Here is a 57,671-nt window from a genome sequence, read left to right as displayed (position 1 = left end):
TCATGAGGGTTACAACTCCCTTGAAATAGTCAAAAGTACTGGGAAAGAATTTAGCAGGTCGCGGCCTATTTGTACTAGGACTGGACCAGCGTGCCGATCTGCTCGCCGTTGACAGCGCGCTTGATATTGCCTTCCGTAAGCAGGTTGAAGACCAAAATCGGCATATTGTTGTCCATGCACAGGCTAAATGCCGTGGCATCAGCCACCTTGAGGTTCTTCTCAATGACTTCGCGCGGGGTGATTTCGGAGTACAGCTCCGCGTCCGGGTTGGTGCGCGGGTCGGCGGAGTAGACGCCGTCGACAGCCTTGGCCAGGAAGAGGACCTCCGCACCGATCTCCAGGGCGCGCTGCGCGGCGGTGGTGTCGGTGGAGAAATACGGCATGCCCATACCGGCACCGAAGATAACTACGCGGCCCTTCTCCAGGTGGCGGTCGGCGCGCAGCGGCAGGTAAGGCTCCGCAATCTGCGCCATGTTGATGGAAGTCTGCACGCGGCAGTCAATGCCTTGCTGCTTGAGGAAGTCCTGCAGCGCCAGGGAGTTCATGACGGTGCCCAACATGCCCATGTAGTCAGAGCGGGCGCGGTCCATGCCACGCTGCGAAAGCTCGGCACCGCGGAAGAAGTTACCGCCACCGATAACGACGGCGATTTCAGTCCCCTGCTTCGCCACCTCGGCGATTTGGCGGGCAACATTTTCTACAACATCAGGATCGATGCCGACCTTTCCACCGCCGAACATCTCACCGCCCAGTTTGAGCATGACTCGCTTGTATCCGGTTCGCTTCGGTTCAGGGGTAGTCACGGTCTTCATCGTCTCCTTCACGCATGGCGACGCTTCAGTTAAGCGCTTGAATAATTCTGTTCCATCTTAACCATAGGAAGGCGCTGTCATATATTCAGCTGCGTGCGGCCCCCACCCTCAGGGGCGGGGACAAAACGGCGAACTCCCTCCCCCAAGTTTCTTCCACCGAGCACGCAGCCCTGGGGAGAAAGAGGAGGAGGGAGCACTCGCAGTCACGGGACTCTAAACCCGGACTGCACGAGTCTCAGGAAGGCTTAGGCGCCAACCTCGTAGCGGACGAAACCGGTGATGGTGGTGCCGGCCTCGTCTGCGACCTGCTTAACGGTCTTCTTGGAGTCAGACAGAGAAGCCTGCTCAAGCAGAACCACGGACTTGTAGAAGCCGTTGAGGCGGCCTTCCACGATCTTCGGCAGGGCTGCCTCTGGCTTGCCCTCCTCGCGGGTGGTGGCCTCAGCGATCTCGCGCTCCTTCTCCACGATCTCAGCCGGAACGTCCTCGCGGGTGAGGTACTCAGCGTTCATTGCTGCAATCTGCAGTGCGACTGCGTGAGCGCCCTCTGCGTTGCCCTCGTAGGACACCAGGACACCCACTGCCGGCGGCAGGTCAGCGGAACGCTGGTGCAGGTACACAGCTACGTTGTCACCCTCGATGGTGACAGCGCGACGAGCCTGCAGCTTCTCGCCGGTCTTTGCGGACTCTTCGTCAACGACCTCGGAAACCTTCTTGCCGTCGATCTCCAGGTTGTTGAGCTCCTCACCGGAGTTGACCTTGGCCTCACCGGCAGCCTCAGCGATCTTGGTAGCGAAGGACTTGAAAGCCTCGTTCTTGGCCACGAAGTCGGTCTCGCAGTTGATTTCCACCATCGTGTTGCCGGACACGGCGATCAGGCCCTCGGTAGCCTCACGCTCAGCGCGCTTGGACACGTTCTTTGCGCCCTTGATGCGCAGGTACTCAACGGCCTTGTCGTAGTCACCCTGGGACTCGTCGAGAGCCTTCTTGCAATCGAGCATGCCGGCGCCGGTGGCCTCACGCAATGCCTTTACGTCTGCAGCAGTGTAGTTCGCCATAGTTGGAGCGATCCTCCTTGGAATTAAACGGTATTCGTTGAAACAGCGTAGCCGAATCACTACCACCACGTCGCGTTGAGGGGGTGGTAGTTTTTCGCCCACTCCCCCAGCGGAGGGAAACCTCTGCGTGGTGTTTCAACCCTCTAGTGTGTCACGTGCCTTAACGAGCTAAGAAAAACACGTGAGAAAAAGCCCCCATCGCCGCGGACACTGTGGGCCGTGCGGTACGGGGGCTTAAGGTATGCAGATTACTCTGCGGACTTCTCGGCGTCCTCAGACTTCTCTGCGGAAGCCGGGTCAGACGCAGCGGCAGCCTCAGCAGCGTCGCGGGCGTCCTTCTCAGCGGTGTCGCCGGCAGCTTCCTTGGCCTGAGCAAGCTGGCGCTCCTCGCGGGCCTTCTTGCCCTCGTCCACAGCGGTGGCGATGATGCCGGAGAGCAGCTTGGTGGCGCGGATAGCGTCGTCGTTGCCCGGAATCGGGAAGTCAACCTCATCCGGATCACAGTTGGTGTCCAGGATGGCAACGACCGGGATGTTAAGCTTCTGAGCTTCCTTGACCGCGATGTGCTCCTTGTTGGTGTCAACAATCCACAGTGCGGACGGAGCCTTGGTCATATCGGAGATACCGCCCAGGACGCGCTCCAGCTTGGTGCGCTCACGGGTCAGCATCAGAACTTCCTTCTTGGTGCGGCCCTTGTAGCCGTCCTCAGCTGCATCCATAGCCTGCAGCTCCTTCATGCGCTTCAGGCGCTTGGAGACAGTCTGGAAGTTGGTGAGCATACCGCCGAGCCAGCGGTGGTTCACGTACGGCATACCAACGCGGGAAGCCTCTTCAGCAACGGCTTCCTGAGCCTGCTTCTTAGTACCAACGAAGAGGATGGTGCCGCCGTGTGCGACGGTTTCCTTGACGAACTCGAAGGCCTCATCGATGTAGGTCAGCGTCTGCTGCAGGTCGATGATGTAGATGCCGTTACGGTCGGTGAAGATGAAGCGCTTCATCTTCGGGTTCCAGCGACGGGTCTGGTGACCGAAGTGGACGCCAGCGTCGAGGAGCTCGCGCATGGTTACGACTGCCATGTTTCGCTCGCTTTCTATATATTGTTTCGGTTTTGCAAGATTGTGCGGTGTTTTATTCCGCACCCTAGCAACGAAGGCCCTGGCTAACACCCCATTATCCTGGGGACCACGTCAACCACGGACTGTCCCTTCCTTAACCCAGGAAGCGACTACTTCGCCGCGCGTAGTCAATCCATGCGGAACCCTTCCGGGCATTAAACACAGACTGCTGTGGGCTAGCTTAGTACTGCACACGCGCTGATTCCAAACGGCGCGACTGTTTAATCGCCGCCGATTTGTTGACAGCCACACGAAACTTTCCCCTGGCGCACCATGGGTTACTTCTTTAACGCATTATCCACAGGTCGACCACACCCCCTTCCCTCGGGCCGCGCTCACGCGCAGGCTTGAGGTCATGCGTCACCGTCTACTTTGTTTATCTGCCCTGCTATGCCTCTGGGCTGCGCTTGGCGACGTCCCCCTTGCCGCCGCCTTCGTCGACCCCACCACTGGGGAACCGGTTGCTTCGCGTGTCTTGCGCGGCTTCGAACCTCCTGAGAAGCGGTGGATGGCCGGGCATCGCGGTGTGGATCTGGACCTGCCCGTCGGCGGTAAGGTGCGTGCCGCTGGCGACGGCGTTGTGTATTTCGCCGGCGCCATAGCGGGCAAACCGGCCCTTTCGATTGCTCATGGCAACGGTCTGCGCACCACCTATCAACCGGTGTTTGCGCGGGTTAAGAAAGGTGACCAGGTGCAGGAAGGAGACATCATCGGAACGCTCGCGCCGTCCGTGGATGGCTATCCGGGGCTGCACTGGGGAGCGATTGAGGGCCGCGAGGACTACATCAACCCACTGGATCTCCTCGGCGAACCTGTCATTCGCCTCAAGCCCGCGGGTGGGAGCGAGCGTAGACGTCCTTAAGGCGCTGGGCGGAGACGTGAGTGTAGACCTGCGTGGTCTGCAGCGACGAGTGACCAAGCAGCTCTTGCACGATGCGCAGATCCGCTCCACCCTCGAGCAAATGCGTAGCCGCCGAGTGGCGCAAACCGTGCGGGGTTAACCCCGGTGTCCCCGTCACTTGGGCGGCGCGTTCGACGACGCGGCGGACCTGACGCGCGTCGATGCGCCCGCCGCGCGTGCCCACAAACACCGCTTCCGTATCGCCAGCAAGCTCGGGGCGCCCTGTCTTCAGCCAAGCGCAGAGCGCATCATGAGCTGCATCCCCGAAAGGGACAACGCGCTGTTTATTGCCCTTACCGGTCACGCGGGCAGTGCGGCGGGACAGGTCGATATCTCCGACGTCGAGGCCGACGAGCTCAGCCACACGCACACCGGTGGCGTAGAGAAATTCAAGCATGGCGCTATCGCGTAAGAAGTGGACCTCATCGGTGGAGACGGCATTGCCCATCAACTCCCCCGCTGCGGTGGGTGACATCACGGTGGGCAGGTGCTTGCCCACCTTGGGCGTGGCAAGACGCTGCGCCACATCAGCTTTTAAGAAGCCTTCACGCGCAGCCCACGTGGAAAAAGCGCGCACCGCGGCGGTGCGGCGCGCCAAGGTGGAGCGGGACTTACCTTCAGCAACGGCGTGAGCCAACCATTCGCGCAGAGAATTCAGCGTAAATGCTGCGAATTCGGGGACTTCCGTTGCCAGCAGGCGCAGGTCAGAGCAATAGCCGCGGACGGTCGCTTCGGAGCGGCCGCGAACGATGCGCTGGTATTCTGCGAAATCCTCGATCGCTTCCTCCAGCTGTCCCCCCACGTGCCGCTCGCTACTGCCACTTTCACCACTCATGTCCCACGAGTGTACTCAGGCGCGCTGCCACATCGCGCCCGAGCGGGTGATCACCCCCATCTTTTGCATGGCCACGAGCAAGTGAATAGTCAGCGCTACCCGCATTCCTGCGGCCGCCGCAATATCTTCTGCGCTCGCGCCTTCCTCCGCGCTTTCCGGCGGAGTGGAGTCATATACCCGAAGCTCATTGCGGGACAGACGCTGCACCGCAGTCGGCTGAAACTCCAGTTCATATTGACCGGCCACGTCCACCTCGCCCGCCTTGCCAACCAAACCCCGTACTTCATCCGCAGAGGCCACCAACTGAGCCCGCCCATCCTGGATACGTTGATGGCAACCCAAGGACCCAGATGTGGTGATGGGTCCTGGCACTGCCATGGCAACCCTGCCCAGTGCTTCCGCCCAGTTCAACGTGTTGAGCGCACCAGAGCGGAATCCGGCTTCGACCACCACGGTACCGCTCGTCATCCCCGCCACAAGGCGGTTGCGGGATAGAAAGCGAAAACGCTGCGGCCGCGTGCCCGGCGCGAACTCTGACACGATGCATCCCTTCTCAGCGATTCTGTCAAAGAGCCTTGCATTGCGCGCTGGGTAAGAAATGTCGATGCCGCAGGCCGCTACTGCTACCGTTAGGCCTCCTGCATCCAGCGCGGCTTCGTGGACTGCTGTATCGACGCCCACCGCCCCGCCGGAAACCACAGTCCATTGGTGGGAGGCAAGGCCGCTAGCCAGAAGTGAGCCGGCTTCCCAGCCATATCGGCTCACCGCACGCGTCCCCACCAGCGCCACCGATTGGGATACCGTTTCGCGCAGGTTCCCTCCACGGACCCACAGGCTGTGAGGAGGAAACGCTTGGTCATCAAATGTTGCTGGGGCTTCCACCATTCCTTGGTGGTAGAAGCCAAAGGCTCGCGATAACTCTTCTCCCGGCCACTCCGCATCCGCGGGTGTGATCAGTCGAGCCCCCACCGCTTCCGCGGCGGCGAGGTCTTCTTCTTGCCGCAGCCAATCGCGCCGCGAAGCCGTCGCCTGCCGCAAGGGGCCGATCCATTCCTCGCCCTTGTAGATTCCCCGGGCGATCTCCTCAGCCGGGTACTGGCTCAGCAGCCCGTGGAGGGTTGGTGAGGGGCCCTCCACAACGCGGTTAAGGTAGGCCCACGTGTGCCGGGTACTCGATAGATTGAGCTCGCTCATGCTGCCAGCCTTTCGATGGTTCCGGCGCCGCGGAGATCCAACGCCCGACTGACATGGTCCAGCTCGGGGCGTGCGGAGCCGTCGAGGTCTGCCAAGGTCCATGCCAGACGCAGTACCCGATCTACTCCGCGTTGGCTCAGCTCACCTTCCGCTAGATAGGCAGCAAGCATAATCATCGCAGACTCCGCCGCCGGGCGGTGGCGCCTCAAATAGGAAGCGGACACGGCACCATTGACCACGCTCCCCAACCCGTCAGCCTCCCAGCGCGCTTTCATCCGTTCCCGGGCGGCAGCCACGCGCTGCGCTATATCCGCTGAGCTTTCCTCCCCTTCGGCATGAAGCACTGCGGATTGCCCCGATAGCGACACGATGATGTCGAGGCGGTCCCGCAGCGGCCCTGAAAGGTTCGACAGATAATTCATTCTGTCTGCCGCACGGCACTCGCAGCGCGCTGGTTCTTCGGCACCACACCGGCAGGGGTTCGCGGCTAGTACCAGTTGGAATTGTGCGGGGAAGATGACTTCTCTGCTCGCTCGCGTCAGGCGCACCTGTCCTTCTTCTAAAGGGGCGCGCAGGCTATCGAGAACCTGCGCTGGAACCTCACTGACTTCATCGAGGAAGAGCACACCATGGTGGGCTAGGCTCACCGCGCCTGGCCGCGGGCGCCCCGAGCCGCCACCGATCAGCGCGGCCCTTGTTACCGAAGCATGCGGTGCGATGAAGGGAGCGCGAGAAACGGCGGTACCAACGTCCCCGGCCACCGAGTGGATGGCTGTGGCTTCTACCGCCTGCTCCATGCTCAAGCGCGGCAGAATGCCCGGCAAGCGCGAGGCAATCATCGACTTTCCAGAGCCGGGCGGTCCCACCATCATCACGTGGTGACCGCCGGCGGCAGCGACTTCCGCCGCCCACTTGGCTTCTTTCTGGCCGGCGACTTCGCTGAAGTCTGCGACCTGTTCGCGGGCAGGCGCTGCCGCGTGTGCGATGAGATGTGCATCCGGCAGACAATCGCTCCCGCACGCCCAGGCAAAAGCATCCCACAGGGTTTCGGCCACGAGGACTGTCATTCCGGGCACCAATGCCGCCTCGGCCGCATTGCCCACAGGAATGATGAGGGTGTCATAGCCTTGCGAGCGCGCGGCCAGGATCGCCGGGATGATGCCAGAAACTGGGCGCACGTGCCCGTCCAATCCCAGCTCGCCGAGGACGAGCGCCCCGCTGAGCCGACACTTCTCACTCTGCCCGGCCGCTAAGATTGCCAAGGCCATCGGGAGGTCAAAGTGAGCCCCGGCTTTAGGCAGCGACGCCGGTGACATGGACACCACGACCTTCGTCTTAGGCCATGGCAAATGCGAATTGCTCACCGCGGTGCGGATGCGGTCTCGCGACTCGGAGATCGCTGCATCCCCCAGGCCCACAACGTGAACTCCGGGAAGTCCGGAGCCAACGTTGGCCTCCACTGTGACCACCCGGGCCAGGACTCCATCTAGCGCTATCGTGTCGCATCTACCGAGAGCCATGATCAACTCCCTGGAAATATTCCACTTCGAAGGCTTCCCCAGAGTGTGCCCCGGTGGCCACGAGTCCAAGCACGTCAAAACGAACCTTGCTTAATGTCTGGTTTTCACTCCGCGCAGTACTCAACCACTGCGCGGCTGCTTTGCGCAGGCGCTTTAGCTTGCGTGGGGTTACCGCCTCCGCGACTCCAAAGTTGCGGGTAGCCCGAGTCTTAACTTCGCAAAAGACAATGGTCCCATCGCTCTCGCGCACAACGAGATCGAGCTCGCCCACGCGGTAGTGAACGTTTGCGGCGATAACCTGCGCCCCGCGTGCGCGGTAAAAGTCAGCAGCGAATTTCTCCCCTGCTTTTCCTAGTGCATCCGCGGGGCGAATGGTCTGCCCCACGGTCGGCGAATGCAGAGAGGCTGCTAGATTTCTTGTCACTATGGTGCTCCTTGGAATTGAACGTGTACACAACACGCCGTAAGCACGACACAAGAAAATCCCCGTGCCGCACACCCCTTACGGCACTTCCAGAACACCCCACACAACAGTCCGGTGGCGAGGGCTTCTTCCCTCGCCACCGCAAATCTGTGGATAACTAGTCCGGGGTCACCTCGATGGTGTTTCCCCGCACTCCTTTACCTAGAACTCTATTCAGGGAGAACAAAGTCCGGCTTGTCCAGCTCCTCAATATTGACGTCCTTGTAAGTGATCACACGGACATAGCGCACAAAGCGCGCCGAGCGGTACATGTCCCACACCCAGGCATCCGACATGCGGACCTCGTAGTAGACATCCGGGCCGGAGGTATGCGGGATGAGCTCCACCGCATTGGCCAGGTAAAACCTGCGTTCGGTTTCTACCACATAGGAGAATTGGCTGACCACATCGCGATATTCGCGGTACAGCGACAGCTCGACTTCAGCCTCGTAGTTATCGAGTTCCTCAGCGCTCACGGTGTGCTTCTCCTTCGCTCACAATTACCCGGGATCACGGTGTCACAGATTGAGCACAAGCTTAGTTCGCACTTGCTGCCTAAGCCTTCAGGCGCGCGCGAGGAATCGTGCATGAGCTTCAGCAACATTGCGATAGCTCATACGGTGCTCAGGCGTCGCCCCCAGCTGGGCGATGGCATCCTGATGCACAGCTGTGCCATAGCCCTTATGGGTTTCCAGAGCATAGCCTGGGTAGTGCTTCGCCACATCCACCATGAGACGGTCCCGGGAAACTTTGGCCAAAACACTAGCCGCAGCGATGCAACGTGCGGCGGTATCGCCGGCGATGATCGGCAGCTGCGGGGTGGGCAGGCCGGGGACGAAGAGGGCGTCGCTCAGCACATAGCCCGGGCGGATCCCCAGCTGCGCCACCGCACGGCGCATTCCTGACAGGTTGGCATGCTGAATGCCAAAGGCATCGATATCCTTCGCGCCTATGTGCACCACTGACCAGGCCAGCGCACGGCGTTTGATCACCGGCTCCAACTTTTCCCGGGCCGCCGGCGTGAGCTTCTTCGAATCATCAAGCCGCTCCAAGCCGGGCAGGATACGATCCGGCAAAATACACGCGGCGATAGTTATTGGCCCGCAGCAAGCTCCGCGCCCAGCTTCATCCACCCCGGCAACAGGCCCCAACCCTGCTTTGGAGAGCGCGACCTCATAGGTTCTCTTCTGTTTTAGACGGCGCATAGCGGTTAGAGGGGCATGTCCTCGATAGTGTGCGCACGGCTAATCGGAACCACCACGGCAGCGACCTTCCCGCGCACGTTCTCCACTGGAACGGTGCCCTGGAGCTTATCGCCTAGGTGCGCGCGCGAATCCAAAGAGTTTGTGCGGTTGTCCCCCATCACCCACAGGTGCCCCTCGGGAACGGTGACGGGCCCAAAGTACGCGCCGCCACAGGCCTGCGATCCCACCCGCTCATCGACGGGTATCTCCGGCGGATCGAGGACAAAGTCCTGGTTGGTGGGTTGGCCGTCCACCATGACGGCCGGATCGCCCTCCTGGCACGACACGGTCTGACCCCCGGTGGCAATGACCCGTTTGACCAGAATGTTATCGCCGTTGGGAGCCAGCCCCACAACAGCCGCCATATTTTGGATGCCGCGGAGAAACACATTGTGGGAACGCTTGACCTCAAAAGACGTGTTCCACGATTCCGGACCGGCAAAGACCACAACCTCTCCCGGGCGCGGATCGCTGAAGTAATAGCTCACCTTCTGCACCGCAATGCGGTCATTCGTACACCCCGGGCAGCCATGCAGGGTGGGCTCCATGGAAGAAGACGGGATGAGATACAGCCTTCCCACGAAGGCCTGAATCAACGCCAGCGCCACGAAGGTGACAGCCAGCGCCGAAAGAACATCGCGAACTCTAGGACTGGATGTCCGGGTCATCGACTCCACCAATACGGTTGAAGGGGAAGAAGATGAACATGACCTTGCCGCGAACATTCTCCAGGGGGATTGTTCCTTGGTACTCATCCTGCATGTGATAGCGCGAGTCCGCGGAGGCCGTGCGATTATCTCCCATCACCCAGATATTGCCCTCCGGCACGGTCACGGGGCCAAAGTACGCGCCGCCGCAGGCATAGGAACCGGTGGTTTCATCAACGCGATAGGTCGGTGGATCCTGCACATAATCCTGTTCAATGGGCTTGCCGTCCACCATGACTGCCGGATCCCCTTCTTGGCAGGACACCGTCTGGCCACCGGTGGCAACAACGCGCTTGACCAGAGTGTTCTCATCGGGCGGGGTGAGCGACACATAGCTCAGGGCATCCTGAATGCGGTGGATCACTGGGTTATCGGAACGCGGGGACACCCAGTTGCTATCCCAGTCCGGGGTGCCCTTGAATACCACGACATCACCGGGTTCCGGGCTCTTATCGCCGTAGTAGGAAACCTTTTCGGTAAAGATCCGGTCGTTATTGCAGCCTTCGCAACCATGCAATGTCGGCTCCATGGAGCCGGAGGGGATCACGTACTGCCGGCCGACAAAGTTCTGGAAAATGCCGACGACTGCGAGCACGGAGACCACTACGAGGGCAGTCTCCAGCAACCAGGGCATCTGCTTCTTTTCTTCAGCTGGGGGCGCCGCGCTTTCCGACGCCTCTCTCCCAACCCCCTGGGAACTTTCAGTAATGTCGTTTTCTTTTTCCACGGGCTAAATCCTAGCAATGTGTCTTGCCCTCACGGGCCTTGTGGCCCCGCGCGGCGCACGCTAAAAGGAGAAGGCAAAAGGAAAGCCCTTCGCCTTTCCTCGCGGTGAGGATAAAGGCGAAGGGCTGTGATGCGCTGTAAATTAGCGGCGCTCCTTGATGCGGGCCTTCTTGCCGCGCAGGTCGCGCAGGTAGTACAGCTTGGCGCGGCGGACACGGCCGCGGCGGACTACCTCGATGGAGGCAATGTTCGGGGAGTGAACCGGGAAGGTACGCTCAACGCCGATGCCGAAGGAGACCTTACGCACGGTGAAGGTCTCGCGGATGCCGTCGCCCTGACGGCGGATGCAGACACCCTTGAAGAGCTGGGTACGCTCGGTGGTGCCCTCGATGACCTTGACGTTGACGTCGAGGGTATCGCCCGGGCGGAAGGACGGGATATCGTCGCGCAGCGAAGCTGCATCAACCTTGTCAATGAGGTTTGCCATTGGTGTTTTCCTTTTCAGTTTAAGACAGAGGACCCTAGCGCCACCTCGCGGCAGCTGACCGGTTCGTGCCTATTACACAGAACATCGTCATCTTTCCACACCCCACCCCGGAAGAACAAATTCCGTCAAACGCCTGACATCTCCTCATTGCGGGCTCTAAGGTGGGTGGCGCACTGATACCCCACGGGTGCCCACGGGAAGTGGGCTGAGAGTGGCGCTGATACCGCGCCTGCACCGTTCGAACCTGTCTGGTTAGCACCAGCGAAGGAAGAGAGGAGCAGCCATGACGGCTACCCATAACCCCATCCAGTCCACCAACTCCGGCGAGATCCACCCCAAGCACTCCTACTCCCCCATCCGGGAGAATGGCCTGGAGGTACCGGAGACCGAGATCCAGCTGGATGATTCCCCTACCGGCCCCAATGAGCCCTTCCGTATCTACCGCACACGTGGCCCGGAGTGTGAGCCCGAAGTCGGTCTGCCGGCACTGCGCGCCGAATGGATTGCGGAGCGCGGGGACGTTGAAGTATACGAGGGCCGCGCACGCAACCTCGCTGACGATGGCCGCTCGGCCGAGCGCCGCGGTGCGGCTTCCCAGGAGTGGAAGGGGGAGCGTCGCCAACCGCTGCGTTCTAAGGAAGGCAAGCGCGTTACCCAGATGCACTATGCGCGCCAGGGCATCATCACCAAGGAGATGGAGTTCGTGGCCCTACGCGAGCACTGCGACCCAGAGTTCGTGCGCTCCGAAATCGCCCGTGGCCGCGCCATCCTGCCTAATAACGTCAACCACCCCGAGTCGGAGCCGATGATCATCGGTCGGAAGTTCCTCACCAAAATCAACGCCAATATTGGCAACTCCGCGGTGACCTCCTCCATCGCCGAGGAGGTATCCAAGCTACGCTGGGCCACCCGCTGGGGCGCGGATACCGTCATGGACCTCTCCACCGGTGACGACATCCACACCACCCGCGAGTGGATCCTGCGCAACTCTCCGGTTCCTATCGGCACCGTGCCCATCTACCAGGCGCTGGAGAAGGTCAATGGTGTCGCGGAAGACCTGACATGGGAGATTTTCCGCGATACCGTCATCGAACAGTGCGAGCAGGGCGTGGACTACATGACCGTGCACGCCGGCGTGCTTTTGCCCTACGTGCCGCTGACCACGAACCGCGTCACCGGCATTGTTTCCCGCGGCGGCTCCATCATGGCAGGCTGGTGCCTGGCGCACCACAAGGAGTCCTTCCTCTACGAGAACTTCGACGAACTCTGTGAGATTTTCGCGCGCTACGACGTCGCTTTCTCCCTCGGCGATGGTCTGCGCCCCGGCTCCTTGGCGGATGCTAACGACACCGCCCAATTCGCTGAACTCAAAACCATCGGTGAGCTCACCCGGCGTGCCTGGGAGTATGACGTCCAGGTCATGGTGGAAGGCCCAGGCCACGTCCCGCTCAACATGATTCAGGAAAATAACGAGCTCGAGCAGGACTGGGCCTCGGATGCTCCCTTCTACACGCTGGGCCCGCTGGTTACGGATATCGCACCGGGCTATGACCACATCACCTCCGCCATTGGTGCGGCACACATCGCCATGGGTGGTACGGCCATGCTGTGCTACGTCACACCGAAGGAACACTTGGGGCTTCCCAACCGCGATGATGTGAAGACCGGCGTGATTACCTACAAGCTTGCGGCCCATGCAGCCGACGTGGCCAAGGGCCACCCAGGTGCGCGCGCTTGGGATGATGCGATGAGTAAGGCCCGCTTCGAATTCCGCTGGCACGACCAGTTCGCGCTCTCCCTCGACCCAGACACCGCGCAGGCCTACCACGATGAGACCCTGCCTGCGGAGCCGGCGAAGACCGCCCACTTCTGTTCCATGTGCGGCCCGAAGTTCTGCTCTATGCGCATCAGCCAGGACATCCGGGATACCTTCTCCGACTCCCTTGGTATGCCAAGTTTCCCGGGTAAGGACGCCGTTGATCCGGAGGTCGTGGCAGCTGCCCGTGCCGGTGAGAAACAGATGTCGGAAGAGTTCAAGGCCCAAGGTTCGCAGCTCTATCAGGAGGAAGAAACCGCGCATGCCTGATCTTCGCTGCTACTTCGTCACGGGCGCGGGCACGCCTGCGGAGATCGTGCGCATCGCTGCGGCAGCGGCGCGAGGCGGTGCCGGGGTCGTGCAGGTACGCTCCAAGCCAATTTCTGCCCGCGACCTTTTCTATTTAGGCCGCGACGTGGCCCGCGCGGTGGCGAAGGCTAACCCAGAAACACGCGTGCTTATCGACGACCGCGTCGACGTCGCCGCCGCCCTACGCCACGCCGGCGAGCCGGTGCATGGCGTGCATGTCGGCCAAGATGATCTACCGGTCGCCGCTGCCCGCGCGTTGTTGGGTCCGGACGCGATTATCGGTCTGACCACCGGCACCCGCGAATTGGTCGAGGCCGCCAATGACGTCGCAGATGTCATTGACTACATCGGTTGCGGTCCGTTCCGCGCGACTCCGACGAAGGACTCCGGCCGCACGCCTTTAGGACTTCACGCCTACCCGGAATTGGTGAAGCTCTCCCGCGTGCCACTCGTAGCCATCGGGGATGTCACCGCTGAGGATGCAGCCGATCTTGCGGCAACTGGTGTGGCCGGACTAGCCGTCGTGCGCGGCATCATGAATGCCGAGGACCCAGAAGCTTATTGCCGCGCGCTGCTGTCCGGTTTTGACGAAGGTGCGCGATGAGTACTAGCTCTGATTCTTCAGTCATCGTCGTCGGCGCGGGCGTCATCGGTCTGGCCACCGCCGTGGAGTTGGCCGCGCGGGGCTTTAAGGTCACTGTCTTGGACCCGGCACCGGCCTCTGGGGCTTCGCACTATGCCGGGGGCATGCTCGCCCCCGCCGCGGAGGTGGTCTACCAGCAGGATCCACTCTTCCCGCTGATGCGTGCCTCCGGCGCGTGGTACCCGGAGCTTATCGATCTCGTGGCTCAGCACACCGAGGTCCCAACTGGCTACCGCGCCGAAGGTACCCTCGTCGTCTCCGCTGACCGTGCGGATGCTCAGCACCTCACCGAGCTGGCTGACTATCAATCCCTCCACGGCATGGAGGTCGAGCGCATCACCGTGCGCGAAGCCCGGCGCGCCGAACCTTTGCTCTCGCCACGTCTGGCTGCTGCGGTGAGTATTCCGGGTGACACGCAGGTTTTCCCCCGCCAGTGGACAGCTGCACTGCTCAGCGCAGCCCAAGCACTCGGTGTGCGTTTCTTCCGCACGGCAGCACAGTCGATCAATGCTGACACGGGCATGGTCACCACGGCCGTCGGCGAGTTCGAAGCTGAACAGGTGGTGCTCGCTGCAGGCCTGGGAGCACGCGACATCGAGTGGGCTGCATCAGCCGGGCTCGAAGAATCTCCGCTACACCTGCGCCCGGTATACGGCGATATCCTGCGCCTGCGCGTACCCGACGAGCTCCAGCCTCTGCTCACCCGCGTGGTGCGCGGCTTCGTGGAGGACCGCCCCATTTACCTCATCCCCCGCGGCGACGGCACCTTGGCGGTTGGCGCTACAACCCGCGAGGATCCTCTTGCCACGGCCCAGGCCGGCGGTGTCTACGCGCTGCTTCGCGACGCCATCCGTGTGCTGCCCGCCGTCGAAGAGTGCGAATTCCTCGAGGCCAGCGCGGGTGCCCGCCCCGGCACGCCAGACGATTTGCCGTACCTCGGCCGCGTCAGCGACAAGCTCGTCATCTCCACCGGCTATTTCCGCCACGGCATTCTGCTCACGGCCCTGGCCGCGCGCTGTACACGCGAGCTCATCGAAGGCACCGAATCCAGCATCGATCTCACCGCTTGTGATCCTCTACGTCACCTCAAGGAGCAGCCATGATCCTCATCCTCAACGGCCAGCCCACTGACACCTCAGCGACGACCATCACCGAATTGTTGGACGAGCAGAACATCGCCGCCGACGGCACCGCCGTGGCCGTGTCCGAACAAGTCGTACCCCGCTCGCAGTGGGAGTCCACCCCACTCACTGAAGGCGCAACCGTGGAAATCCTCACCGCAGTCCAAGGAGGTTAAATGCTCACCATCGCCGAGACCACCTTTTCTTCCCACCTCATCATGGGCACCGGTGGGGCCACGAGCCACGACGCCCTGGAGCGCGCGCTCGTCGCCTCCGGAACCGAGCTGACTACCGTGGCCATGCGCCGCCACACTGGTACCCGTGATGGTGAGAGTGTCTTCGATCTGCTGCGCCGGTTGGACATCGCCCTACTCCCCAACACCGCCGGGTGTCGCACCGCGCGCGAGGCCGTGCTCACCGCCCGCATGGCCCGCGAGGCGCTGGGGACCTCCTGGGTCAAGGTCGAGGTCATCGCCGACGAACATACGCTGCTGCCCGATGTCGTGGAAACCCTCGACGCCACCGAGCTGCTGAGCGCCGAAGGGTTCACCGTCCTGGCCTACACCAGCGACGATCCCGTAGCCGCCCAGCGCCTCGAAGACGCCGGAGCGGCAGCCGTCATGCCTCTCGGAGCCCCCATCGGCACTGGTCTGGGAATCCTCAATCCCCACAACCTCGAGCTCATCTGCTCACGTGCCTCGGTGCCCGTGCTTGTCGACGCCGGCATCGGCACCGCCTCCGACGCCACCCTCGCCATGGAGCTGGGCTGCTCCGGCGTGCTTCTCGCCAGCGCGGTCAACCGCTGCCAGGATCCCGAGGCCATGGCCACCGCCATGCGCCACGCCGTCGAAGCCGGCCGCCTAGCCCGGAGTGCAGGGCGCATCCCGCAGCGCGAGCACGCCCAGGCTTCCTCCACCTTTGAGGGCCTGGCCTCCTGGGCCGACCACGTTCTCTAGACCTGTGACATTGATCGCCGCCGCACAAGGGACCTATGCTCAGCAAAGATGAACTCGCCCGCACCGCGCGCCAACGCCTTCTCCCCGGCTTCGGTGACGCGGCCCAAGAGCGTCTCAATGCCGCGCACGTGCTCGTCGTGGGCGCCGGTGGGCTGGGCTGCCCGGCCCTCCAGCAGCTGGCGGCGGCTGGCATCGGGCGGATCACGATTATTGATTCCGATACCGTCGATATCAGCAACCTGCACAGGCAGGTGCTGTTTGGTGTAGGGGACCTCGGCAAGCCCAAGGCCGAGGTAGCCGCCGCGCGCGCCCGCGAGCTTGCCCCCGAGCTCACCATCACCGCGCTTAAAGAACGCCTCGGCTCCTCCACCGTCCTCGACCTGTGTTCCGAGGCCGACCTCGTCCTCGACGGCTCCGATACCTTCGATACGAAGTATCTCGTCGCCGACGCCTGCGAACTCACCTCTACCCCGCTGGCCTGGGGTACCGTGCTGCGCTACGGCGGGCAGGCCGCGCTGTGGCACTCCGGGAATGCATGTGCTGACGGGCGCGGGGTGGGCTTGCGCGATCTCTTCCCCGCCCCGCCTAGTGGCGAGGCGCTAGAGTGCTCCACAGCGGGGGTCCTGGGGGCTACGACATCGGTCATCGCGGGGCTCATGGCCACCGCGGCGGTCGCCATGCTCGGCGCACTCCCAGATCATCGGGACATGGTCGGGCGCGTAACCTCCTACGACGCGCTCCCCGGTAGCTTCCGCACACTGCGGGTGGGCGCCGATCCCGACCGCCCCCTCGTTACTGCCCTACCTGGCCGGCACACCCTGCCGCCGGAGCTTGTCACCGGCCAGGCTGCCCTCCTCGATATCTCCGAGGAGCCCAACTTTCCTCATGCCACAGTGACACTGCCCTGGCAAACTGTCACCGATGATGATGCCGTGCGCCGAGCACTATCCGCCTGCGCATCCGAACTGGTCTACGTGGCCTGCCCCTCCGGTGGGCGCAGCGCTGGCTTTGTCCTGCGCTACGCCGATCTCGCCGCGGACATGGGCATCGAGTTGCGCAACCTGCCCGGTGGGCTCGCAGCACACGATTTCTAGGCGCCAGCCACCGCCGGCGTGCGGAAGAGATGCTCGTCGAGGATGCGCGCCGTGCCGTGGTGACGAGCCCGGAAAATCACGCAGGAAGCCACCAGTGCCAGAGCGGTCACGATGAACAGCACCGCAATACCCGCCCAGAAGGTGCCATCGTGGATGCCGTCGGTAGCGCGGGTAAAGGCGTTTTTCGCATAAGACATCGGGTGGAAAGGATGCAGCAAACTCAGCGGGCGTGGAATGGCGGCCACGGGCCACACGCCGCCGAAGACCATGACGCCTAAGGCAAAAGCACCGACTGCGAAGACGGCACCAATCTTGCGGCCGAAGGTTACGAGGAAGAACTGGTAGGTCGCCGCACCCACGGCCGCGATGGCGGCGATGACTAACAACATCATCGGCCAGCTGGCAGGACTCCAGCCCATCGTGGAGGACATCAAGCCCATGAAGGCCAAGACCAAGAAGTTCAGCCCCGCCACCACGCCGAAGGCCGCGAGGATGCCACGTACCGGGCTCGTGACTGACTCACCGCGACGGCCCAGGTAGTACGGCAGCGTCATCGCCAGGAGCAGCATCACAAGGAAGCCGAAGACCAGCACGAAGAGTAGCGAGGCGCCACCCGTGATGTTCTTCTCGGTCGGGTCAACCGGGCTGACCACCGTCTGTACGGGGTGAAGGTTGGAGGAGGTGAAGTTGATGGGCACGGCCATGTTCTGTGCGGACGTATCCGGCTGGCTAATGGAGGGGGCTTTGGCGGCACCGTCGGCAAGCTTGGTAGCCAACTCATTGGAGCCCGCCTTGAGCTGGTCCATGCCATCCTTCAGCTCCGTACCACCGGCTGCCAGCTGGCTCGTGCCGTCCTTCAACGTGCCGGTGCCCTCATGCAAGCGGGAAGCACCGTCCTGCAGCTGGGCGGCACCGTCGCCCAGCTCGCCAACACCCGCGCGCAACTGCTGCGAGCCATCGGACAAGCGGTGCGCACCATCATTGAGAGCCATCATGCCGCCGAGGTACTCCGAGTTGGGATCGGACAGGTTGTAGTAGAGCTGACCGGTGCCGTCAGAGAGCTTTTCCAGTTGCGCCACCATGTTTCCACTGGCGGCCGGGTCCAGCTTCGAGACCAGGGAATAGAGTTGGTCGGCTTGCTGGTGCATGCCGAGGCCACGGAGGACGTCGACAAGTTGCAGCAGCGCTGGAGCTACGGCCTGCGCCTGCTTGAGCACCGGGATGAGCATGCCCGTCAGTTGGTTGACGCCGCCATCGATCTGGCCCGCGCCATCCGCTAGGCGGCCGGTTCCGGCGAGCAGTTTGTCGGAGCCGTTGGCAAGCTGCGCGGCGCCATCATCGAGCTGCGCGGCACCATCGCTGAGGCGCCCTACTCCGTCATTCAGGCGGTTCGTGCCGTCCAGCAGCTGGCCCGTACCGTTGTTGAGATCGCCCGCGCCGGCGTCCAACTTGGCGATTCCCTCGACCGCGCGCCCGCCGCCTTCCTGCAATTTGCCCGCACCCTCATCGAGACGGCCGGCGCCCTCGGCCGCGGTTCCCAGACCATCGCTGAGATTATTCAGCCCCTCAATAACCTGGTCGGCGTATTTCTTGGAAATCGCATTCTCCACGCTGGTCTGCACCTGCGGGATGAGGCTGGAAGAAATCACCGAGCCATTCGTGCCGTAGTAATCATTGGTGGCGAAGTGAATCTCCGGCTTGACCGGTTTATCGCTGATGATGGTGACGGCCTGCTCGGAGAAGTTCTTCGGGATGGTCACCACCATGAGGTATGTGCCCTTGAGCAGCCCCTCATCCCCGTCGCCCTTGCTGACTTCGGCAAATTTCAGGTACTGCGTCTCCATTAGGCCTTCCACGACCTGATCGCCGTAGTTAGTGTAGGTGCCCTGCTTCTCGACGCCCGCGTCCTCATTCACCACCGCCAAATCAATGTTGCGCATGTACTTAGAGGGGTCCCACATGGCCCACATCATGGTGCCCGCGATGACGATGGGTGCTACGAGAAGGAAAACGATGAGCACGCGCGACAAGGTACTCGTGGGGCGCCAATCGAGGACGCGGTGCCACCCCATCGCCTCACTGTCGTGGCCTGCTGCGCTCCCCTTAGCTGCCTTTCCAGGCGAAGAAGCATTCTTCCGGCTTTCTTCCGTCTCACGGCGCATTCCCGCCTCCTCATGGTTTTAGCTCTGACCCGCTTATAGCCTTCTGCCCAGGACTTTCAGAGGAAGTACAACGATAAGCGGGACCACTAGTTCATTTGTTTCACCAAACATACCACCTAATATGTTGGCTCTGTAAACTTATGGCTATTCGTGTCATTGCACCCCATGCCGTTACTCCCGTGCGAGCTCCGAATTACGACCTGGTGACTGCGTTTGGCCGTGTGGGTGCTGGTTACTCCCGTGTGAGCTCCGAGTTACAAGGCACATGAACAGGGCGTTTCCCCCCTCCGGTTGCGAGGCCTTAAGGCCTGTTTTAGGCTCTGTACCCATGGGGGATATTGAGACCTACATCCGCCTTCGCAATTCGGGGATTGCGCTGGTGGAAGCAGCAACCAGCACACCCGAAAGCTTGCGCGCGCTGGGCGCCTCACGCGGCGATGCGGCAGAGCTGGCGTCACTTCATGCCATCTATTTCGGCGATACCCGCTTCACCGGCAAGCAGCGCACCGCCCGCCAAGCAGCCCGACGCCAAGGCCACGACCTGGCCACACTGAGCCTCATTGAGTCCTACGCCGCCAAACTGAAGAAGCAACTCGACGTCTGGAATGTGCGCGTAACACTTGCATCCACGCCTTCAGAACGGATTCCTTCAGTGGCGGCGGAACGTTTGAAAGAACTCAAACCGAAACGCGTGCCGTCGCCTGGGGTGCGCCTTACCTACCGCAAGAACGGCCCGCACTCACTCACGGTTACCGACTCCGCGCTGAACATCTCCACCATGCGCAGCACGCTGGAGTCCATTAACCCCACTGACCTCCTGGACGCCACCCGTCAAGTCTTCTTTAAAGAAGGTGTGGGCTCTCGGCCGGCGGTGGGAACGAACGTCGTGATAACACTCGATGAGCTCGACAAAATCGTCCGTCATGACGGCGATGACATCGAACTCGAGCTCACCAACGGCGGGCGCATGAGCGGCGCGGAGTTTCTCACCTACAAGTTCGCCGAAACTGGCTACGCCACACTGGTCCACCCCACTATCGGCCCGGTGTGGCTGCACCGTCTTTCGCGCTTTGCCAGCGTCGAGCAACGCATCATGGCCAGCGCGGAGCACCCCACCTGCGCGATCGAAGACTGCAATAAACCGGCGGACTACTGCCAGGTCCACCACATCATCCCTTGGCAGGCGGGCGGAGAAACCAACCCGCCCAACCTGACCATGTTGTGCGCTTATCACAACGGTATTAACGACGATGACCCCACCAGCCCAACCGGCCGAGGCTATGTCTTTCGGCTGAGAGGACCCGTTGACTATATCCCGCCCTGGGGAACACCGATTACCGGGCAGCCGGCCTACCAAGAAGCCATAAACCGGCAGGCCACGAGCCCGACGCGCACTCCTCCAGGCCAACCACCCGATCCGCCGGACCCACACCCATCACCACCCAGCACTGTGTCGCCGCCCGGATAGTCTTCGCGGCAGCTTAGCCGCACACGTCCACACCCCGAACCGGCTCCCCACCAGCACGGAATGTCCTCTTAACACGGCGGACTCAGCCCTGCGCCACGCGGAAACCTCAGATTTCTTGAGGCCTTCCGCGTCTTTGGCGATCGCTCCATCCCACGGGCGTGTCCAATGCACCGTCCGTGCAGAACAGCCCGCCGAAAAACTCACAAACTCCCAACCGTTTGAACGGTCAGGGGTTTGTGGCGCGTGACTAGATGAGCTTTAAAAGCCGGCTTTCTTGAGGGCATCGGCCATCGAGCCACCGCCGCCGCGGTCCGCGCGGCCACGCCCTCCGTTGCGCCGGCCGGAACGGCCGCCTCGCCCCTCGGAACGCCCGCCGCCGTTGCGGCGCTTGGGGGCGGGCTGGCCGGGTTCGTCGTCAAGCCGCAGCGACAAACCAATGCGCTGGCGCTCCACGTCGACCTCCATGACCTTGACCTTCACCACTTGGCCCGAACGGACCACATCATGCGGGTCAGAGACGAACTTGTGGCTCATCGCGGACACATGCACAAGCCCGTCCTGGTGCACGCCAACGTCGATGAAGGCACCAAAGGCCGCAACGTTGGTCACGGTGCCCTCCAGAATCATGCCCGGTTTCAAGTCCGAGACCTTGTCTACGCCTTCCTTGAAGGTAGCCGTCTTGAATTCTGGGCGCGGGTCGCGGCCAGGTTTGTCCAGCTCCGCAATGATATCCGTCACCGTCGGCACACCGAAGGTATCGTCAGCAAAGTCCGCCGGCGACAGCTTCGTCAACACGCGCGAATTGCCGATGAGCTCCGAAACCCCCAGCCCGGTCTTCTCCGCGATGCGCGCCACCACCGGGTAAGCCTCCGGGTGCACGGCCGAGGCATCGAGCGGGTCCTTACCTCCATTGATGCGCAAGAAGCCAGCCGCCTGTTCGAAGGCCTTCGGCCCCAAGCGCGGCACCTTCTTCAGCTCCTTGCGTGAAGCAAACGTGCCATTCTCATCGCGATAGGCCACGATGTTGGCCGCAATCGTGGAGTTCACTCCGGCCACGCGCTCCAGCAACGGAGCCGAGGCGGTATTAAGGTCCACGCCGACGCCATTCACGGCATCCTCCACCACACCATCGAGGGTGCGGGCGAGCGCGACCTGGTTGACATCGTGCTGATACTGCCCCACGCCGATGGCCTTCGGGTCAATCTTCACCAGCTCCGCCAGCGGGTCCTGCAGGCGGCGCGCGATGGACACCGCGCCGCGCAGGGAGACGTCCATGTCGGGGAACTCATCGGCCGCCAGCTGCGAAGCCGAATACACCGATGCACCGGCTTCCGAGACCACGACCGGGTTCGGCCGCTTCCCACCCGCCTGCGCGATGAGGTCCGCGACTTCACCGGCGAGCTTCTCCGTCTCACGCGAAGCGGTGCCATTACCAATCGCCATGAGGTCCACCGAATGAGCCGCGCTTAACGACGCCAACTCCCTCACCGCCTCAGCCCACTTCTGCTGCGGCTGGTGCGGGTAGACGATGGTGGTGGCAAGGACCTTGCCCGTCGGGTCGACGACCGCGCACTTGACGCCATTACGGTAACCCGGGTCCAAGCCCAGCGTCGCGCGCTGGCCCGCCGGGGCGGCCAGCAGAACATCGCGCAAGTTGGTAGCGAAGACCTTGAGCGCTCCTTCCTCGGCCTTCTCCTTGAGACGCATGCGCACGTCGAGGCCCGAGGAGATGGAGAGTTTGGTGCGCCAGCCCCAGTGGACGGCGTCGGCAAGCCAGCGTGAGGTGGCAACGTCCAAGTCGAAGCGCTCCGCAATCATGCCCTCATACATGGCGTCATCACCAGCATCGAGGTTGAGCTGCAGCACGCCTTCGTTCTCACCACGCAACAGCGCCAGGATGCGGTGCGAGGGAAGCTTGTCGAAAGGCTCAGAGAACTCGAAGTAGTCCTTGAACTTCGCGCCCTCGGTTTCCTTGCCTTCCACCACACCGGCATTCATGGAACCGCTGGTGTACATGCGCTCGCGCACTTCGCCGACGAGGTCCGCGTCCAGTGCAAAACGGTCCACCAAGATAGCGCGAGCACCCTCGAGGGCTTTCTTCGCTTCCTCGAAGCCTTCAGTGAGGTACTCCCCTGCCAGCTCGGCCGGATCCGCCGAAGGATTCTCAATGAGTTTGTCCGTCAGCGGCTCAAGTCCTGCCTCGCGCGCGATATCCGCCTTGGTCTTGCGGCGCTTCTTATACGGCAGGTACAGATCCTCTAGGCGCGCCTTGGTTTCGCAGCCTTGAATGAGGGCACGCAACTCGTCGGTCAGCTTGCCCTGCTCCTCAATGGCGGCGAGCACCGTTTCCTTGCGCTCCTCCAGTTCCCGCAGGTAGGTCGAGCGTTCCTCGATGATACGCAGCTGCGAGTCATCCAGCTCGCCGGTGGCTTCCTTGCGGTAACGGGCGATGAACGGAACGGTGTTACCCTCCGCCATGAGCTTGAGGGCGGCTTCGACAAACTGCTCTTTGACGCCCAGCTCTCCAGCGATGGTGGCTGCGATATTCACAAAACCTCTTTATGGGTCGGGGACTTAAGACCTTCTCACCCTATACCCCGCCCTGCCACGCGCAGGAAGTGCCCAGCCCAAACTCGGTGTGACCAATCTCTGAGGTCCCGTACCACAATGTGTGCGGCGGCAAACAGTCCGCGACGGCCGCGGTGACCTTCGTCAGCGGTAAATCTGAAGAGCCGTTGACGATGACCCTCCACACGTGCTCACCCACCGGTGGCTGACCGTGCTTATCCATGTACTCGTTGACCAGAATGTTGTCGGGTTCGCAGGTAAATGACACGACCTCGGCGTTGATGTCCTGTGGCTCGACTCCGCCTTCACGCAAACGCTGCGGCATACCTTCGAGGACCTTGTTCCATTCAGCTTCGGTCATAAGTATTGACAAGTCAGTGCTCACGTCCATCTCAATCCTCCTTTAAGGTTTCCAGGTAGGCGCGATCGGCGTCACTTAGCTCCGCTGCATCCAGCAACTCTGGGCGGCGCTGCCACGTCCGCGCCAGCGACTGCTCGCGGCGCCACCGGTCCACACGGGCGTGGTCACCGGAGGTCAGCACGTCCGGAACCTGAAGGCCGCGCCACTCGCGCGGCTTGGTGTAGCTGGGCCCCTCCAGCAGGCCATCGGAGAAGGAATCTTCTTCGTGCGAGCGCCGGTTCCCCAACACACCAGGAATGAGGCGCACGACGGCTTCAGCAATGACGAGAACAGCTACCTCGCCGCCGATGAGCACGTAGTCGCCAATGGAGACCTCACGTACGCGGTAACGGTGCTGCGCATCGTCGACGACGCGCTGGTCGATGCCCTCGTAGCGCCCGCACGCAAACACAATATGCTCCTCCGCGGACCAAGCTTGCGCATCGGCCTGAGTAAAGGGCGTGCCCGCAGGGGTCGGCACGATGAGCAGCGGTTTGTCCGAATTCTCACTTTCACCATAGGAGCGCGCCTCCACGCCATGGATATCGTCGTGGCGCGGTTTACTCAGGTGCGGCAGAGCGCTCTGCAGGTCCTGGGTGGAGGCGGTGCCGGAGGAGACGTCGTCAAGCGCGGGCCCCCACACCTCAGGCTTCATCACCATGCCAGGGCCGCCCCCATAAGGGGAATCATCGACGGATTTATGCACGTCGGTGGCCCACTGGCGCAGGTCATGCACGCCCACCGCGAGCTTGCCCTGCTCGATGGCCTTGCCCAGCAGTGCGTGGCGCAGCGGGTCGAGATACTCCGGAAAAATGGTGAGAACGTCAATCCTCATAGGTCGAGCAACCCTTCCGGCGGGGTGATGGTGCAGGTCCCCGCCTCCAGATCGACCTCCGGCACGATCTCCTCCACGAAGGGCACGAGCGCTTCTTTGCCTTCGGTGAGCGTGACTTCTAGGAGGGACTGCGTCGGTCCGTGCGTCACGCCGGTCACCTCACCCACCTCTTTGCCATCAAGGAGGACGCGCAGGCCTTCCAACTCGTGGTCATAGAAGCCGTCGTCTTCTGGGTCATCCAGAGGTTCGGCGAAGAACTGGGTGCCACGCAGGGAATCCGCGGCCGTGCGGTCTGGGATTTCCTTAAACGTGATGAGCAGGCGTCCCTTGTGGGCGCGCACCGCTGCAATGGTGAGCTCATGTTCCTTCTTACCTTGCTTACCGTGAAGGACCTCGCCGACGGCGAATCGGGTCTCAGGGGAATCGGTGGTCACCTCGACGGAGACCTCGCCTTTAATGCCGTGGGATTTCACCACGCGACCAATGAGTAGTTCCATGCCTGCTAGCTTAACGGGCTACGCTGGGGCGGCATGACTGAGCTTCCCATCAATGATGCAACCACCTTTGGCGACGCCTCCCACAACAGTGCCGCCCTCACAACGCTGAATCTGCTCGATGAGGCCCCCGAGCCGCACCCCACACGCCCCAGACCAGCCGTTAAGAGGGTCCTCAGTGCCGACGGCGCAAACCTCATCCTCTTTTCATTCCTGCCGGGACAAGACCTACCTGATCACAAGGCCGCACACCCCATCACCGTGCAGGTGCTCCGGGGATCGGTGATTTTTAGTTGCGAGGAACAGGATGAGGTGCTCGCTCCCGGACGCATAGTGCACCTTCCGGCGTACGTGCCGCATGCGGTGACATGTAGCGAGGAACCTGCACTCATGCTGCTCACCATGTTGACACCACACACTAGCGCGAATGTATAGACTTTTAGTACTATTCTTATAGTGTGAGTAGTTCGAAGCCGTATCACCATGGAAATTTGCATGAAGAGATCCTCCAGGAGGCCATCAAGCTTGGCCGGGAGGGAGGACCGGAGGCGGTGACGATTCGCGCCGCAACGCGCGCGGTCGGTGTCTCCCCTACTGCCGCCTACCGCCACTTCAAGGATCAAGCCGCGCTTCTCGATGCCGTCGCGGACGTCGCCACCTACGAACTCATTACCAAGCTCAGCGAGGCCTTCGAAGAGACGGAAGGCACCATCGTCGACAAGATGATGGCGGCTGGTTTTGCCTACTACCACTACGCCTTGGAGGAGCAGAACTTCTTCGAGTGCATGATGGCCACGAGCGGTTTTGATATTCCAGCTGGACTCGCGGCCGCGGCCGAGGGCCCCAGCGAGGACCTACGCGTGCAGGCCACATTCAATTTCTACGGCTACATGGAGCAGTATGCGCGCTCCATCGGACAGGAACCCAGTAAGCAACACATGATGCAGAATTGCCTGGCCGGCTGGTCCACTGTGCACGGTTTCACAGTCTTGTGCCTCAGCGGTCATTTGAGGTCGCTACCGGAGGAAAAGGTGGAAACCTTGGCGCAATCGGTCATAGCCTCCGCTGTCCGCGGCTTGGACTTCGACAATCCTCTGGAAGCGCACCACCCCGGGCGATCCTAAGCACTAAAAATCCCCGCGACCGACAGGTCAGCGGGGATAATCTTTTAGCCGAGTAGAAATTACTCTGCGGACTCCTCAGCCTCAGCGGAGTCGGCCTCTTCAGCCTTAGCGGCCTCTTCCTCGGCCTTAGCAGCCTCAGCGGCAGCGGCTTCCTCAGCAGCCTTCTCGGCGGCAGCCTTAGCCTCAGCCTCTTCCTTGGCCTTGCGCTTCTTCTCGGTGATGGCCTCGATGGTCGGGCCGTTGTTGGCCTCAGCCAGAGCAGCGTTGAAGAGGTCCAGCTTGGACGGCTTCTCCTCAGCAACCTTCAGGGTGCCCTCTGCGCCCGGCAGACCCTTGAACTTCTGCCAGTCACCGGTCACCTTGAGCAGTGCGAGAACCGGCTCGGTCGGCTGCGCGCCGACACCCAGCCAGTACTGAGCGCGCTCGGAATCGATCTGGATCAGGGACGGCTCCTGCTTCGGCTGGTAGATACCGATGTTCTCGATAGCCTTGCCGGAGCGGCGGGTGCGTGCATCAGCGACGATAACGCGGTACTCAGCGTTGCGGATCTTGCCCATACGCTGCAGCTTGATCTTAACGGCCATGATTGGCTCCTTTTCTAGTCACCGGGCAGTTCAGACACGCGCCGCTTGGTGGCGCGCCGGTTCAACCCTTGGATTTATCCTGCGCGTGACGTGCCGGCCGTCCGTAGGCGGTACCGGCGTTACGCAGAGATGAAGTTTTATGTGTCCTCCACGCTGTGCGTGAACAACCCCACCAACTTTAGCGGAACCCACACAAGATAGGAAATCCCCCTTAGCTCTTGCAGAGTTAGGCCTTACCCCGCGAAGGGGGTAGTCTGTAATGCGGTTATTTCGACGCCACACACTCCTCTTTTTATGAATAAACAAGCCCCCTCTACATTCCGCTACCGTTACGACCTTGACGGCCTCCGCGGCATCGCGATCGCCTTGGTTGTTCTGTACCACGTCTTCGTTGGTCGTGTCTCAGGTGGCGTCGATGTCTTCCTCCTGCTTTCCGGATACTTCTTCTTAGGCTCGCAGCTGCGCTATGCCGCACGGCCGAATGCCTCCTTGAACCCGTGGTGGCCCATCTGGCGCACGCTCCGCCGGCTGGTGCCTTCCCTCGTGCTCGTCATCGGCGTGAGCTATGTGCTTGTCCGGCTCTTCGCCCCGAAGCTTTTAAACACGGAGCTCACCAAGCAGATCACTGCGACGGTCTTCTACTACCAGAACTGGGAATTAGCACGGCAGAACGCTGACTACGCCGCCGCTTCAGCAACTACGTCACCACTGCAGCACATGTGGTCCATGGCTGTGCAGGGCCAGTTCTACCTGCTGGGTATCTTCTTCGCTCTCGGCCTGGCCGCTTTCATGCGCCTGCGCCCCAAGAACACGGGCCTACGAGAACAGCGTTTCTCTTCCATTAATTCCATCGCGGGCCCGATCCTCCTCGTAGTCACCGTCGTTTCTTTTGCCTATGCATCCCGCGACGGCCTCTTTGGCACCCCGGAAAACTACTATTCCACATGGTCGCGCGCCTGGGAGCTAACTTTGGGCGCGGTGCTCGTTATCTATGGTTCGCACCTGCGCATGCCGCAGCGCCTGTCCAACCTCGCCACGGCTCTCGGCTTGGCGGCTCTGGCTGGTACCGGCCTGCTTATTTCCGATAGCTTGGCCTTCCCTGGGCCGCTGTCTCTTCTGCCCATCGGCGGTGCAGTACTCATCATCATTGGTTCCGGCGGGTCTTTCTCACGGGTGCTCACCACCCGGGTTTCTCGCTGGCTCGGTGATATCGCCTACCCGCTCTACCTGTGGCATTGGCCGCTGCTCATCATTTCCATCGCCGCCCTCGGCCTTGACACCCCTCCGTGGTGGCTCGGGGCCATCATCATCGTAGTGTCGCTGGGCTTGGCGGACCTGACGCATCGTTTCGTCGAGAAGCCCCTGCGCCAGCACCGCAAACGCCCGCTTGCCGACGACCTCCCCGTCCACCGCGGCCTCGCCGACCTTCGCACTCGCACCGGCGCTCTGCGGGGCGTTGGCGGAGTCCTCGTTGCCGCCTGCACCGTTGCGCTCGTGGCCGTTCAACCGCTGTGGCTGCGCAGCCTGCAGGAAGCGAACCACGAAATGCTCGACCCGAAGCTCTACCCAGGAGCGACGACCTTCGTCGAGAACATCACGCCGCCTGAGAACGTAGAGATCAAGCCTGACCCGATTCTCGCGCGCGGCATTCAGCCGCCAGTCGCCGACAACTGGTGCTTCATCCCGGAGCAAGAGCCAACGGACTACTTCATCGAGACCCAGAAGGACGGCGTGACGCCGTGCATCTTCGGTGATGTCAACTCCGATGTCGAGGTCTACCTGGTGGGCGGTTCGCACGCGGAGCAGTATTCTTCGGCCTTGGATCACTTGGGCCGCGAGATGGGTTTCAAGCTGGTTCCGCTCACCCGCGTGGGTTGCCCCATCGAGCTCGGCGATGAGCTGAGTGTGAAGCCTTCCTGTGCCGAGTGGAGCAAGGAAGTGGTCAAGCGCATTATCGATGCGGACCCGGCCCTCGTGGTCTCTAATTCAACGCGACCCGGCCAGCCCTTGGGTCACGGCCCAGACGCCGTCCCGCCCGGCTATAAGGCCTTCTGGGACGAATTGGCCAAGCACGATATTCCCTTCTTGGGTTTCCGTGATAACCCGTGGGGATTCGATGAGCACGGCAATGGCCTCCAGTTTGATGAGTGCTACGTAGCCACCCAGGATTCTCTCGGATGCGGCATGCGCTTCGAAGAGGTCTACGCTCCCTATGACCCCGGCGCCGAAGTCCTCTCCCAGTACAAGAACATGCTGGCCGTGGACACCTCGACGTGGTTCTGCGATGCCAACGGCGATTGCCCGGTCATCATCGGCAATATCATGGTGTACCGCGATATGCACCACTTCACCAAGGCCTTCGCGGATTCGGCCATCCCGCTCATCCGTGACGCCATCACCCCCTTCCTCAAGGGCGAGACGGTGCAGCAGCAGCCCCCGCAGATCCCGACGGACAGCCCCATAGTGCCTCAGTCCGCTGAGACGCCTCCGACCACACCCGCGGAGCCTATCCCCTATCCTGCATATCCGGCAGATAAAGCCATTTAAAACGACAAAGGCCGGCGCTTTTTAGCGCCGGCCCTTATTAACGAAGAATGCTGCTGCATTCTTCGTTATTTCTTTTTGCCCTGCCCAAAGTCCAGGTTGTTGAGATCGATATTCTCCATGCCCTTCGGCATCTTGATATCTCCCAGCCCGGGCATGCCGCCGCCGAGCTGTTCCTGCATCTTCTGCAGTTCTTGCATCGACGGCATTCCGCCGCCCATCCCCGGCATACCGCCGCCACCACGACGCTTCGGCGGCTTGCGCTTGCCGTTCTTGCCCTTGCGGCCCTTCGGCTTCTTCTTGGTAGCGGAACGCCCACCGCCCATGCCCGGCATGCCAAAACGGCCGGCCATCTGCGACATCATCTTCTTGGCTTCGGTGAAGCGCTCAATGAGCTGGTTGACGTCAGACACGCTCACGCCAGAACCGAGGGCAATGCGCTTACGACGTGAAGCGTTGAGAATCTTCGGGTTTTCCCGCTCCTCCGGCGTCATACCGCGGATAATGGCTTGGATGCGGTCAAGCTGCTTTTCGTCGACCATATCGGCGATCTGGTTCATCTTGTTGCCGCCGGGCATCATCTTGAGCAGGTTGCCCATCGGGCCCAGGTTGCGCACCATGAGCATCATGTCCAAGAAGTCATTGAGCGTCATCTCGCCGGAGCCCATCTTCTTGGCGGCTTCCTCCGCCTTAGACTGATCCAGCTTGGACTCCGCCTGCTCAATAAGTGTCAGCAGGTCACCCATGCCCAGAATGCGCGAGGACATGCGCTCCGGGTGGAAGACATCGAAATCCTCGAGTTTCTCACCGGTGGAGGCGAACATGATGGGCTTGCCCGTGACCTCACGAATGGACAGTGCCGCACCACCGCGGGCGTCACCGTCCAGCTTGGTCAGGACGACACCGGTGAAGTCCACGCCATCGCGGAAGGCCTCGGCGGTCTGCACGGCGTCTTGACCGATCATCGAGTCAATGACGAAGAGGACTTCGTCCGGATTGACGGCATCGCGGATATTGCGCGCCTGAGTCATCAGGGTTTCATCAATGCCGAGACGGCCGGCGGTATCGATGATGACGATATCGTGCTGGGTGCGCTTGGCCTCTTCGATACCGCGCTTGGCGACGTCCACCGGATCCCCATGGGAGGTTCCCATCTCATGCTCGTGGGAATCCAGGGAGGTACCCGGATCCGGAGCGTAGACATCGACTCCCGCGCGCTCGCCAACGATCTGCAGCTGCTGCACCGCGCCCGGGCGCTGAAGGTCACAGGCCACCAGCATCGGGGTGTGTCCCTTGGAGGCCAGATGCTTAGAAAGCTTGCCCGCCAAGGTGGTCTTACCAGCACCCTGGAGGCCGGCGAGCATGATGACCGTCGGCGGGTTCTTCGCCAGGTTTAGGCGGCGGGTCTCGCCGCCGAGAATCTCGATGAGCTCCTCGTTGACGATCTTGACTACCTGCTGCGCCGGGTTCAGTGCCTCGGAAACCTCGGCGCCTGCCGCGCGTTCCTTAATGCGCTTAATAAAGCCGCGCACGACGTTGAGCGAGACGTCCGCCTCCAGCAACGCCAGACGGATTTCGCGTGCTGTGGCATTGATGTCCGCCTCGGTCAGCTTGCCCTTGCCGCGCAGGCCGGACAGGGCTGATTGCAAGCGGTCAGACAAAGACTCAAACACGTTAAAAGTGCTCCCTCAACTATCGTGGATAAATTTATAACTTCCCCAGCTTAGCCGTTGACCAGTGCTTGGGTCACATTCCGGACTAGCGTAGCGCGGGGGATGTCGCCAAGCGGCACGGCGTGAAGCACCATCGTGGCACCCGGCGTGGTGGTGGATAGCCACTCGCACTCCGGAAGCAGCGCGAGCACGTGGCCGAGGGTACCTGGGTAGTCATCGATGCGAACCTCGAAGACTCCCCCAGTCCACATCGCCGTCGCCGGTCCCGGTACGAAATCAGGCAGCACGGTATAGGTCCCTGATTTATAGGACTGCACGAGGCGCTCCTCTACCGTCGCGAGGTCAATGGCACCGTGAAGCGCGCGAATATCAAACTCACCGGCATAGCCCTCCTCAGTGCGCACGAGGCGCGAGGAGAGGATGTTCCAGCCCAACGCGGCGATAAGTGCCAACGCACGCACGGCCTCCCTCTGATAGCTGCCGCGCCACAGGACGGTAAAGCTGTCATCCTCGGGGTTGTGGCGCAATCCAATGTCGCGGTCGGCAGCCACCAGAGGCCGAACTGGATGCAGAGCTTCTAGCTGTGCAAAAGCGCGGCCGCTGACCGCATCGATTCCTTTCTCCAGCCTGCGGTTCCACACGCCGGGACCGGTGGATTCAGCATCGGTGCGGGCGAGTACGACGAGGAGCGCTAGAGTCAGGTAGTCATAGCGCACGGCTTCGAGGAGCTCGTCACGGGCTTCATCGGATACAGGATCGGTACGGGAGACGATGCGCGCCAGAGTGGTGTGCTCAGCGACCACGGTTTGCACGCGGGAGCGATCCGCCAGGTCGAGGCCAAGCTTGGCCGCGGCACGCGCCACCATCTCCGCCCCCACCAGCTCGTGCGGGCGACCATATCCTTTCCCGATATCGTGGTAGAGCCCCACCAAGAGCAGCAGATCGGGCCTCGCTACGGAAGTGCGTGCTTCTGCACAGCGCGCGACGGTAAGGATGGAATGGTAGTCCACGGTATGAGCGTGCGTGCGCTCGCGCGGCAGCAGCCCTCGGATGTGTTCCCACTCTGGGACGAGCCGCTCCCACAAGCCGTGAGCATCCATCTCCTGAATGAGGCGCGGGGTATTGAGCGGCGAGGACAATAAACTAAAGAATGCATCCGTCACAGCGGCGGGCCAGCGTTCGGGCAGCTCCGGTAACTCGCGCAGCTGCTCCCAGACATGGGGCGGAACGCTTCTGCCCGAGCGTGCTGCGGCGGCGGCCACGCGCAAGAGCAGCCACGGCTCATCCAAGTCCGCGGTACGAGCGAGGCGGATCTCGCCTCCGGCATCAACCACCCCAATATCGAGGGGCTTACGTGTGCGGTTGTGGCTGCGTTTGGATACGACTCCCCGGGCAGTCGCCAATGCCCTCTCCACGGCTCTATCTACCGCGGTAGCCGCGGTGACCACGGCCGCGGACAAGTCATAGCGGTCGGCGAAACCTAGTTCGTGGGCGATCTCCGCGGCGAACTCAGGGTCGAGAACATCGCGGTGCCGCCGGGCGGTGACGTGAAGGAGCGTGCGGACGTCGAGAAGCAAGGCCTGCTCCTCCTCAAGTGCTGGGGCATCCGCGAGGTTGCCAAGGGCGAGCGCCCGCAGGAATTGGATATCGCGCAGGCCGCCGCGCCCATTTTTAATATCCGGATGGGTCATCGTGGCCAGGGTGCCAGAACGGCGCCAGCGAGTAATGGCGAGGTCGACGAAAGCGTCGAAGTTGCTCTGCAGTAGGCGGCGCCACGAGGCATAGACCTGGGCGCGGGTGGAGTCCACGAGCTGCTTGTCGCCGGCAACGAAGGCCAGATCCAGCTGCGCGAAGCCGGCGGCGGGATCGGAACCAGCGATAGCGCCAAATTCGCTGGGGGTCCGCACCGCATAATCGAGCCGGTATTTGGCATCCCAGATGGGGTACCAGATTTCAGCGACCACATCTTCGGGCAGCTCCGTATCATCCGGGTGAAGGAGGATGAGGTCAAGATCCGAAAAAGGGGTCATCGCCCGGCGGGCGAAAGAACCCGTAGCGGCAAGCGCACAGCCGGACGGAAGCTGCAGAGACTGCGTGAGCTCTATCGCCGAGGCATAGGCATCCTCACGCAGTTGAGCGGCCGTAGACACTTCTACAGGGCTGCCTCGCCGCGCTCGCCGGTGCGCACGCGGATGACATCCTCAACAGGAGTAATCCAGATCTTGCCGTCACCGATCTTTCCGGTATAGGCGGCGTCAACGATGGCAGAAAGGATATCCTCCACCTGCTCGTCGGAAGTGACTACCTCCAGCTTGACCTTGGGCACGAAGTCGGTGGCATACTCGGCGCCACGGTAGACCTCGCTGTGGCCGCGCTGCTGGCCGAAACCCTGGGTCTCGGTCACGGTCAGGCCGTGCACGTCGTGCTGCTCCAAGGCCTCACGGATGTCCGGCAGCGTGAACGGTTTGACGATGGCAGTGATGAGCTTCATCTGTTACTCCTTAGCTCCGGCGGTGTCGACCCGCGGCTGGACGGTTGGTGCAGGATTCATCCTAGCGTCGTGGGTGTGGCGGCGGTGCGAAGCCCCATGCGCCATAGACGAACTTCCAAAGTTCGCGCTAAACCTCCTCCTCAGAGGCCTCAACGGTCTGTGCACTCTTGCGCATACGCTTGGCGTACTTCACGTCAGTGACGGTCACACCGTAGATGGAGCGTCCCATGTAGAAGGAGCCCACCGAGGCGATGATCCACACGCCGAAACACGCGATCATGACCTTGATCAGCGACCACAGGGAAAACCCGTTCTCGGCAAAATCCACGACTACCTTCGCCACAAGCAGCAGCGGGACGGCCAAGCCGACCGTCGGCCCCAACAGGTTAACGCGGGTCAATGCATCAGGCGCACGCCACAAGGCAATAGCGGTCGCAATGACCAAGACCGTGGCCACGACCAACAGAATCGAGGCGATAATCTCCGGGATAGTCATGGTCTTACCTCCTGCCCTTCGAGATGATGCGGGCCATCGACAACGTCGGCAGCACGCCGGCCGCAATAGCCGCGAGCATGGCGATGTCATAGACGATGGACGCGTGATTAGTCATGGACCACGAAATATACATGCACAACATGCCGTAGAAGACCATGTCACTCATCACGGTGCGGGTGAGCTCATCACGGGAGCGCAAGGCCAAAACCAACGCCGCGCACACCGATGCGCCGATGAGGAAAATACAGACAAAGACTACCCATTGAAAGGCGCTCATCGAGGAAAAATCAATCATTTCTTATCATCCTTTCGGGCATCCTTGTTCTGCGCAACCTGGCGCAGGGGCCACACGGAATACTTCTCCACATCGTGCGCGGCAAGCGGGGTATCGTCCGCCTTCGCGATATCGGGTGCGCGCATATGGCGGCCCAGTGTATCCAGCGGATACTCGTAGAACGTAGAGGCGAGCTCCTTGGTGGGACCCTGCCCAGGAACGCCATAGTCAATGCCTTTCACCCGTGGCGCGAGGCGCTCCTCCATATCCGCCAGATCTTCCATAATGCTGGCTGGGTCATCCCCCATGACCGCTTGAACCAGCACGATACGCGGCAGGCCTTCTGCAATCGGCTCGCGCAAGCCCAAGGACAAGGTACCTGGGGTTGCGGTAATGGACGAGGTGAACCAGAAGATCTCCCACGCGCCGGTCACGCGCAAGGGGTACCGCACCACTACCGGGCGGTAGCTATTCTGCGGCTTGAAGGATTCTGCGGCGAGCGAGAAACCCGCGACAAAGATTTCCTTGATCAGCCATAGCGCGTAGACAACGGCATGCACTGCAGTCTTCATTTAACGGCCCTCCTGAAGGGAGTCGATGTCGGGTAAGGCTACGGGGTCGTCGCCAAGCACTGCGTCTGCATAAGCCTCCGTATCCAACAAGTCCGCTGAGGCTTCCATCGTGACGCTGATGACCGGACCGGAGAGAATGAACATGGTCAGCGAACCCAGGATCAACGCTGCCGAGGGCGCCATCAGCTTCTTACGGATCACCAGCTCATCGGGCACCTTCTCCTTGGGCAAATCCTTGCCCCAGAAAACGCGGCGCCACACGCGCAGCATGGCCAGGAACGCGGCGAAGGAGGCGATGATAATCACCGCGATGACGGTCCATGCCCATGCCCCGCCGGTGCGCGCGACTTCCGCGACGATGAGAACTTTGCCCCACATGCCGGAGAAGGGCGGGAAGCCCACGACGGAGAAGGCACCTGCGGCGAAGATCCACGCGATGATGGGATCACGGCGCGCCAAGCCAGAAAGCTTGTTGAGCCTGCCCGTACCGTACGTCTCCTCGATAGCACCAGAAGCCAAGATGAGGGAGCCTACCGTGAGCATGTGGTGAATCGTGTACAGGATTCCGGCGGCCAGCGCGCGCTGGGCATCGTGGGTGGTGAAGGCCATCATCACCAGGATGAAGGGCATACCGTTGAGCATCTGGTAGCCCAGCACGCGGCGGATGGAGTTCTCAGCCAAACCACCGAAGGAGCCCACCACCATGGAGATGATCATGATGACGATGATGAGCGTTCCCCAGCGCTGGTCCATATCGAACAGCTGCACCCACAGGCGGTAGAGCATGTACACCGCCACCTTGGTGTGCAGGCCGGAGAACAAGCCCATGACGGCAGCCGACGTGCCCGGGTAGGTACGCGGCAGCCAGGATTGCACGGGGAACACGCCAGCCTTCGCGGCGATGGCGATAACGATGATGCCGGAAGCTACCGTCACCGGACCGTTACCGGCGGCAGCACCTGTCAGCGCCGCGAGGTTAACTACGCCAGCCACCGAGTAGATATAGCCCACGCCAACCACCAAAAGCGTGGAGGCGAACAAGTTCACCAACACGAAGGCGCGGCCGGCAGCCAAGCGTGACCAGGTACCGGACATGGTGATGAGGCCATAGGAGGGCAGCAGCATGACCTCGATGAACACGAAGAAGTTAAAGAGATCAGCGGTGAGCAGGGCGCCGCACACGCCGGTGATCAAGATAAGCGTCAGCGATGGGTAGTAGCGCGACTTGGTCTCACCACCCACGATGGCGAACCAGTTGGCGCCGAAGGCCACGATCATCGTCGTGATGAGCATCAGTGCTGAGAAGGTATCGGCCGCGAAGGCAATACCTGCGTTGCCCACGTAGTTACCCACGCTGTGCGCCACCACACCGTTGTTCATGGTGTAGAGCAACAGTGCAAAGGAAGCGAAGATACCCACGCCCGGAACGATGAGCATGATGGCATCGCGCACGCGGTGCCATGGCGCAAGAAGCGCCAGCGCCGCTGATACGAGGGGAACCGCCGGGAAGAGCGGGAGGAGGGCGCTTACGGTGTCATACATCTAGTTGTCCTCCTCTTGTTCGAGTTCTTTCAAACGGTCCATCTTGTTGGCCGAACGCTCCAGAATCTCCCGGTTCTGGGTGTCTCGTCCCAGCGTGGAGAAAGCGTGGTCAATGGTGTTGTCATCCACCGGCTCAACGACGTCCGTGTCGTCGTTCGCGCCCATCGCCGCCATGGTCAGCAGAATGGTCGAAGTAGCCATGGAAATCACCACGGCGGTCAGCACAAAGGCCTGCGGCAGCGGGTCCGCCATCTGGTCCATGCCCACCTGCGATGGAAAGGACTCTCCGCGATAGGAGTACACGCCGGTGGCCAAGAGCATGAGGTTAGCTCCGTGGCCGAAGGCCATCATGCCCAGCACGATGTGCACGAGGCCGCGCTGCTGGATGAGGTAGACGGCGCTACCGATGAGTAAAGCAATGGTCAGTGCGAGGATCATGAGTTCTTCTCCTCTTTAGCCGGAGTGTAGTGAGGCGAGGACGCGCGGCGGCGTGCCTCGGAGTCATTGAGCAGCGCCAATGGGTCCGAAGACGGGTTGATGGATTCGGGGTACGGGTCGTCGACATCCTCCAGCACCACGCGCGGGGTATTCGGCAACGCGGAATCATCATCGTGGACCCACGGCAAGAAGTCCCGCTCAGTGCCTGGACGCAGGTAACCACCCAAAGCATTGATGGCCATGGTGAGCATGCCCAGCACCGCGAGGTAGATGCCCAGGTCGAAGATGAGCGACGTCGTCCAGTGCTGCCCCAGGGCGTGGCCATGGATGGCAGTGAGGAAACCACCGGAGCTATGCGACGTCGGGATGTAGCCGATGAAGCCAGCCACCAGCGCCACAATGATGCCCACGCCGGTGAGGTGAATCGGGGTCATGCGACCAAAGACAATCTCATCGGTACCGCGCGAGAGGTAGGTCAAGCCGATGGCCGCACCCATGATGAGCGCTGCCGGGAAGCCGCCGCCGGAAGCCTGGTGTCCACGGTAGAAGACGATGAAGGACATGACCACCAAGATCGGGATGGCCACAGCAATACCCTTGCGCAGCGGCACCGAGTTGAGCTGCGACTGGCCGAACGGAGCCGGGCGTGTGCCGGAGGTGAACGGGAAGCGCGGCAGCGTCGAGGTGACCGCAGCGATAACCACAGCGGCCATGCCCAGCACTGACAGCTCGCCCAGGGTATCGAGTGCACGGAACTCCACGATGATGGTGGCCACTACGTTGTCGCCACCAGTAATATCCGGAGCGTTGTTGAGGTACCACATGGCCAGGTCCGAGCGTTCGTGGCGCCCCATCAGTGCCCACACGCCCAGGAATGCGGTGAGCCCGGCGAGCACGGCTACGACGATGGAGCCCACCTTGCGGTTGGTGTCCTGCACGGGGTGGAACTTCTCCGGCAGGTAGCGCAGGACCATCATCATGACGATGACGGACAGCGCCTCCACCGTGAACTGGGTCAGGGCCACGTCGGGTGCGCCGAGAAGGAACATCTGTAAAGTCACGCCGGTTCCCGCGGTACCAATCATTACTGCACCTGTGAGGCGGTTGCGTGTACGCACCAAACCAAACATGGACAGCGCCACGATTCCCAGCGGCAGCAGGTCCCACGGATTATCAAGGCCGTCCACACGCGGGTTGAGAGCCACACCATCGACACCCGTGGACACCAGAGCGGAGCCCGCAAGGATGATGACTAGGAGGATGATCGGCAGGATCAGCTTCGACGGGTTGTGGGTATCGGACATGCGGCCAACGAAACGGCCGAAGGCTGCGCACACGTCCTGAATCCACTTCAGGATTTGGTTACCGGTGCGCGGTAGGAGCTGGCGCTCCTCCATCGCGGTCCACAGCGGCCCGCGGAAGAACAACGCGATGATGCCAGCGATAAGCACCACCACAGAAATAAGCAGCGGGACGTTCAGGCCGTGCCACAGCGCGAGGTGGGAATGGCCCTCCATGCCGATGGCCGCCACGATGTTATCGAGTGGCTTATTGAGCACTCCCATGACGAAGATAATTGGCACCGACATCACACCGGGCAACGCCGCGGGCAGCCACAGCCTCACCGGCGCCTCATGAACATGCGACATGTTGCGCGGGCCATCGAAGAAGGCACCGAAGACGATCTTGGCGGAGTAGGTAAACGTGAAGAACGCACCCACACCGGCGATGATGAGCAGCAGCACCTGGCCAGTTGAACCGATTGGAGCTTCCTCGAAGGCGGTGAGCATTCCTTCCTTCGACACGAAGCCGAACAGCGGCGGGACCGCCGCCATGGAGGCGGCACCAATGAGCATGGAGCCAAAGGTCCACGGCATCTTGTTCCACAACACACCGAGGCGGCGGATATCGCGGGAACCGGCCTCGTGGTCGATGACGCCAATGAGCATGAAGATGGAGGACTTAAACAGCGCGTGCGCCAGCGTGTGCACGAGCGCCGCCGCGATGGCGAAGGGGGTGCCAACGCCAATCGTGGCCACAATCCATCCCAGGTGGGACACGGTGGAATAAGCGGTCAGCTTCTTCAGGTCCGTCTTCTGCACGGCAAAGACCGCCGACATCACGGCGGTACCCATACCGGCGACGATAAGCAGCCAGTTCCACGCCGCAACATCATGGAAGATGGTGGAGAAACGAATCAACAAGTAAACGCCGGCCTTAACCACTGCTGCCGCATGCAGGAAGGCCGAGACCGGCGTGGCAGCCGCCATGGCCTCCGGCAGCCAGAAGTGGAAGGGGAACTGCGCGGACTTGGTAAACGCCGAGACCGCTATGAGAATGGCAACCCCGGTGGTTAAGCCCGGGCGCTCGGCCCACACATCCGAGGCCAAGATCCCCTCAAGGTTCGTCGTCCCCGCTGCGGTTGCGGCAATCGCCACGCCCGTGAGCAAGGTAAGGCCGCCGATGAAGGTGAGGATCAGCGTGCGCTGCGAACCGGCCTCGCCGGACTTACCGCTGCGCGCGATGAGCATGAAGGACGCCAGCGATACCAGCTCCCAAGCCAGGAAGAGCACCACGACGTCGTTAGCCAGCACGAGCAGGAGGATCGACAGCGTAAACGCTGTCATCAGCACATAAAAACTGACGTTGCCTTTGCCTTTGGGCAGGTAGGCCGCAGAGTAGGTGAACACCACTGCGCCGATGACGAGAGCCAACATGGCAAAGAAGATGCCCAGCGCATCGCCCCGGAAGGCGAGATTGACGTTGACGCCTGGCGTGATGACATCACGCACCCACGTCACGGAATAGGACAGTTCTTCGCCACGGGCCAGTGCCGGAAATTCTTTAGCCAACAGTGCCGCGGCGATAATAAAAATGCCGGCTAGCGGGTAGCCGGCTGCGCGATCAGCAACCTTGACGGCTACTGGTGCTAGCGCCACTGCGACAGCTGCGAGGAGGACGACATACAAGAGTGTCACGAAAGAGTAGCCTCACGAACCGTTGTTAGGGCTGTTTAATCAGCCTCACATAGACAGGACTGTCCTAGACTACCATTGTGACCTCCCCCAAAGCACATTTTTAATGGGACGAAGATGACGAAAGCGCCCCGCAAAGGAGGCGCTGCGTCTCGAAAGAACTTAGGTCTAGCCCAGGGATCTATAAGGTCCTACTTCTCCCCCAGCAAGGCATCAACGAAGCCTTCAACCTCAAACGGTGCGAGGTCATCTGCGCCCTCGCCGAGGCCCACGAGCTTGACCGGCACGCCGAGTTCCTCCTGTACCTGGAAGACGATGCCTCCCTTAGCTGTGCCATCGAGCTTGGTCAGGACAACGCCGGTGATGTCGACGACATCGCGGAAGATGCGGGCCTGGGTCAGACCGTTCTGCCCCACTGTCGCGTCCAAGACGAGCAGGACCTCATCGACGTCCGTCTTCTTCTCTACTACGCGCTTGACCTTGCCCAACTGGTCCATGAGGTCCACGGAGGTGTGCAAACGGCCAGCGGTGTCAACGAGAACGACGTCCACGCCTTGGTCAACGCCAGCGGCCACTGCGTCGAAGGCCACGGAGGCCGGATCCGCGCCTTCCTTGCCGCGCACGGTGGTAGCGCCCACGCGGCGGCCCCAGGTCTCCAGCTGGTCCGCGGCCGCTGCACGGAAGGTATCCGCCGCGCCGAGCAAGACGTTGTGCCCCATCGATACGAGCACGCGGGCTAGCTTGCCGGTCGTGGTGGTCTTGCCGGTGCCGTTGACGCCGACGACCATGATGACGGCTGGCTTGCCATCGTTCGGCATGGCCTTGATGGAGCGGTCCATCTCCGGGTGGCCTACCTCGATGAGGGCTTCGCGCAGCATGGCGCGGGCTTCCGCCTCAGAGCTCACTCCGCGCTCCGCAATCTTCTCACGTAGAGAATCAGTGACCTGCATCGTGGACTTCGTACCCAAGTCCGCCATGATGAGGGTGTCTTCGATTTCCTCCCAGGCATCATCATCCAGGTCACCAGCGGAGAGAATGCCCATGAGGCCTTGGCCGATGGCGTTTTGCGAGCGCGACAGGCGCCCGCGCAGCTTGCCCAAGCGGCCGGCAGCCGGCGCAATATCCTCCTGCGGCTGGGCTGCCGGGGCCTCAACCACCTCAGCGTCGTCGGATACCTCTAGCTCCTCTGGCTCAGCTTCAAGTGCCGCGCTTGCCGACGCCGCCTGTGCCCCCGCCGCCGCGGCGGCCTCCTCTGCTTCGGCTTCCTCAGACTCGGCCGGTGCTTCTGGCTCAGGCTGTGCTTCTACCTCTACCGCTGCTTCTTCTTCGGCTTCAAACTGAGCAGAAGGCTCCTCCTCGGCCGGAGCCTCAGGTACCTCCGGTTCCTCCTCTACCTTCGGAGTTTCAACTACCGGCTCCGGTTCAGCAATCTCCGGTTCGGCAATCTCTTGTTCGGTGGCCGGGACATCCTCTTCCGTGTCCTCGTCATCCTTGTCAACAGCAGCGGCGCCGGATACGGCAGCACCAGCGGCGGCAGCGCCCGCAGCTCCTGCAGCGGCTACACCAGCGGAAGAATCCTTATCCTCTTCTTCCTTTGCCGGTTCGTTCTGCGCAGCCGGTTCCGGCTCGCTCACCGGCTTCGCGTCTGCGACGGGTTCCGGCTTCGACTCTGCCTCAGGCGTCGGTTCCGCCGCAGGCTTCGCTGCCTTCGGTGTCTCCTCTTCATCCTTGAGCTGAGCGTTCGCTAACTCGGTGGCATCACGCTGCTCAGACTTCTTCTCCGCTTGCGGCTGAGCTTTGGGCTCAGCCGGTGCGGGCTCCTCAGTCTTAGCTGCAGGCACAGGTTCCTTGGTAGCGCCGCCGCCAGCAGGGGCAAAATTAAAACCAGACTTGGCCTGGTAGTTGCCGGACTTCTGTTGCTGGGTCAGCTCCTTAGGCTCCTCCACGGGCTTATCAAAGGAAACCTTCTTTGACTCGCCGCGCTTCTTGCCCAAGACAACGAACAAGACCACGAGCAGAATCAGGACGATGACTGCTATCGCAATCCACATAAAAGTAGTATTCATGCCCTCCATAGTGCCAGGGTTGCCCACATCCGGCACGATGACGAGGCCAAAAAGCCTCGGACTGGTGCTCGCCGTTAGCACGGAGCATCGACGCCGCCCATCGTGACGCTATAAAGCACGTTAGCCACGTCCATCGTTGGCTTCTGGTGAGTGGTGACGATGAGCTGAGAATCCTTGCGCACCTGACTTGGGTCAGGGTGGATGAGCAACGCCACTCTTAACACTGCTACCTGGTGTTGTTCGGTGGTGGAGTGGGGTTGCTCCGCGCTAAATCATCCTAAGCCAGGAAGGCGTCCTGCAAAAGGCATCTGACAAAAGGCATCTTTGGGTCCAAAAACGCCATCTGCACTGAGTAAATGGCGTTTTTGACCGTGAAAACGCCTTATGACTGATGCCTTTTGTCAGATGCCTCCAGCATGTCGATGGAGACGCACAGACGATGCCTCCCGTTAGCGCGGGGCATCCACGCCGAGACGCGTGGCGTCCTCCGCCGCCTGTGCTGTGCCCGGCGCCTCACCAGCACGGGACATGCGCTGCGAAATCACGCGCGTCACGCCATCGCCGCGCATCGTCACTCCATAGAGCACGTTGGCTACGTCCATCGTCGGCTTCTGGTGGGTAATGACGATGAGCTGAGAATCCTTACGCAGCTCCTCGAAAAGTGCGATGAGGCGGCGCAGGTTGACGTCGTCAAGTGCGGCTTCCACCTCATCCATGACGTAGAACGGTGAGGGACGCGCACGGAAAATCGCCACGAGCATAGCCAGGGCCGTCAAGGACTTCTCGCCGCCCGAGAGCAGTGACAAGCGCTTCACCTTCTTACCCGGCGGGCGGGCCTCCACCTCGATGCCGGTGGCCAGCATGTCATCCGGCTCCGTGAGGATGAGACGACCTTCGCCGCCCGGGAACAGCGTCTGGAAGACCTTGGGAAACTCCGCTTCCACGTCATGCCAGGCATCCGTGAACAGCTGCAAGATTTGCGCATCCACATCTTCGATAACGCCAGTCAGATCCTTGCGGGCCTGAATCACGTCATCTAATTGCGTGGACAGGAAACTATAGCGCTCCTCCAGAGCCTTGTACTCCTCCAAGGCCAACGGGTTGACCTTGCCCAAGGAGTTGAGGTCCTTCTCGGCTTGCTTCAACCGCTTGGTTTCGGCGGAGCGATCGAAGTCCTCACCCGGTGTGTACTCCTTGAGCAGGTCGGGGATAGCAATGCCGAGCTGCTCCACGATCTTGCCCTCGGCCTCATCCACCCGCACTTGGGCCTGGCTGCGGGCAATCTCAGAGTTATGCGCGGAGTCGGTCAGGCGATCAAGCTGCTGGCGGGTCGAGGAGACCGCCTGCTTCGCCGATTGTGCACGCCCCTGCAGCACGCCGCGCTGGGTGACCAGCTCATCGCGTTCCTCGGCGGCCCGCTCGAGTGCCTGCGCGGTCCGGGCAGCCAAATCTTGGGCATGCTTGTCGACAGTCCCCGCCAACCGCGCCTGTGCTTGCCGGCGGGCCATCGCCTGGTCGTGGCGGGCTTTGGCCTGGCGTTCGTGCTGGGCTTGGCGCCGCAGGGCCTCTCCCCTGCCCGCTGCTTGGCCGACCTTTTCCTCCGCACTGCGGGCCGCCATCTGGGCCTCTACCTCCATGGCCTTGACCTGTTCCAGGGCCGTCGAGGCAGCATCGCGTTCCACCGAGGAGGGTTCATCAGCCTGCTCTTCAGCGTCCACGCGCGACAAGCGGTCACGCGCCTCCGCCAATTCTTCGCGCAGGCGGGCTAACTGCACCTCGATATCCGTGGCTCGGGCGGCGGCTTTTTCATGCTCAGCCTTGTTTGCCTCGTACTGCTTGAGCAAGCGCTGGTGATCGCGCTTCCACGCTTCGAGTTCGTGATCGTGCTCCCGCAGTGCGGCCTTGGCACTCGCCGCACCTACGCGTGCATCGTCCGCCGCCAGCTTCGCGCCTTCGAGCGTGCCGGATAGCTCCTCCAGCTCATGAGTGGCTGATTCCAGTTGTTGCTCGGCCTCCGCAATCTGGCCGCTTACCTCAACGGTGGAGACGGCGCCTGTTCCTGCCTCCACCCAGCCTTCGCCGACGAGTAGGCCCTCAGAGGTCACAGCACGCAAGCGCGGATCCTCCGCAATAAGTTCACGGGCCGCGCCATAGTCATCAACCAGGACCACGTCGGAGAGCAACCGCGTCACCGCCGCCGATACTTCCGGGACCAAGACCATGTGATCCAGCAGCCAGCTCGCCCCGGAAGGCAAGTCCGCGTCAAGGCGCCAGGCTGAACCGGTGGGTTCCGCAGCGACGTCGATCAGCGGCGTGCGGCTCGCCTGCGCCAAGTCGCGCACGATGTCCCCGCTCACCGCGCCGGCTTGGGCCTCCGCAAAGGAACCGAGTGCTGCCGCAACGGCTGTCTCATAGCGAGTAGAAATGAACTCTGCGAGAGGTTTGAATCCCTCCCCCAGCTCGAGTGCTTCCGGAACGGTCTGACCAAGGGTATCGATCCGAGCGCGCAAACTATAGACGGTACGCTCGTGCTCCCGCTGGGCATCACGCAGCTGCTCCAAGCGTTTATCGGCCGCGGCAGATTCGCTGGCCGCGCGCACATGCGCTTCCTCCAGCGGCTCACGCTCGGCAGCCAAGTGCTCCAGCTTGTCCGCCGCCTCATCGGCTTCCGTCTGCGCTCCCCTAGTGCGCGACTTCGTATTCGCTAAAGTCTCTTCCTGACGCGCTAACTCAGACTCCGCGGAGCTGACCTGACCCGCCAAGTTCTCCTCGGCGGCGATGAGGCGAACCACGCCTTCACGGCGATCCGCAATGGCGCGCAGTTGCGCCATGTGTTCTTTATCAGCAGCCTCGAAGGCTTCCCGGCGCTCGGCCACTTCCTCCCGGATAGATTCCAAGCGCTCTGCAGCCTCTTCGGCCACGGCCAGCAACTCTTCGTGCTCCTCATCGGCTCGCTGGGCACGTGCCTCGAGCTCCTCCGGATCCTGGCCCGCGTAGGCCACCTGTGAGCCAACGTTGCTGGCGCGCTCGGCCGCGATGCGCTGCGTGGCAGAGATTCGCTCGCTGAGGGTCGATAACTCGAACCACAGCTTCTGCGCGGCCTCCGCGCGCGGCGTGACATCCCCCAACTCGGCCTCTACCTCAAGCTGGATCTCGGTCGCCTCTTCCAGCTGGGCTGTCACTTCCTCGACCTGCTCGGCGAGCACCGCCGCGCGTTTCTCAGCGTCATCGAATGTCGCGCGCAACCGCACCACACGGTCACCAGCAAGGCGCAGGCGGGCATCGCGCAAATCCGCTTGCACAGTGGCTGCACGTTGGGCGGCCTCCGCTTGGCGCGCCAGCGGCTTGAGCTGTTTGCCCAGCTCATCGGTCAAGTCCTGCAGGCGATCCAGATTGGCCTGCATGCCCGTCAGCTTGCGCTGCGCTTTTTCTTTGCGGCGGCGGTGTTTGAGCACGCCCGCGGCTTCTTCGATATAGGCGCGGCGATCTTCCGGGCGGGATTCCAGAATCTCCGCCAGTTTTCCCTGGCCCACGATAATGTGCATCTCCCGGCCAATGCCGGAATCAGACAGCAGCTCTTGGATATCCATGAGGCGCGCTTTCGCCCCATTGATCTCATATTCGCTCGCGCCATCCCGGAACATGCGGCGGGTGACGGAAACCTCTGAATACTCGATGGGCAAGGCACCATCGGAATTGTCAATCGTCAGTGTGACCTCTGCGCGGCCGAGGGCCTTGCGGTCCCCGGCACCGGCAAAAATGACGTCCTGCATCTTGCCGCCGCGCAGTGTCTTGGCGCTGCCTTCACCCATGACCCACGCGAGCGCATCGACGACGTTTGATTTACCCGAGCCATTCGGGCCCACCACGGCGCAGATACCGGGCTCGAATTTCAGGTTCGTCGCGGACGCGAAGGACTTGAATCCTTTGAGCGTGAGCGATTTGAGGTGCATTCGAATAAGTTTAGCGCTCGATGAAGCCCGACTCACCGCGCGGGGCGGCCCACTGCTCCACCACGGCGTTCACCACGCCTGGACGGTGGGTGGTCGACGGTTCTTCACGCAGCAAGGCCAGCAACTTCTCGCAGTCAGCACGCGGGCCTTCAGCAACCACCTGGACGCGTCCGTCCTGGAGGTTCGTCGCGTGCCCAGCCAGCCCTAGTTCGAGGGCGCGGGAACGCGTCCACCAGCGAAAGCCCACGCCTTGGACGTGTCCAAGAACGAAAGCTGTGAGGCGTTCATGGCCTGCAGAGGCTGCTGCCGTGTCTGCCATCTAGTACTCCCTCAAGTTTGTGCGGTCGCTCAAGTCAAATTCGTGATCGAGACGGCGACGGTCCTCCGCGCTGCGGCGCGTGACCGGATCCGTACCATCCCAGCACTCGACGTTGTGCAGTTCCGGCAGCATATCACGGTGGAAGACGGGATCCAGGCCCTTGCGGCGCTGCTCGTTGTAGTTCTTCAGCAGCTTGATAGCCACGCCAGACAGCGGCACGATGGCGCACACGTTGAGCAGAACCATGATGGCAGCGCCGGTATCGGCCAGGTCGAACACGGTACCTAGCGGGGCCACCGCACCGTAGAAAACAAAGGCCAGAACGATGAGACGGAAAGTCCACAGCACCCACTTCTTCCCGGAGAGGTACTCCACGTTGGACTCGGCAAGGTAGTAGTTGCCCAGAATCGAGGAGAAAGCCAGGAAGAACAGGATGAAGGTGACGAAGTGGATGCCCCACTCACCCACCACGCCGGAGAGCGCATTCTGGGTCAGCGTCACGCCCTCAATCGCATCAGAGCCGAAACGCTCGAAATCGGTGCCCAAGAGAATGATGAAGGCGGTAATTGTACACACCACCAGGGTGTCGAAGTACACGCCGAGGGTCTGCACCAGGCCCTGCTTAACGGGGTGGGACACCGTCGCCGTCGCTGCAGCGTTCGGCGCCGAACCTTCGCCCGCTTCGTTGGAGAACAAACCACGCTGGATACCTTTCAGCATCGCCATGCCCACGGTGGCACCGGCAGCTTCCCGGAAGCCAAAGGCAGAGCCCACGATCGAGACGACCATGTCTGGCACCTTGTCAAAGTTCACAATAACGACGATGAGACCCAAGATGAGATAGGCGCCCGCCATAAACGGCACGATAAACTGGGTCATCGAGGCGATGCGCTGCACGCCACCGATGATGATGAGCCCGGACACGGCGACGACTGCGATGCCCACGCCTGCCTTGAAGGCCGCGGAATCCTGGCCAAAAGAGGCCGCCAAAGAATCGGAAATGGCGTTGGTCTGGAACGCATTGTAGAACCAGCCAAAGGTAATGGCGATGGCCACGGAGAAGATGGTTGCTAAAGGCTTCCACCCCAGGCCACGGGACATGTAATAGGCCGGGCCACCGCGGTAGGCGTCCCCCTCACGCACCTTCCACAGCTGCGCCAGGGTCGACTCCACGAATGCTGTCGCACCACCCAGGATGGCGATGAGCCACATCCAAAACACCGCGCCGGGGCCACCCACGGAGATAGCCACGGCCACGCCTGCAACGTTGCCGGTGCCCACACGAGAGGCCGCTGAAATGGTAAATGCCTTGAAGGCAGAGATTCCGCCATAGTCGGCATCCTCATCGACGCCGACGCCCTTGGGCTTCTCGACGACCGCCTTGAACATGTCCGGCACCATGCGGACCTGCACCACGGCGGTGCGGATGCCGAAGAAGAGGCCCGCGGCGATAAGCAGCCATGGCAGGACATAGGACCACAGGCTGTCGTTAATGACACCAATCACGGTGCTGAAGATTTCTTGCATGGGTTACACATTAATAACTCACACCAGAATCGTCCTAGTTGGCCGCCAACTTCCTCCCCGCGGCGCGGCTCTGGCAATACGGGCAATAGTGAGTACCACGCCCACCTAGCACGGTTTTCAGGATTTCTTCGCCACAGCGATCACAGGGCTGACCGCCCCTCCCATATACGTGCAAGGAACGGTCAAAATATCCGGATTCGCCGTTAACGTTGACGTACAACGCATCAAAGCTGGTTCCGCCAACGGCGAGGGCGGAGCGCATGACGTCGGCGGCCGCAGAAATCACAGCGACGGCATCGCGCTGCCGCAGAGCACTAGCCTTCTTCAGCGGAGAAATCTGGGCCGCCCACAGCGCCTCATCAGCATAGATATTGCCCACCCCGCTGAGCACCGTTTGGTCGAGCAAAGCCACCTTGACCGCGGTGCGTTTCGCGCGCAGGCGCCGCCCTGCCGCGGTCAGGTCGAAGTCTGTTTCGAGAGGATCGGGAGCGATATGTGCCATCCTCAGCCACGGCCCGAGACGCCAATAGCCGAAGGTGCGCTGGTCCACGAAGCTGAGACGGGTGGCGTCATCAAGCACGGCGGCGATGCGCACGTGCGGCGAATCCACCTCGCCGATCCGCACCTGCCCCGACATGCCGAGGTGGATGAAGAGCACATCGCGAGCTGGGTCGGTGTGATCCTCGTCGGCGAACTCCAGCCACATGAACTTGCCGCGGCGCGCCACCGCGGCAATCTTCCTGCCCACCAGCAGCGCGGACAGCGGGGCTTCCTGGCCCCGGTTGGCGCGCGGGTGGAGAACATCTACTGCAGCAAAGGAGCGCCCCACAAGATAGGGCTCGAGTCCGCTGCGAACAGACTCGACTTCGGGAAGTTCTGGCATCGAATTCTCGTGGCTTAGCTCTCTTTGCCGGCGGTGCCCTGCACCAGCAAGGGTGTCTCGCGCAATGCTTGGCACGCTTCTTCCGCTGCCTGCTGCTCGGCGAGCTTCTTGTTATGCCCTGTTCCCCTACCCACGGTCAAACCGGCCACGGTGGCCACGGCGTTGAAGGTTTGATCGTGCTCAGGACCCGTCGAGGTGGCCGAGTACACCGGCATCGCGGCCTTCAGCTCCGCGCACAGCTCCTGCAAGGTGGTCTTCCAGTCCATATGACGGCCGGACACCACGGCGTTGTCAATCTTGGCGGCGAACAGCTTCAGCACCACCCCGCGGGCAACCTCAAAACCATGCTGGCGGTAGATAGCCCCCAGGATGGCCTCGGTGGTATCGGCCAAGATGGAGTCCTTGTCACGGCCGCCGGTGGATTGCTCACCCTTGCCCAACAGGACGTGCTCGCCCACGCCGATTTCGCGGGCGACATCGGACAGGCCATAGCGCGACACGATGGAGGCACGCATCTTAGAAATATCCGACTCGGGGCGCGAGGGGTACTTGTCGTAGAGCTTGGCCGCGATAGACAAGCCCAAGACGGCATCCCCCAGGAACTCGAGGCGCTCGTTGTTGGGCAGGTGCCCGTTCTCGTTGGCGAAGGAGCGGTGGGTCAGTGCCAAGCACAGCAGCTCATCGCTGATCTCCACGCCGAGTGCTTTTAGCAGCGGGGCGTGATCTACCTCCGCGAAGGCCGCGGCTAGTGCCTGTTCACCAGTGAGTTTCTTCTTCTTGCTCATAGGAACTTCTCCAAACCAGACCAACGCGGATCCACGCGCTCTTCTTCCCCAGAGACCCCCGTGGTTACTCCATCGGGAGCATCCACCTCGCAACCATCCTCGCACGTTGGCGCAAAGGGAAGGGATAAACCTGCCTCATCGATCACGGTCTGGAGGAGGTCGAGGATTCCATCCTTGATCTCGGGAACCTCATCACCGGAACCGCGATCCTCCTCCTCGGTCTCATCCCCGCTGACGAAGGACTCATCTGCGGAAAACACCTGGGATACGTGGAGATCCAGTTCCGGGTGCAGCTCTGCCAGGCAGCGGGCGCATTCGCCGCTGAGGGTGCCGGTGATATCAGCGTCCACCAACACACCAGAGCCCAACGGGGTCAAGGTGGCATCCACCTTAACCTCAGTACCTTCCGGGATGCCGATCATTTCCACGCCGATGCGCTCTGGCGCGGGTCCGGTCTGCACGCGGTGCTCAGGCAGCGCGTCGGTTCCTTGGCTGCGGAGCAATTCCGTCACGTCGAACTTCAATGGTGATTTCATAGCGCCCACCAGCTTACCCTGTGCTGGCCCGCGCGCCCTAGACTGGCAAAGACCTGAATGCTGGGGCATAGGCGCTTAAGCACTTGGCCTAACAGCTCGATTCTGTCCTCGGCGCTGTTCTCGCTTTTGCTGCACTCATCTCCTGGCGCGCGGAGCGGCCGCGCATTAGTCCCCTCTAGTAGTCGCGGGGCGCACGCGGCGCCCGGCGCGCCGGTTCCCGAGTCTCGCGCACAGCGCCGCGTCCCTCGCCGCGCGATTCCCCTCGAGAGCGCACACCGGCACCTCGGCGCAGAGCGGAGCGATCGTTATTCACGGTGCGCAGGAGGTCAGACAAGGTGGTCTCGAATTCCCCGAGCTTGGCGTCAACGAATTCATCGCACTCGGTGCGCAGACGGTTGGACTCAGAGTGCGCGGTCTCCACGATACGGTGCGCCTCATCATCGGCGCGGCGCACGACCTCGGATTCGGAGACCAAGCGGTCTTGTTCAGCTTGGCCTGCAGCGACGGCACGCTGGTATTCCTCATCTGCTTGGGCGCGGGTGCGCTCGGCGTCGGAGCGTGCGTTGTCCACCAGGTTGCTGGCCTCGTCCTCTGCCTGGGCGACAAGGGTGGTGGCGCGATGTTGAGCGTCGGCCAGCATGGCGTCCGAATCCTCACGCGCACGGGTCACGGTGTCATCAGCCTCGGCATTGGCTTCAGAAATAATCTGCTCCGCGCGTTCTTCCGCACCCTGCAGGATCTCATCCTGCTTGTCCAAGACGTCCTGGGCATCATCCATTTCGACCGGGAGAGCGTTGCGGAGATCGTCGAGAAGCGCCAGCATCTCGTGGCGCGGGACCATGCAATTAGAGGTCATGGGAACGGCATAGGCCTGCTCCAGGTTGCGAACAAGTTCATCGAGGGACTCAAATACGCGGTACATGGCACCAGCCTAACCAAGCACATACGCACCGCGACGTATCCCACGCGGGAAGAAACTGCGAAAACCTCCCCACTCAGTGGGGAGGTTAAACCAAGGCATAGAGAGGAATAGAGAACGGCTGGGGCTAGATCACGCCCTGCGCCAGCATGGCATCAGCCACCTTCTTGAAGCCAGCGATGTTAGCGCCCGCGACATAGTCACCCTCCAAGCCATATTCCTTAGAGGTCTTATCGATATTGCGGAAGATATTGGACATGATCTCGTGGAGGCGCTGGTCGGTGTACTCGAAGGTCCAGGAGTCACGGGAGGCATTCTGCTGCATCTCCAGCGCAGAGGTCGCCACGCCGCCTGCATTTGCGGCCTTACCCGGCGCGAAGGCGATGCCATTTTCCACAAAGTAGTGGGCGGCCTCCGGGGTACAGGGCATGTTCGCGCCTTCGGCAACATAGCGGACCTGATTCTTGACCAGGAGCTTGGCGTCCTCGCCGTCGAGCTCATTTTGGGTAGCGCACGGCAAAGCAACGTCGGCGCTGACCTCCCATACGTTGCCACCCTCGTGATACTCCACGCCCGCACCCGCTTCGCCGGCGTAGGTGGAAATGCGCTCGCGGCGAACTTCCTTAATCTCCTTGAGTAGCTCTAGGTCCACACCGTTCGGGGTGGTGATGTAGCCGGAGGAGTCAGACATCGCGACGACGGTACCGCCGAGCTGTTGCACCTTTTCGGCGGCGTAGATGGCAACATTTCCGGAACCGGAGACAATCACCTTGGCGCCGTCGAAAGACTCACCATGGGCCTTCATCATTTCCGAGGTCAGATACACCAGGCCGTAACCGGTAGCCTCGGTACGCACGAGGGAGCCACCCCAGCTCAGACCCTTGCCGGTAAGAACGCCAGACTCGTGCTTGCCCTCCAGTCGGCGGTACTGGCCGAACAGAAAACCGATTTCGCGTCCGCCCACACCAATATCACCGGCCGGGACGTCGCGGTATTCACCAATGTGATTGTGCAGCTCCGTCATGAAGGATTGGCAGAAACGCATGACCTCGGCTTCTGACTTACCCTTCGGGTCGAAGTCAGAACCGCCCTTGCCGCCGCCGATAGGCAGGCCGGTCAGGGAGTTCTTGAAAATCTGCTCGAAGCCGAGGAACTTGATGATGCCCAGATTGACGCTCGGATGGAAACGCAGGCCGCCCTTGTAGGGGCCGAGCGCGGAGTTAAATTGCACGCGGAAACCGCGGTTGACCTGAATCTGGCCGCTGTCATCCACCCACGGCACGCGGAAGATGAGCTGACGCTCGGGCTCGCACAGTCGCTCGACCAGGCCGTAATCAGCGTAGTGAGGGTCTTTATTGAGGACGATCTTCAGTGAGTCGAGTACCTCAGCGAGTGCCTGATGGAATTCCGGTTCGCCAGCATTACGCTTGAGAAGCTTGCTGTAGTAATCGGAGATTTGCTGGTCGATGGACATGGCAATCCTTTCATTGGGCACCGTTCCTCACGGTCGGTGCGTCATCCATTGAACAAGCAATAGTTTTCTATCAATCGACCTAAATTGCAAGATGGCCGTACCGTGGCGTGCCTTAAGGGCTGGTCAGAGCGCGAAAATTTTTTCTCGTATCTCTGCCATATACTCATGGGCATGCGCATTCTTGTTGCCCCCGATTCCTTTAAAGGCACCGCTACTGCAGCCGAAGCTGCCGCCGCCATTGCATTGGGCGCGCGGCGCGCTCTCAGCTCCTCGCCCCACGCAGACACAGCAAAGGTAACAACCCTGCCCATGGCCGATGGCGGCGAAGGCACCGCGGAGGTGCTCGCCAGCGCCGCTGTTCATCGCCACGGCACGGCGGGGCAAACGATTACGCTGCCTACCACCGATGCCATTGGCCGCCTGACCGAGGCCAGCTACCAGCTCGTTGGTGACACAGCCTTCATCGACGTCGCCGCCGCCACCGGCCTTCCTGCCGTTTCCGACGCCCTCGATCCACTCCATGCGGATTCCTATGGAACGGGCGTGCTGGTGGCCGACGCCGAATCGCGCGGCGCCAAGCACATCGTTCTTGGCCTCGGCGGCAGCGCCAGCATCGACGGCGGTCTCGGCATCCTCGCCGCGCTCGGCGCCGCCGCCCACGATGCCCGCGGATACGCCCTGCCCAAGGGCGGCGCACCTTTGGTCAACCTCGACCACATCGACACCGCGCAGCTCAACATGAAGGCGGCCATGCTGGACTACACCTTGGTCACCGATACTCGCGCCGTGCCCGTCCAAGCCGCAACGACGTACGGCCCACAAAAAGGCGCTGAGGGCGAACAAGTAGCACTACTGGCGGGCGCGATGCTACGGCTCTGCGAAGTCACGGAGACCGACCCACAGGCCGAATTCTTTGGCGCCGCAGGCGGCATTCCCATCGCCCTGAGCTGGCTTTCGCGCACGCTCTGGGGCACCTCGGAGCACTGCCGTATCGTGCCGGGCGGCCAGTATGTAGCCCAAGCACTCAATCTACCCACGCGTATCGCCGAGGCGGATCTCGTCCTTACCGGCGAGGGGCGCTTCGACGAACAATCGCTTACCGGAAAGGTGGTGGGCACGCTGGCGGACATGACTAGCCCGCCAACCCTGGGCATCATCGCCGGCTCCGCAACCGCATCGGCGCCACAGGGCACACTGCTGGAAGAACTCGACGGGGAGGAAGAGGGGGACGTCGCCCAGCGCTTAAGCAACGCGGCCGAACGCCTCGTCCGCAGCGTTCTGCAGAGCTAAAACTCTCTGAGGCTAAAGCTCTCTGAGGCTATAGCTTTCAGCAGAACTACGGGGTCACCTGCACCGCCCACGGGAAAATTGCCGGTCGCTCGTGGGCGAGCTCGTCCTCCAGCAACACGTGGTCCTTCGGTAGAACCGAATGGGGTGTCAACAAGCGTGCGAGGACCATGGTCAGCTGATTGACGGAGCCCTTCACGCCATCGACATCGATGGCATAGCGGTAGACATTGGCGTCCTCTAAATCACGCTCTTCATGCTCATCGCGGTAGGTCTGGCGCAGCTGTTCTTCCAGCCCCTCCGGGAGTGCAGGATCGGGCACACGGGTAACCTCAGCAGAAGCTAAGGAGCCGTTATCCACCAACTTGTGGGTAGCAGTGCTAAAGATTTCGGCCACGCGCTCGGCTTGAGCATCCGGCACCAGAACATCAAAGTGAATCAATGGCATGTAGGTAACCCTACCCAAACTTGAAGGACAGTAACTATGGCAGATCCCACACTTTCTCGGCTGAGCTCGCTCCTCCTCGAAGATTCAGTCGATCTCAGCTGGCAACGCGCCTTCTATGAAGACATGCATGCCCACCCAGAGCTGTCCCACCAAGAGGAACGCACCGCCGGACGGATTCTGGAACAACTAGATAAGTACGAGTGCGAGCTCGTCACCGGAATCGGCGGCCATGGCACCGTCGCTATCTTCCGCAACGGGGACGGCCCAACCGCGCTGATGCGGGCTGATTTTGATGCCCTCCCGGTGGCCGAGGAAACCGGCGTCCCCTTCGCCGCCACCAATGGCGCAATGCATGCCTGCGGGCACGATGTACACACCACGGCATTGCTCGGCGCGTGCGCGATTCTCGACGCCCACCGCGCCGCCTGGCACGGCACCTTCCTAGCACTGTTCCAACCGGCGGAGGAATCATCCATGGGCGCCAAATACATGATTGCGGACGGGCTCACCGACCGCGTTCCTGCACCGGATGTGTGCTTTGGTCAACACGTCATGCCGGGCCCCGCCGGCCAGGTGCAGTCCACCGCCGGCCCCATCCTGGCCGGCTGTGACTCCCTCCGCATCCGCATCACGGGGCGCTCCGCGCACGCCTCCATGCCGCACGAGGCCATCGATCCTTCCTACGTGGCCGCCATGGTGGTCACCCGCCTGCAGGCCATCGTCGGCCGCGAAGTCCCTCCCCATGATTTCTTTGTCATCTCGGTGGGCGAGCTGCATTCGGGCGATAAAAACAACATCATTCCGGGCAGCGCCGAACTCGTACTTAACACCCGCTATTACAAGCCAGAGTTGGCGCAGCGCGTCTATGCCTCCCTCGAGCGTATGGTGCGAGCCGAGTGCGAAGCCTCGGGATGCCCAGCAGAGCCCACCTTCGAGTACTTTGCCCATGGCGAAGTCACCGATAATGACGCTTCCACTCATGAAACCATTCGCTCGGCCTTCGACGCAGTCTTTGCTGATCTCTCCGTGAGCGCCACCCCATCCACCGTCTCCGAGGATTTCTGCTATCTCCCACAAGCCTGGGGCGTGCCTTATAACTTCTGGTTCATCGGCTCCACGCCGGAGCACCTCCTGGACAACCCGCCGGTTAACCACCAATCCACTTTCCTGCCGGATTATGAACCCACCATGCGCTCGGCCACCCACGCCGGGGCTGCAGCCGTCCTGTCTTTTCTGGGGCGCTAACCTTCCCGGCACAACGCTTTCGCTGTGTGTGATGATTAATGCACGCTGGCTGGCAGTGCTCTCTCCTGCAGCTGAATGCGGAACTGGTTAAGCTTGGGTGTTGGTATTTTTCCGCATTTTTATGCCTAAGGTGAAGGGATTCTCATGAGTCAACCCCAGCACTCCGATTTTCAGACCGCAGTTCCCGGACACGTCCGCGCCGCTGCTGGTGTCTCCCCCTCTGCCGCGACTAACCGCAAGTTCTGGTCCGGCTTGTCTTCTTCAGTAATGGAGCAGATTGCTGACAACTGGGAGGCCACCCGCACCGCCTACTCCGCCGCCCGCCAGCAGCACTATTTCTCTGCTGAGTTCCTCCAGGGGCGCGCCCTGCTCAACAACCTCACCAACGTCGGACTCGTCGACGAAGCCCGCGCCGCCTCCAAGGCCGCCGGTCACGAACTCTCCGATGTTCTCGAAGCCGAGCACGATGCTGCACTAGGCAACGGCGGCCTGGGCCGCCTCGCCGCCTGCTTCCTCGATTCTGCTGTCACCCAGAACTACCCGGTCACGGGCTACGGCCTGCTCTACCGCTACGGTCTCTTCCGTCAGTCCTTCGACAACGGTTTCCAGCGCGAGGAACCAGATGCCTGGATGGAAAATGGCTACGACTTCATCATTCGCCGTGCCTCCGAACAGCGCTTGGTCCACTTCGATGACATGGACGTACGCGCTATCCCCTATGACATGCCGATTACCGGATACGGCACCAACAACGTAGGTACGCTGCGCCTGTGGAAGTCCGAGCCTATCGATGAATTCGATTACGATGCCTTCAACTCGCAGCGCTTCACCGAAGCCATCGTGGAGCGCGAGCGCGTCATGGACATCTGCCGCGTGCTCTACCCCAACGACACGACCTACGAGGGCAAGGTGCTGCGCGTTCGCCAGCAGTACTTCTTCGTCTCGGCCTCGCTGCAGCAGATGATCGATAACTACATCGAGCACCACGGCGAGGACCTCACCGGCTTCGCCGAGTACAACTGCATCCAGCTCAACGACACCCACCCGGTGCTGGCCATCCCCGAATTGCTCCGCCTGCTTCTCGACGAACACGGGATGGGCTGGGACGAGGCCTGGAAGGTCGTCACCGAGACTTTTGCCTACACCAACCACACCGTGCTGGCTGAGGCTTTGGAGAGCTGGGAAGTATCCATCTTCCAGAAGCTGTTCTGGCGCATTTGGGAGCTGGTGGAAGAGATCGACCGCCGCTTCCGCGAAGACATGGCCCAGCGCGGCCTGGATCAAGGGCGCATCGACTACATGGCTCCGGTGTCCGACGGGCATGTCCACATGGCGTGGATCGCTTGCTATGCCGCGTACTCCATCAATGGCGTCGCCGCCCTGCACACCGAAATCATCAAGGCGGACACGCTCTCCGAGTGGCACGAGCTGTGGCCGGAGAAGTTCAACAACAAGACCAACGGCGTGACCCCTCGTCGTTGGCTGCGCATGTGCAACCCGCGCCTGTCCGACCTGCTCACTGAGCAGGCTGGTTCTGATGCCTGGGTTACCGATCTGACCGAGCTGGCGAAGCTGGCTCCTGTGGCTGAGGATGAGAAGGTGCTGCGCCAACTCATCAACATCAAGCGCGCCAACAAGCAGGATTTCGCCGCATGGATTGACGCACACCAGGGCGCTACCGTGGACCCGGATTCCGTTTTCGATGTCCAGATCAAGCGCCTGCACGAGTACAAGCGCCAGCTGATGAATGCGCTTTACATCTTGGACCTGTACTTCCGCATCAAGGTCGACGGCGAAACCGTTCCGAAGCGCACCTTCATCTTTGGCGCGAAGGCAGCGCCGGGCTATGTCCGCGCGAAAGCCATCATCAAGCTCATCAACACCATCGGTGACCTGGTCAACAACGACCCGGCTACCAAGGACGTGCTCAACGTAGTCTTTGTTGAGAATTACAACGTCTCCCCCGCCGAGCACATCATCCCAGCCGCTGATGTCTCCGAGCAGATTTCCGTCGCCGGCAAGGAAGCCTCCGGTACCTCCAACATGAAGTTCATGATGAACGGTGCCCTGACCTTGGGCACAATGGACGGCGCCAACGTAGAGATCGTCGAGGCAGTGGGCGAAGACAACGCCTACATCTTCGGCGCCCGCAACGAAGAAATCCCGCAGCTGCGCGCCGAGTACAACCCGGGCGAGCTCTATAACACGGTTCCGGGCCTGGCGCGTGTCCTCGATGCCTTCACCGATGGCACGCTGGGTTCGGAGAATGCAGGCATGTTTAGTGATCTGCGCTCCTCGCTGCTCGATGGCTTCGGCGAACACGCTCAGGATACCTACTACGTCCTCGGGGACTTCGCCGACTACCGCGAGACCCGTGACCGCATGGCTGCTGACTATGAAGCGGACGAGCTGGCATGGGCCAAGAAGGCCTGGCTCAACATCTGCTACTCCGGGCGCTTCTCCTCTGACCGCACTATCGCTGACTATGCCAACGAAGTGTGGAAGCTGACCCCGACCCCCATTTCCCACGTCTAGACAGACAGGGGTTAAAAGACGCACTAGTGCCTATTAACCCCTAGACGGGGCTT

The 57,671-nt window shown here is 61.7% G+C and carries 53 protein-coding genes and 1 riboswitch (1 of these 54 running past the window's edge); of the genes, 14 read left to right on the top strand and 39 right to left on the bottom strand.

What is annotated here, in order from left to right:
• The 4 genes from frr to rpsB form a co-directional block, all read right to left on the bottom strand.
• Positions 1-4: the start of a ribosome recycling factor gene (gene frr, locus HMPREF2996_RS02045; RefSeq protein ID WP_010190379.1), read on the bottom strand. 554 nt of this gene lie to the left of the window's left edge; only the first 4 of its 558 coding nucleotides appear in the window; its start codon is at positions 2-4; its stop codon lies off the left edge, out of view.
• Between the two features lie 70 nt (positions 5-74).
• Positions 75-812, bottom strand: coding sequence for a UMP kinase (pyrH, locus tag HMPREF2996_RS02040; RefSeq protein ID WP_010190380.1), 738 nt, complete (start codon positions 810-812; stop codon positions 75-77).
• A 245-nt stretch (positions 813-1,057) separates the two neighbouring features.
• On the bottom strand, positions 1,058-1,870 hold the full coding sequence (gene tsf, locus HMPREF2996_RS02035) for a translation elongation factor Ts (RefSeq protein ID WP_070445567.1): 813 nt from the start codon (positions 1,868-1,870) through the stop codon (positions 1,058-1,060).
• 248 nt (positions 1,871-2,118) lie between these two features.
• The gene (gene rpsB, locus HMPREF2996_RS02030; RefSeq protein WP_010190382.1) at positions 2,119-2,946 is read right to left on the bottom strand and encodes a 30S ribosomal protein S2; all 828 of its coding nucleotides are present in this window, start codon (positions 2,944-2,946) and stop codon (positions 2,119-2,121) included.
• Positions 2,947-3,340: 394 nt separating this feature from the next.
• Between rpsB and HMPREF2996_RS02025 the strand changes: the two genes are divergently transcribed.
• Positions 3,341-3,847, top strand: a complete 507-nt coding sequence (locus HMPREF2996_RS02025) for a M23 family metallopeptidase (protein ID WP_070445564.1) — start codon at positions 3,341-3,343, stop codon at positions 3,845-3,847.
• Here the strand turns inward: HMPREF2996_RS02025 and HMPREF2996_RS02020 are convergent.
• From HMPREF2996_RS02020 to rplS, 9 genes are all read right to left on the bottom strand, one after another.
• Positions 3,810-4,721 carry a tyrosine recombinase XerC gene (locus HMPREF2996_RS02020; protein WP_070729839.1) on the bottom strand — a complete coding sequence of 304 codons (912 nt, stop codon included), beginning with the start codon at positions 4,719-4,721 and terminating at the stop codon, positions 3,810-3,812. The genes HMPREF2996_RS02025 and HMPREF2996_RS02020 overlap by 38 nt on opposite strands.
• A 15-nt stretch (positions 4,722-4,736) precedes the next feature.
• A complete protein-coding gene (dprA, locus tag HMPREF2996_RS02015; protein ID WP_070729837.1) occupies positions 4,737-5,915 on the bottom strand; it encodes a DNA-processing protein DprA in 1,179 nt (392 codons plus the stop codon).
• Positions 5,912-7,435, bottom strand: a complete 1,524-nt coding sequence (locus tag HMPREF2996_RS02010) for a YifB family Mg chelatase-like AAA ATPase (protein ID WP_070729834.1) — start codon at positions 7,433-7,435, stop codon at positions 5,912-5,914. The genes dprA and HMPREF2996_RS02010 overlap by 4 nt, the downstream gene beginning before the upstream one ends.
• Positions 7,422-7,859: a YraN family protein gene (locus HMPREF2996_RS02005; protein ID WP_070520047.1), complete on the bottom strand. Its 438-nt coding sequence runs from the start codon at positions 7,857-7,859 to the stop codon at positions 7,422-7,424. The genes HMPREF2996_RS02010 and HMPREF2996_RS02005 overlap by 14 nt, the downstream gene beginning before the upstream one ends.
• A gap of 209 nt (positions 7,860-8,068) precedes the next feature.
• Positions 8,069-8,374, bottom strand: a complete 306-nt coding sequence (locus HMPREF2996_RS02000) for a DUF2469 domain-containing protein (protein WP_005528899.1) — start codon at positions 8,372-8,374, stop codon at positions 8,069-8,071.
• Positions 8,375-8,461: 87 nt separating this feature from the next.
• Positions 8,462-9,103 carry a ribonuclease HII gene (locus tag HMPREF2996_RS01995; protein ID WP_070445549.1) on the bottom strand — a complete coding sequence of 214 codons (642 nt, stop codon included), beginning with the start codon at positions 9,101-9,103 and terminating at the stop codon, positions 8,462-8,464.
• Between the two features lie 5 nt (positions 9,104-9,108).
• A complete protein-coding gene (gene lepB, locus HMPREF2996_RS01990; RefSeq protein ID WP_070520044.1) occupies positions 9,109-9,810 on the bottom strand; it encodes a signal peptidase I in 702 nt (233 codons plus the stop codon).
• On the bottom strand, positions 9,788-10,483 hold the full coding sequence (gene lepB, locus HMPREF2996_RS01985; protein WP_236659254.1) for a signal peptidase I: 696 nt from the start codon (positions 10,481-10,483) through the stop codon (positions 9,788-9,790). The genes lepB (HMPREF2996_RS01990) and lepB (HMPREF2996_RS01985) overlap by 23 nt, the downstream gene beginning before the upstream one ends.
• 234 nt (positions 10,484-10,717) lie before the next feature.
• Positions 10,718-11,062: a 50S ribosomal protein L19 gene (gene rplS / locus HMPREF2996_RS01980; RefSeq protein WP_010190405.1), complete on the bottom strand. Its 345-nt coding sequence runs from the start codon at positions 11,060-11,062 to the stop codon at positions 10,718-10,720.
• A 173-nt stretch (positions 11,063-11,235) separates the two neighbouring features.
• A riboswitch (TPP riboswitch) is annotated at positions 11,236-11,350 on the top strand.
• On the opposite strand from rplS, the gene thiC reads away from it, so the two are divergent.
• The 6 genes from thiC to HMPREF2996_RS01950 all read left to right on the top strand — a co-directional run bounded on the left by thiC (position 11,346) and on the right by HMPREF2996_RS01950 (position 17,001).
• On the top strand, positions 11,346-13,148 hold the full coding sequence (gene thiC / locus HMPREF2996_RS01975; RefSeq protein ID WP_070729832.1) for a phosphomethylpyrimidine synthase ThiC: 1,803 nt from the start codon (positions 11,346-11,348) through the stop codon (positions 13,146-13,148). It overlaps the preceding riboswitch by 5 nt.
• The gene (locus HMPREF2996_RS01970) at positions 13,141-13,791 is read left to right on the top strand and encodes a thiamine phosphate synthase (RefSeq protein WP_070445538.1); all 651 of its coding nucleotides are present in this window, start codon (positions 13,141-13,143) and stop codon (positions 13,789-13,791) included. The genes thiC and HMPREF2996_RS01970 overlap by 8 nt, the downstream gene beginning before the upstream one ends.
• A complete protein-coding gene (gene thiO / locus HMPREF2996_RS01965) occupies positions 13,788-14,933 on the top strand; it encodes a glycine oxidase ThiO (RefSeq protein WP_070445535.1) in 1,146 nt (381 codons plus the stop codon). Before HMPREF2996_RS01970 ends, thiO begins: the two co-directional genes overlap by 4 nt.
• Entirely contained in the window at positions 14,930-15,127 is a 198-nt protein-coding gene (gene thiS / locus HMPREF2996_RS01960; protein WP_070445530.1) for a sulfur carrier protein ThiS, read from the top strand. Before thiO ends, thiS begins: the two co-directional genes overlap by 4 nt.
• Complete coding sequence (locus tag HMPREF2996_RS01955) at positions 15,128-15,907, top strand: thiazole synthase (protein WP_070445527.1); 780 nt, start codon at positions 15,128-15,130, stop codon at positions 15,905-15,907.
• 35 nt (positions 15,908-15,942) lie between these two features.
• The gene (locus tag HMPREF2996_RS01950) at positions 15,943-17,001 is read left to right on the top strand and encodes a ThiF family adenylyltransferase (RefSeq protein WP_070729830.1); all 1,059 of its coding nucleotides are present in this window, start codon (positions 15,943-15,945) and stop codon (positions 16,999-17,001) included.
• On the opposite strand, the gene HMPREF2996_RS01945 is transcribed toward HMPREF2996_RS01950, so the two are convergent.
• Complete coding sequence (locus tag HMPREF2996_RS01945) at positions 16,998-19,163, bottom strand: YhgE/Pip domain-containing protein (RefSeq protein ID WP_070729828.1); 2,166 nt, start codon at positions 19,161-19,163, stop codon at positions 16,998-17,000. The genes HMPREF2996_RS01950 and HMPREF2996_RS01945 overlap by 4 nt on opposite strands.
• A 328-nt stretch (positions 19,164-19,491) precedes the next feature.
• Between HMPREF2996_RS01945 and HMPREF2996_RS01940 the strand changes: the two genes are divergently transcribed.
• Positions 19,492-20,631: an HNH endonuclease signature motif containing protein gene (locus HMPREF2996_RS01940; protein WP_070520028.1), complete on the top strand. Its 1,140-nt coding sequence runs from the start codon at positions 19,492-19,494 to the stop codon at positions 20,629-20,631.
• A 258-nt stretch (positions 20,632-20,889) separates the two neighbouring features.
• On the opposite strand, the gene HMPREF2996_RS01935 is transcribed toward HMPREF2996_RS01940, so the two are convergent.
• Genes HMPREF2996_RS01935 through rimM form a run of 4 tightly spaced genes read right to left on the bottom strand, consistent with a single transcriptional unit; the run spans position 20,890 to position 24,931 of the window.
• Complete coding sequence (locus HMPREF2996_RS01935; RefSeq protein WP_070729826.1) at positions 20,890-23,181, bottom strand: Tex family protein; 2,292 nt, start codon at positions 23,179-23,181, stop codon at positions 20,890-20,892.
• A gap of 40 nt (positions 23,182-23,221) precedes the next feature.
• Positions 23,222-23,590, bottom strand: coding sequence for a hypothetical protein (locus tag HMPREF2996_RS01930; RefSeq protein ID WP_070445512.1), 369 nt, complete (start codon positions 23,588-23,590; stop codon positions 23,222-23,224).
• A 1-nt stretch (position 23,591) separates the two neighbouring features.
• Positions 23,592-24,434, bottom strand: a complete 843-nt coding sequence (gene trmD / locus HMPREF2996_RS01925) for a tRNA (guanosine(37)-N1)-methyltransferase TrmD (protein WP_070445510.1) — start codon at positions 24,432-24,434, stop codon at positions 23,592-23,594.
• Positions 24,431-24,931: a ribosome maturation factor RimM gene (gene rimM, locus HMPREF2996_RS01920; protein ID WP_070729824.1), complete on the bottom strand. Its 501-nt coding sequence runs from the start codon at positions 24,929-24,931 to the stop codon at positions 24,431-24,433. Before rimM ends, trmD begins: the two co-directional genes overlap by 4 nt.
• 33 nt (positions 24,932-24,964) lie before the next feature.
• Here rimM and HMPREF2996_RS01915 point away from each other — a divergent pair, with 33 nt between their 5' ends.
• Complete coding sequence (locus tag HMPREF2996_RS01915; protein WP_070729823.1) at positions 24,965-25,363, top strand: cupin domain-containing protein; 399 nt, start codon at positions 24,965-24,967, stop codon at positions 25,361-25,363.
• Positions 25,364-25,386: 23 nt separating this feature from the next.
• The gene (locus HMPREF2996_RS01910) at positions 25,387-26,052 is read left to right on the top strand and encodes a TetR/AcrR family transcriptional regulator (protein WP_070729821.1); all 666 of its coding nucleotides are present in this window, start codon (positions 25,387-25,389) and stop codon (positions 26,050-26,052) included.
• Between the two features lie 59 nt (positions 26,053-26,111).
• On the opposite strand, the gene rpsP is transcribed toward HMPREF2996_RS01910, so the two are convergent.
• Complete coding sequence (gene rpsP, locus HMPREF2996_RS01905; protein ID WP_070445501.1) at positions 26,112-26,636, bottom strand: 30S ribosomal protein S16; 525 nt, start codon at positions 26,634-26,636, stop codon at positions 26,112-26,114.
• A 294-nt stretch (positions 26,637-26,930) separates the two neighbouring features.
• Here rpsP and HMPREF2996_RS01900 point away from each other — a divergent pair, with 294 nt between their 5' ends.
• Positions 26,931-29,183, top strand: a complete 2,253-nt coding sequence (locus HMPREF2996_RS01900) for an acyltransferase family protein (RefSeq protein WP_070729819.1) — start codon at positions 26,931-26,933, stop codon at positions 29,181-29,183.
• 65 nt (positions 29,184-29,248) lie between these two features.
• On the opposite strand, the gene ffh is transcribed toward HMPREF2996_RS01900, so the two are convergent.
• The 19 genes from ffh to gdhA all read right to left on the bottom strand — a co-directional run bounded on the left by ffh (position 29,249) and on the right by gdhA (position 52,103).
• A complete protein-coding gene (ffh, locus tag HMPREF2996_RS01895) occupies positions 29,249-30,853 on the bottom strand; it encodes a signal recognition particle protein (protein WP_070445495.1) in 1,605 nt (534 codons plus the stop codon).
• A gap of 50 nt (positions 30,854-30,903) precedes the next feature.
• Positions 30,904-33,003, bottom strand: coding sequence for a [protein-PII] uridylyltransferase (locus tag HMPREF2996_RS01890; protein WP_070729817.1), 2,100 nt, complete (start codon positions 33,001-33,003; stop codon positions 30,904-30,906).
• A 2-nt stretch (positions 33,004-33,005) separates the two neighbouring features.
• Entirely contained in the window at positions 33,006-33,344 is a 339-nt protein-coding gene (locus tag HMPREF2996_RS01885) for a P-II family nitrogen regulator (protein ID WP_070445489.1), read from the bottom strand.
• 127 nt (positions 33,345-33,471) lie between these two features.
• Positions 33,472-33,840, bottom strand: a complete 369-nt coding sequence (locus HMPREF2996_RS01880; protein WP_070445486.1) for a Na+/H+ antiporter subunit G — start codon at positions 33,838-33,840, stop codon at positions 33,472-33,474.
• A 4-nt stretch (positions 33,841-33,844) separates the two neighbouring features.
• On the bottom strand, positions 33,845-34,135 hold the full coding sequence (locus tag HMPREF2996_RS01875) for a cation:proton antiporter (protein WP_070445483.1): 291 nt from the start codon (positions 34,133-34,135) through the stop codon (positions 33,845-33,847).
• Positions 34,132-34,686: a monovalent cation/H+ antiporter subunit E gene (locus tag HMPREF2996_RS01870; protein WP_070445479.1), complete on the bottom strand. Its 555-nt coding sequence runs from the start codon at positions 34,684-34,686 to the stop codon at positions 34,132-34,134. The genes HMPREF2996_RS01875 and HMPREF2996_RS01870 overlap by 4 nt, the downstream gene beginning before the upstream one ends.
• On the bottom strand, positions 34,687-36,228 hold the full coding sequence (locus tag HMPREF2996_RS01865) for a monovalent cation/H+ antiporter subunit D family protein (RefSeq protein ID WP_070711433.1): 1,542 nt from the start codon (positions 36,226-36,228) through the stop codon (positions 34,687-34,689).
• On the bottom strand, positions 36,229-36,666 hold the full coding sequence (locus HMPREF2996_RS01860) for a cation:proton antiporter subunit C (RefSeq protein ID WP_010190439.1): 438 nt from the start codon (positions 36,664-36,666) through the stop codon (positions 36,229-36,231).
• Positions 36,663-39,644, bottom strand: a complete 2,982-nt coding sequence (locus tag HMPREF2996_RS01855; RefSeq protein WP_070729815.1) for a DUF4040 family protein — start codon at positions 39,642-39,644, stop codon at positions 36,663-36,665. Before HMPREF2996_RS01855 ends, HMPREF2996_RS01860 begins: the two co-directional genes overlap by 4 nt.
• Positions 39,645-39,832: 188 nt before the next feature.
• Complete coding sequence (gene ftsY, locus HMPREF2996_RS01850) at positions 39,833-41,707, bottom strand: signal recognition particle-docking protein FtsY (protein WP_070729813.1); 1,875 nt, start codon at positions 41,705-41,707, stop codon at positions 39,833-39,835.
• 74 nt (positions 41,708-41,781) lie between these two features.
• Positions 41,782-41,922, bottom strand: coding sequence for a hypothetical protein (locus HMPREF2996_RS12765; RefSeq protein WP_168166666.1), 141 nt, complete (start codon positions 41,920-41,922; stop codon positions 41,782-41,784).
• A 234-nt stretch (positions 41,923-42,156) separates the two neighbouring features.
• Positions 42,157-45,660 (bottom strand): chromosome segregation protein SMC, encoded by a 3,504-nt coding sequence (smc, locus tag HMPREF2996_RS01845; RefSeq protein WP_070729812.1) that lies wholly within the window; start codon positions 45,658-45,660, stop codon positions 42,157-42,159.
• Positions 45,661-45,670: 10 nt separating this feature from the next.
• Complete coding sequence (locus HMPREF2996_RS01840; protein ID WP_070445466.1) at positions 45,671-45,979, bottom strand: acylphosphatase; 309 nt, start codon at positions 45,977-45,979, stop codon at positions 45,671-45,673.
• The gene (locus HMPREF2996_RS01835) at positions 45,980-47,506 is read right to left on the bottom strand and encodes an alanine/glycine:cation symporter family protein (protein WP_070562754.1); all 1,527 of its coding nucleotides are present in this window, start codon (positions 47,504-47,506) and stop codon (positions 45,980-45,982) included.
• A 34-nt stretch (positions 47,507-47,540) separates the two neighbouring features.
• Positions 47,541-48,389 (bottom strand): bifunctional DNA-formamidopyrimidine glycosylase/DNA-(apurinic or apyrimidinic site) lyase, encoded by an 849-nt coding sequence (gene mutM / locus HMPREF2996_RS01830; RefSeq protein WP_070562751.1) that lies wholly within the window; start codon positions 48,387-48,389, stop codon positions 47,541-47,543.
• Positions 48,390-48,403: 14 nt separating this feature from the next.
• A complete protein-coding gene (rnc, locus tag HMPREF2996_RS01825) occupies positions 48,404-49,174 on the bottom strand; it encodes a ribonuclease III (protein ID WP_070445456.1) in 771 nt (256 codons plus the stop codon).
• Entirely contained in the window at positions 49,171-49,710 is a 540-nt protein-coding gene (locus tag HMPREF2996_RS01820; protein WP_070445452.1) for a YceD family protein, read from the bottom strand. The genes rnc and HMPREF2996_RS01820 overlap by 4 nt, the downstream gene beginning before the upstream one ends.
• 175 nt (positions 49,711-49,885) lie before the next feature.
• A complete protein-coding gene (locus HMPREF2996_RS01815) occupies positions 49,886-50,632 on the bottom strand; it encodes a DivIVA domain-containing protein (protein ID WP_070711437.1) in 747 nt (248 codons plus the stop codon).
• 124 nt (positions 50,633-50,756) lie between these two features.
• Positions 50,757-52,103, bottom strand: coding sequence for an NADP-specific glutamate dehydrogenase (gdhA, locus tag HMPREF2996_RS01810; protein ID WP_070729810.1), 1,347 nt, complete (start codon positions 52,101-52,103; stop codon positions 50,757-50,759).
• 171 nt (positions 52,104-52,274) lie between these two features.
• On the opposite strand from gdhA, the gene HMPREF2996_RS01805 reads away from it, so the two are divergent.
• Positions 52,275-53,393: a glycerate kinase gene (locus HMPREF2996_RS01805; protein ID WP_070729878.1), complete on the top strand. Its 1,119-nt coding sequence runs from the start codon at positions 52,275-52,277 to the stop codon at positions 53,391-53,393.
• Between the two features lie 46 nt (positions 53,394-53,439).
• On the opposite strand, the gene HMPREF2996_RS01800 is transcribed toward HMPREF2996_RS01805, so the two are convergent.
• Positions 53,440-53,838, bottom strand: coding sequence for a hypothetical protein (locus tag HMPREF2996_RS01800; protein ID WP_070445443.1), 399 nt, complete (start codon positions 53,836-53,838; stop codon positions 53,440-53,442).
• A 36-nt stretch (positions 53,839-53,874) separates the two neighbouring features.
• On the opposite strand from HMPREF2996_RS01800, the gene HMPREF2996_RS01795 reads away from it, so the two are divergent.
• Complete coding sequence (locus tag HMPREF2996_RS01795) at positions 53,875-55,083, top strand: amidohydrolase (protein ID WP_070729809.1); 1,209 nt, start codon at positions 53,875-53,877, stop codon at positions 55,081-55,083.
• A gap of 144 nt (positions 55,084-55,227) precedes the next feature.
• The gene (locus tag HMPREF2996_RS01790; protein ID WP_070445437.1) at positions 55,228-57,618 is read left to right on the top strand and encodes a glycogen/starch/alpha-glucan phosphorylase; all 2,391 of its coding nucleotides are present in this window, start codon (positions 55,228-55,230) and stop codon (positions 57,616-57,618) included.
• The last annotated feature ends 53 nt before the right edge of the window (positions 57,619-57,671 follow it).

This window comes from Corynebacterium sp. HMSC066C02 (assembly GCF_001814945.1).
GTDB lineage: Bacteria > Actinomycetota > Actinomycetes > Mycobacteriales > Mycobacteriaceae > Corynebacterium > Corynebacterium aurimucosum.
This window is presented reverse-complemented; position numbering and strand designations above follow the sequence as displayed.

Coding starts and splice junctions, on each gene's coding strand:
- pyrH (WP_010190380.1), bottom strand. CDS start 812: ATGAAGACCGTGACTACCCCTGAACCGAAGCGAACCGGATACAAGCGA.
- tsf (WP_070445567.1), bottom strand. CDS start 1,870: ATGGCGAACTACACTGCTGCAGACGTAAAGGCATTGCGTGAGGCCACC.
- rpsB (WP_010190382.1), bottom strand. CDS start 2,946: ATGGCAGTCGTAACCATGCGCGAGCTCCTCGACGCTGGCGTCCACTTC.
- HMPREF2996_RS02025 (WP_070445564.1), top strand. CDS start 3,341: ATGCGTCACCGTCTACTTTGTTTATCTGCCCTGCTATGCCTCTGGGCT.
- HMPREF2996_RS02020 (WP_070729839.1), bottom strand. CDS start 4,721: ATGAGTGGTGAAAGTGGCAGTAGCGAGCGGCACGTGGGGGGACAGCTG.
- dprA (WP_070729837.1), bottom strand. CDS start 5,915: ATGAGCGAGCTCAATCTATCGAGTACCCGGCACACGTGGGCCTACCTT.
- HMPREF2996_RS02010 (WP_070729834.1), bottom strand. CDS start 7,435: ATGGCTCTCGGTAGATGCGACACGATAGCGCTAGATGGAGTCCTGGCC.
- HMPREF2996_RS01995 (WP_070445549.1), bottom strand. CDS start 9,103: ATGCGCCGTCTAAAACAGAAGAGAACCTATGAGGTCGCGCTCTCCAAA.
- lepB (WP_070520044.1), bottom strand. CDS start 9,810: ATGACCCGGACATCCAGTCCTAGAGTTCGCGATGTTCTTTCGGCGCTG.
- lepB (WP_236659254.1), bottom strand. CDS start 10,483: ATGCCCTGGTTGCTGGAGACTGCCCTCGTAGTGGTCTCCGTGCTCGCA.
- rplS (WP_010190405.1), bottom strand. CDS start 11,062: ATGGCAAACCTCATTGACAAGGTTGATGCAGCTTCGCTGCGCGACGAT.
- thiC (WP_070729832.1), top strand. CDS start 11,346: ATGACGGCTACCCATAACCCCATCCAGTCCACCAACTCCGGCGAGATC.
- HMPREF2996_RS01970 (WP_070445538.1), top strand. CDS start 13,141: ATGCCTGATCTTCGCTGCTACTTCGTCACGGGCGCGGGCACGCCTGCG.
- thiO (WP_070445535.1), top strand. CDS start 13,788: ATGAGTACTAGCTCTGATTCTTCAGTCATCGTCGTCGGCGCGGGCGTC.
- thiS (WP_070445530.1), top strand. CDS start 14,930: ATGATCCTCATCCTCAACGGCCAGCCCACTGACACCTCAGCGACGACC.
- HMPREF2996_RS01955 (WP_070445527.1), top strand. CDS start 15,128: ATGCTCACCATCGCCGAGACCACCTTTTCTTCCCACCTCATCATGGGC.
- HMPREF2996_RS01950 (WP_070729830.1), top strand. CDS start 15,943: ATGCTCAGCAAAGATGAACTCGCCCGCACCGCGCGCCAACGCCTTCTC.
- HMPREF2996_RS01945 (WP_070729828.1), bottom strand. CDS start 19,163: ATGCGCCGTGAGACGGAAGAAAGCCGGAAGAATGCTTCTTCGCCTGGA.
- HMPREF2996_RS01940 (WP_070520028.1), top strand. CDS start 19,492: ATGGGGGATATTGAGACCTACATCCGCCTTCGCAATTCGGGGATTGCG.
- HMPREF2996_RS01930 (WP_070445512.1), bottom strand. CDS start 23,590: ATGGACGTGAGCACTGACTTGTCAATACTTATGACCGAAGCTGAATGG.
- trmD (WP_070445510.1), bottom strand. CDS start 24,434: ATGAGGATTGACGTTCTCACCATTTTTCCGGAGTATCTCGACCCGCTG.
- rimM (WP_070729824.1), bottom strand. CDS start 24,931: ATGGAACTACTCATTGGTCGCGTGGTGAAATCCCACGGCATTAAAGGC.
- HMPREF2996_RS01915 (WP_070729823.1), top strand. CDS start 24,965: ATGACTGAGCTTCCCATCAATGATGCAACCACCTTTGGCGACGCCTCC.
- rpsP (WP_070445501.1), bottom strand. CDS start 26,636: ATGGCCGTTAAGATCAAGCTGCAGCGTATGGGCAAGATCCGCAACGCT.
- HMPREF2996_RS01900 (WP_070729819.1), top strand. CDS start 26,931: ATGAATAAACAAGCCCCCTCTACATTCCGCTACCGTTACGACCTTGAC.
- HMPREF2996_RS01885 (WP_070445489.1), bottom strand. CDS start 33,344: ATGAAGCTCATCACTGCCATCGTCAAACCGTTCACGCTGCCGGACATC.
- HMPREF2996_RS01880 (WP_070445486.1), bottom strand. CDS start 33,840: ATGACTATCCCGGAGATTATCGCCTCGATTCTGTTGGTCGTGGCCACG.
- HMPREF2996_RS01875 (WP_070445483.1), bottom strand. CDS start 34,135: ATGATTGATTTTTCCTCGATGAGCGCCTTTCAATGGGTAGTCTTTGTC.
- HMPREF2996_RS01870 (WP_070445479.1), bottom strand. CDS start 34,686: ATGAAGACTGCAGTGCATGCCGTTGTCTACGCGCTATGGCTGATCAAG.
- HMPREF2996_RS01865 (WP_070711433.1), bottom strand. CDS start 36,228: ATGTATGACACCGTAAGCGCCCTCCTCCCGCTCTTCCCGGCGGTTCCC.
- HMPREF2996_RS01860 (WP_010190439.1), bottom strand. CDS start 36,666: ATGATCCTCGCACTGACCATTGCTTTACTCATCGGTAGCGCCGTCTAC.
- ftsY (WP_070729813.1), bottom strand. CDS start 41,707: ATGAATACTACTTTTATGTGGATTGCGATAGCAGTCATCGTCCTGATT.
- smc (WP_070729812.1), bottom strand. CDS start 45,660: ATGCACCTCAAATCGCTCACGCTCAAAGGATTCAAGTCCTTCGCGTCC.
- HMPREF2996_RS01840 (WP_070445466.1), bottom strand. CDS start 45,979: ATGGCAGACACGGCAGCAGCCTCTGCAGGCCATGAACGCCTCACAGCT.
- HMPREF2996_RS01835 (WP_070562754.1), bottom strand. CDS start 47,506: ATGCAAGAAATCTTCAGCACCGTGATTGGTGTCATTAACGACAGCCTG.
- mutM (WP_070562751.1), bottom strand. CDS start 48,389: ATGCCAGAACTTCCCGAAGTCGAGTCTGTTCGCAGCGGACTCGAGCCC.
- rnc (WP_070445456.1), bottom strand. CDS start 49,174: ATGAGCAAGAAGAAGAAACTCACTGGTGAACAGGCACTAGCCGCGGCC.
- HMPREF2996_RS01820 (WP_070445452.1), bottom strand. CDS start 49,710: ATGAAATCACCATTGAAGTTCGACGTGACGGAATTGCTCCGCAGCCAA.
- HMPREF2996_RS01815 (WP_070711437.1), bottom strand. CDS start 50,632: ATGTACCGCGTATTTGAGTCCCTCGATGAACTTGTTCGCAACCTGGAG.
- gdhA (WP_070729810.1), bottom strand. CDS start 52,103: ATGTCCATCGACCAGCAAATCTCCGATTACTACAGCAAGCTTCTCAAG.
- HMPREF2996_RS01805 (WP_070729878.1), top strand. CDS start 52,275: ATGCGCATTCTTGTTGCCCCCGATTCCTTTAAAGGCACCGCTACTGCA.
- HMPREF2996_RS01800 (WP_070445443.1), bottom strand. CDS start 53,838: ATGCCATTGATTCACTTTGATGTTCTGGTGCCGGATGCTCAAGCCGAG.
- HMPREF2996_RS01795 (WP_070729809.1), top strand. CDS start 53,875: ATGGCAGATCCCACACTTTCTCGGCTGAGCTCGCTCCTCCTCGAAGAT.
- HMPREF2996_RS01790 (WP_070445437.1), top strand. CDS start 55,228: ATGAGTCAACCCCAGCACTCCGATTTTCAGACCGCAGTTCCCGGACAC.